Raw genomic sequence first — 56,343 nt, 5'->3', positions numbered from 1 at the left:
CCGGCACGATGAAGGCGTTCGGCCACGATCTCTCCACCGATTGGCGCGCGGCGCGTCGCCGGATCGGGCTGGTTCCGCAGGAAATGGCCACCGACATGTTCGAGGAGGTCATTCGCGCAGTGAATTATTCACGCGGCCTGTTCGGTCTCGCTCCGGACAAGGACCGGGTGGAGGAAATCCTGCGCTCGCTCAGCCTCTGGAACAAGAAGGATGAGCAGATCCGCAATCTTTCGGGCGGCATGAAGCGCCGCGTTCTGATCGCGAAGGCACTCGCGCATGAACCGGATCTTCTCTTCCTAGACGAGCCCACTGCCGGCGTCGACGTGGAACTGCGCAAGGACATGTGGCGCCAGATCGATGCCATGCGGGCGCGCGGTGTGACCGTGATTCTCACTACTCACTACATCGAGGAAGCCGAGGAAATGGCAGACCGCGTCGGCGTGATCGACAAGGGCAAGATCCTGATGGTGGACGAGAAGGCGGACATGATGGCCAAGCTTGGGCGAACCGAGGCGCTGTTCACGCTCGCAAGCCCCATCGACAGCCTCCCGCCATCTGTTGCCGCTTACTCGGTCGAGCTGGAACAGGGGGGAACGGTACTGTGCTATCGGGGCGGCGACGGCAGCGGGAAGGGCAAGCAGGAGGTGGCCGAGCTGACAAAGGCGCTCGTGGCCGCAGATGTGAATTTTACTGGCATCGATGTGCGCGAAAGTAGCCTCGAAGACATCTTTGTGGGGCTGATCGGCCATCGGGAGAACGCGGCATGACTTTCAATGGCCGCGGCGCGTGGTCGATCTTCACGCGCGAACTCTGGCGGTTCCTCAAGACTGCCTTCCAGTCGGTGCTTGCGCCGGTGCTTACGACGTCGCTCTATTTCGTTGTCTTCGGCGCGGCTATCGGTGGCCAGATGCCCGACCTGGGCGGCGTCGATTACGGGGCCTTTATCATTCCCGGTCTGCTGATGCTCACCTTGCTGGGGGAGACGACCAGCAACGCCAGCTTCGGCATCTACATGCCGCGGTTCACCGGCACAATCTACGAACTCCTGTCCGCACCAGTGGGCGTGGCTGAAACGCTTGCCGGCTTTGTCGGGGCGGCGGCCGTAAAGAGCCTGATCCTGACCGCGATCATCCTGCTCACGGCCCGCCTTTTCGTCGATTATTCCATCCAGCATCCGTTTGTGGCGCTTCTTTTCGTCCTGCTGGTCGCGGCGGCGTTCAGCCTGTTTGGGTTCATTCTGGGGATTTGGGCTGACGGGTTCGAGAAGCTGGGCATCATCCCCCTTCTGTTCCTCACGCCTCTGACATTTCTCGGCGGCACTTTCTATTCGATCGACATGCTTCCCAAGCCGTGGGACACGGTCGCACTGGCAAATCCGATCGTCTATCTGGTCAGCGGTCTGCGGTGGGCGTTCTATGGGCAGGCGGACGTCGATATCAGGCTGTCCTTCGGCATCACAATCGCCTTCCTGATCGCCTGTATTGCGGTGATCACCTATATCTTTCGCACGGGTTGGCGATTGCGCGACTAGTCGGGGTTTATTTCGCCGGGCGCGGGCATTAGCTAGCCGCCGTCATGCGCGCATTTCAAGTCATTCTCGCCGCTCTCGCGATCGCCGCCCCCGCCCGGGCCGCCGTGCCCGAACCAGTGCGCGCGATGATAGACGCGGCCATCGCCACGGGCGATCCGGCAAAGGTCGCTGCCGTCGTGGAGGTCGCCAAGCAGACCAATCCCGACGACAAGGGCGAGATCGATGCGCTGCACCAGACGTTCCTCGCCGCGAAGGCTGAAGAGAAGCGCGTGGCCGAAGAAAAGCGGATCGAGGGCATTAGGCAAGCGGGACTGTTCGAGAATTGGAGCGGGAAAGGTGAACTCGGAGGCTTCCGGTCAACCGGCAACAGCGACAACTTGGGCTTCAGTGCCGCCCTGACCGCGAAGCGTGAAGGAATCGATTGGACGCATCAGGTCCGCGCCCGCGCAGATTACCAGAGCACCAACGGTGTGAAGACGCGCGAGAAATATTTCGCTGCCTACGAGCCGCGCTATCAGCTGGAAGACGATCTGTTCATCTACGGCCTCGCCCAGGCGGAGCGGGATACATTTCAGGGCTTCGACGCCCGCTACGCCCTGTCTGGCGGCCTCGGCTATCAGGTGGTCAAGAAGCCGGAGCTCAACCTCAATGTGAAGGCCGGCCCCGCCTTGCGCCTTGTCGATTATACCACTGGCGAAACGGACACGCGCCTCGCCGGACTGATCGGGGTCGATTTCGACTGGACCGTCGCGGATGGGTTGAAGCTGACGCAGGATACCAACGCCGTTGCGGAAACCGGGGGCTCGGCAGTCGCCATTTTCGATTCGCGCAACACGACGCTTTCCGTGATTACCGGCCTCGAGGCGCGGATCTCGAAAAAGCTCAGCTCTCGGTTTTCCTACCAGGTGGACTACCAGAGCAATCCCCCGGCCGGAAAGGTCGAGACCGACACGCTTTCGCGCATCACCATAGTTTACGGCTTCTGACCGGTGGCCCCTCGTTTCCAGTTTCGAGTCGCCGCGACCGACGGTCTGGCGCGTACGGGCGAGATCGCCATGCGGCGCGGTACGATCCGCACTCCGGCCTTCATGCCGGTCGGTACGGCCGCCACGGTGAAGGCGATGAAGCCCGAAACGGTGCGCGCGACCGGCGCCGATATCATCCTGGGCAACACATACCATCTGATGCTGCGCCCCGGCGCCGAACGGGTTGCGCGCCTCGGTGGGCTTCACCGCTTCATGAACTGGGATCGCCCGATCCTGACCGATAGCGGTGGCTATCAGGTGATGAGCCTTTCCGATCTTAGGAAGCTGACCGAGGAGGGGGTAGAGTTCGCCAGCCATATCGATGGTTCGCGCCATATGCTGACGCCGGAACGCTCCATGGAAATCCAGCGCCTGCTGGGCAGCGATATCGTGATGGCCTTCGATGAATGCCCCCGCGCGGATCGCCCGATGGCGGAGATTGAGGCGAGCATGGAGTTGAGCATGCGCTGGGCCGGGCGCAGCAGGGCGGGCTTTGATCGGGGCGAGGAGCATGCGGAGCGTTCGGCTCTGTTCGGCATCCAACAGGGTGCGCTAGACGAAGGATTGCGCCGCCGTTCCGCCGATGCGCTGCGGGACATCGGCTTCGACGGTTATGCTATCGGTGGCCTTGCGGTGGGCGAGGGGCAGGACGCCATGTTCGCCACCCTGGATTTCGCGCCGCAGATGCTGCCCGACGATGCGCCGCGCTATTTGATGGGCGTGGGCAAGCCCGACGACCTGGTGGGTGCGGTGGCGCGCGGTGTGGACATGTTCGACTGCGTCCTTCCCACGCGGTCGGGCCGGAATGGTCAGGCTTTCACCTGGTCGGGCGCTCTGAACCTGCGCAATGCGCGATTTGCCGAGGACCTCGAGCCCCTCGACGAGGCCTGCGAATGTAGCGTGTGCTCGACGTATTCGCGCGCCTATTTGCACCATCTGATCAAGGCCGGCGAAATCCTCGGGGCGATGCTGACGAGCGAGCACAATATTGCGTTTTACCAGCAGCTGATGGAAGGCATGCGCAAGGCGATATCAATAGGTAAATTTGCGACATTTAGGGCGGAATTCCTCTCTTCATATCGCCGCTAGGCTGTGTATGTTTTGCCGATCCGGGTCGTGGGGATCGCGATCTGGCACAGTGGATCAGGGGGTCGTGTGATGAAGGGTGTTCGCAAGCTTCTGCTTGTAAGTGTTGGATGTGTGTCGATTGGTGCTGCTGTCCATGCAGAGGAAATTGACCAGACCGCGGCACGCTTTGCCGCGCTCGCATCGGTTCAGGACATTTCGCTGTCGCCTTCGGGTCGCCACATCGCTGTGGTTCAACCCTCGCCGGGCGGTCAGACGATCATGGTGGCGGATATGCAGGCGGCTCAGGTCGCCCTCAAGCCGATCCAGCGCAATACCGATAGCAATGTCTCAATCAGTTGGTGCGATTGGCCCAGCGATACGCGCTTGATCTGCAACATCATCGTGCAGACCAAGATCGATAATCTGACGCCTGTCTACGCCAGTCGCCTAGTCATCATGAATTCCGATGGCTCCGACAGTCAGGTCCTGACAGCCTCGCGCGACGCATATGCGCGAGGCGTCAACCAGCACGGTGGGTCAATCATATCATGGCCGACGGCGGAACGGCCCGACTCGATCCTCATCTCGCGCGAATTCCTGCCCAGCGATCACGTTGGCAGTCGTCTCGGCAGTACGGATGAGGGGCTTGGCGCCGAACTCGTCGATCTCGAGAACCTGCGGCGGACCACGGTCGAACGCGGCTCGGCGAAGACAGAGATGTTGCTGGCCGATGAGCATGGTCAGATACGGCTGAAGCAAACCCGCGATTCTTCGTCCAGCGGCTATCTGAAGGATAGCACTCACCTGTTCTACCGAGCTGACGAGCGCCGTTCCTGGGAAGCGCTGGAGCCGAGGGGAATCGAAGGCGAGTTCAACCCGGTGGCTGTGGATAGCGGCAAAAATGTCGTCTACGGCTTCGCGGAAAAAGACGGCATGTCCGCTCTTTACACCGTGTCTCTCGATGGCAGTGGCAAAACCGATCTGGTTTATTCGAGGCCCGATGCAGAGGTGAATCGGGTGGTTCGCCTGGGTCCGGGTGGCCGGGTCGTCGGGGCCAGCTACGCCACCGATCGCCGCGTAAGCGAATTCTTCGATCCGAAACTGAAGGCACTGCGCAAGGCACTTGGCGACGCCCTGCCGGGACATCCATCGATCACCTTTGCAGATGCCAGCGCGGATGAATCGAAGATGTTGCTTATTGCCTCGAGCGATGTCGATCCGGGCTCGGTCTTCCTGTTCGACAAAGGCGCAGGGCGCCTCGAAACCGTCCTTCCGCTTCGCGAACTTCTGATCGACGTGCCGATGAGCGAGATGCAAGCCATCAGCTACCCTGCGGCGGACGGCACCACCGTGCCTGCCTATCTTACCCTGCCGAAGGGCGGCGCAAAGAAAGGCCTGCCGGCGATAGTGATGCCGCATGGCGGCCCTAGCGCTCGCGACGAGTGGGGCTTCGACTGGCTCGTGCAATATTTTGCCAGCAAGGGATACGCGGTTCTCCAGCCCAACTATCGGGGGTCGTCGGGCTACGGGTCGGGATGGATGGGGCAGAACGCCTTCCGCGCCTGGGATACGGCGATTTCCGATGTGAACGACGCGGGTAAATGGCTTGTCGATCAAGGGATCGCTGCGCCGGACAAGCTTGCGATCGTGGGCTGGTCCTATGGTGGCTATGCGGCCTTGCAGTCGCAGGTCGTCTCGCCGGACCTTTACAAGGCCGTGATCGCTGTCGCGCCGGTTACCGATCTGGAGATGATCCGGGAAGAAGCGCGCAATTACACCAACTACCGATTGGTTGACGCATTCGTCGGGCGCGGCCCACATATCGAGGCGGGTTCGCCCGCGCGCCATGCCGACCGTTTCTCTGCGCCGGTTCTCATGTTCCATGGCGATCAGGACAAGAACGTCGGGATCAATCAGGCCCGCAAGATGGATCGCGAACTGCGCAAGTCGGGCAAGGAAACACAGCTCGTCGAATTCGAAGGGCTGGACCACTACCTCGAAACGAACAAGGCACGGTACGATCTTCTGACCAAGAGCGACGCGTTTCTCCGCAAGAACCTGGGTCTGAAGCCATAACGAGCCTATCGAACACCGGGGGGCGGCCGCGCCGCTGCCGTCCCCCGTCCGCTGTACTGCACTAATTTGCGCTCACAGTGGTGCTAGTCGAACCCGACGAAACGCGCGGCGTCCTTTACGGCTCTTCTTTCGGAAACAACCGCGTTTGCGGGAAAGCTATTGTCGGGCCATCCCATGGCGACCGCTTTTAAAATCACCTGATCGTCGGGAATGCCGACGTGTTCGCGGACCACCGGGCTCTGCATGATGCCCTGGCTGTTGATGACGCAGCCAAGTCCGCGAGACCACGCCGCGTTGACAAGGGCGGTGGTGACAGCACCACAATCGAAGGCTGTATCGTCGCTGCCGGATAGTTCGCGGTCGTAGGCGATGATTACGCAGACGGGCGCATCAAACTGGCGAAAGCCGCGCAGCACCCAGTCCTGGCGTTTGTCCTTGTCGTCGCGGGCGATATCCATCGCCGTGAAAAGCTGCTTGGCAACACCGATCTGCCGTTCGCGATGCACGCCCGCAAAAGGGTCTCCGCGTCGAAACTCGCGGGAGTCCGGCTCTCCGGCAAGGATACGCTCGGTATTGCCGCGTCGGATCCGGTCGAGCGGTTCTCCCGTCACGACATGGAAATGCCATGGCTGCGTGTTCATCGAGGAGGGCGATCGCATGGCGAGCGCGAGGACCTCTTCGATCAGCGACCGGGAAACGGGCTTGCGCAGATAGCCGCGGATCGAACGGCGGCCGAGAACGACGTCATCATAGTCCATGCAAATCGTCATGGCCAAAGCAGCCATGCGCATCAACCGGCGTTTCGTGGCTCAGTCGCGCAATTCCAGAACCGTGCCGCGATAGGCGACAAACTGGCCGTGCGGGTCGAGAAATCCCGCTCCGATGGCGTGCGCCATGCGCTGTGCCTGATCGAGCGAGGGGTACCATTTGCCGCTGCGGCGCGCGGTGCGGAAGCGATATTGGGTCATTGCATCACGGCAATGTCCAAACCGGTCCCGCGTTCCCGCAAAACCGACCATAAAACATTGATCGCAAACAAAAAGGGCGGCCCGTAATGGACCGCCCCGATTGCCTGTCGAAACCGTCGGATCAGCGCGAATAGAACTCGACGACCAGGTTCGGTTCCATGGTGACGGGATAAGGCACCTCGTCAAGCTGAGGGACGCGCGTGTACGTCACCTTGTCGGTGCCGTCGGGCGAGACGTAATCGGGAATGTCACGCTCGGCCAGGCTCTGCGCCTCGATCACCAGCGCCATTTCCTTGGCCTTGCTGCCCAGGCTGATCACGTCGCCCACATTGATGCGGCGGCTCGCGATGTTGCACTTGACGCCGTTGACGCGGATGTGGCCGTGGCTGACGATCTGGCGCGCGGCGAAGATGGTCGGGGCGAACTTGGCGCGATAGACGACCATGTCCAGACGGCGCTCCAGCAGACCGATCAGGTTCTGCGAGGTATCGCCCTTCATGGCCGACGCTTCCTGATAGGTGCGCTTGAACTGCTTTTCGGTCACGTCGCCGTAATAGCCTTTGAGCTTCTGCTTAGCGCGCAGCTGAAGGCCGAAGTCGCTCATCTTGCCCTTGCGGCGCTGGCCGTGCTGGCCGGGGCCGTAGGAACGCTTGTTCACGGGGCTGTTGGGGCGACCCCAGATGTTTTCGCCCATCCGGCGGTCGAGTTTGTACTTGGCGCTTTGACGCTTCGACATTAGTCGTATTCCTTCGATTTCGCTGTCGCCATCCCATCGATGGCGCTTCAACCCGGCATCGCCCGACGGAACCAGTCCGTCGCGGCCACCGCTTCACCGGGATGCGGGGCCAAATGCGAAGGCGCGCGCTTAGCAGGGGGGCGGTAAATTGCAAGTCGGAAAGCGGCTCGACACCTTCATGAGGAGAAGGCAAGGAGGGCAAATGAGCGATTTCCTCTTACCAACGAAGTGCAAAACAATGGTGGATGTGCGCCTTGGCGTGGATGCCACGGACCGCGAGCTATTGGCTCTTCTGGAGCGGCGCTTTGACTATATGCGCGCTGCTGCACGAATTAAACAGAACCGCTCGGAGGTCCGCGACGAAATACGCAAATCTGAAGTCATTGGAAACGCAGTGCGCGAAGCGAGCCGACGTGGTCTTCCAGCAGATGCACTCGGGGCAATCTGGAACGCTCTCGTAGAGGCATCAATCGCCTTCGAACTAGAGGAGTGGGACAGGGTTCAAGAGTGATCCGTTACACTTTGTGAAGGCGGTATCTGATTTCCTGATCAGAGAAGGGTATGGCGCGATCCGGGAAGGCATTGAACTCCGCCACCCATCTCTCGTCTCAATCCGGATTAACGCCAGGGCCGGACATCCGCTGTCGCCTCTGTTCCTCGACTACTTCTGCGTTCTCTTTCTCAATCTGCATCCATTCCCCCACGGTCCGGCACACGCGCTCAGGTATGCGAGAGCCAAGTTGTTTGACGCTCTTGCATTTTACCGATTCGAGTTTGGGCTGGCCTTCCAAGTGCGCTTCAGCATAAGCCGGAGTGGACGTTTCTGGTGATGAAGCTGCAAGTATCAATAAAGAAGCCAATAAGATTTCAGTCATTCTAATATCCTAAGATGAGCGAAGCTAGAGATGGTCTGATAGTGCAACCCAACATAGAGGCCTAGTACAAAATAACGCGCCTTCGGTGAGAATGCCCAGCACGGAAGCGCTTTCACATGCCGCGAATAGTATCGGACTTTGCCGAGATTCGTCCGGTCGCGCGGCGGCGGCTTTCAAGATCCTGCTGATTGGCAATCTCGATCTCTTTCCACTCCTTTCTTGTACGGCAAAGCCTGTTCGGAAAAGAGAGCGGGCCTCTCGAATATTACGACATGTGATTACAGTCGAATCATCGATATCCTTCTCAGCGCGCTATACAGCGTACATCATCACATTGCTCTCCAACGGCGCCGCCCCGTTGGTGATGTAGTGTTCTGCTGCCAGGTTGCTACCCGTTCCCAGTATAAGGATCGAAAATATCGTCAAAAAGATTCTCCGTCCTTTCAAAGACCCTACATACCACGATTAAAGGCAAAACAACGCATCGATCCTAAAGTTTTAGTTTCGAACGCTATAACCGTATGGAAGATAGCCCAAAAGTGTGCACTCTAACAATGCGGTGCGGTGCTCGCCGGCTGAGTTAATGCAGCATAGACTGCCGCGCGCCACTTTTCGTAACCCCTATGATTCATATGCAGATTATCGGAGACGAAAATATCGGGACGAGGTTTTCCGTCATCGTCAAGCATACCTGAAACGATATCAATATATACAAGGTCGTCGCGGGCCTCAGCCAGCGCCTTCATACGGGCATTGAGCGCTTTCTGCTTTTCGTACTGGGCCCACCGCGACGGTGAGGGTTTGGTTGCGATATAATACACGGGTGTGGAGCCCAGCGCATTGGTCTTCAGATCGAGAAATTCACGCAAGTCCGCTTCGACCACGTCGACCGATTTACCGGCGTTGATATCGTTTTCGCCTTCGTAGAGAACGATCTTGGCGGGTTTGTACCGGGCCACCAGCTGATCGAAATAGCGGTTGGCATCTTCTGTCTGCGATCCGCCGAAACCGCGCTGGATCGGCTCGAAAACGGCGAAATCCCTTTCGAGACCGACCCACAGCCGAATGCTCGAACTGCCGACGAACAGCAGCTTGCACGGCTCGGGCATCAGTACCTTATCGCGGAAGGCGAATTCTCCGATTTCCCCCGCGAACCGGCCGGCGTTTTCCTGGGCAACCGCCACCGTCGGCAGCGCAAGTGCGAGCGACAGAGCTCCAGCCACGGCCAAGCCCCGCATTGTTCGAGCCAGTTTCATCGATCTTCTCCCATATTGTCGCGTTCGAGACAGGACAGCACACCGCGCAATGTCCGCACCTCGAGATGATTCCAGCCCGGCTTCGTCAGGACTGTGCGCAAAGTCGTGCGGGTTGCTTCCATCCGGCTTGGCGGGCGAAAATACCCGCGTGGCTCCAGCAATTTTTCAAGATGGCCGATGAGACCTTCCAACTCGTGCTGTGGTGCCGGAGGGAGCAGGTGTTCCTGAGGCGGCTGCGCCAACTGCGCGTTGCGCGACCATTCGTAAGCCATAAGGATCACGGCCTGTGCGAGATTGAGCGAGGCAAATTCCGGATTGATCGGCACGGTCACGATCGCGCGGGCCAGCGCGACATCGCTCGTTTCCAGCCCGGATCGCTCCGGGCCGAACAGGATCGCGCTGCGACCGGGCTGCGAATGAATTTCGCGAGATGCGACTTCCGGGGTCAGGACCGGCTTCGTCACCCCGCGCTTGCGCACCGTGGTGGCGTAAACATGCCCGCAATCCGCCACGGCCTCCGCCGTAGTCGCGTACACCTTGGCATTTTCGAGAACCGCATCCGCTCCCGATGCGGCGGGGCCTGCAGAGGGGTTGGGCCAGCCGTCGCGCGGTTCGACAAGGCGCATCTCGGTCAGCCCGAAATTGAGCATGGCCCGCGCCGCCTTGCCGATATTCTCGCCAAGTTGGGGCCGGACCAATACGATGACAGGCTGTTCAGCCATCCCGGGCCGCATCCGTAACAGTGCTGGCGAATTCCTCGAAATCGCGGGCTTCCGAGAAATCGCGATAGACGCTCGCGAATCGAATGTAGGCCACCGGATCGATCTGACGCAGGCCCTCCATGACGAGTTCGCCGATGCGATCCGATAGCACTTCGCTGTCCCCAGCGGTTTCGACCTGCCGCTGTATACCGCTGACAAGCTGATCGACCCGCTCCGGCGCCACTTCGCGCTTGCGGCATGCCAGGGTCAGCGAGCGTTCGAGCTTGCCGCGTTCGAACGGCTCTCGGCGGCCATCGGATTTGACGACCGTGACCTCACGCAACTGCACCCGTTCGAAGGTGGTGAAACGGGCTCCGCAGCCCGCACACTGACGCCTTCGGCGGATGGCGGCATTGTCCTCCGTCGGGCGGCTGTCCTTTACCTGGCTATCGTCATGGGCGCAAAAAGGGCAGCGCATTCAAAGTGCTATCGCTTGATCCTGTTGTAGAATGCGTAGCCCGCGCCGGCGATCAGCCCGACCGGCAACGTCACGACGGGGAGCAGCGCGCCCGCAAGTGCCCCAATGGCTGCGCCGGCCAGAACCGGCTTCGTCGAGGGGTGGGACATGCCCTGCTTCGCCATCCCGGACATTTCCGTCTTGGCATCTTCGACCCAATCCTGGCCGCGTGGATTTCTATCGTCCATCTTTCTCACATCCCTGGATAGACCGGAAAACGATCACACAGTTCGGACACCCGGCCGCGCACGCTCTCCTCGATCTGGCCATCGCCCTCGGCGCCGTTCTTGGCAAGGCCTTCCACAACCTCGGCGATCAGCTTGCCAATGGTGCGAAATTCGCTCGCGCCGAAGCCGCGCGTAGTGCCCGCCGGGGTGCCAAGGCGCACGCCGCTGGTCACGAAGGGGCTCTTCGTGTCGAAGGGGATGCCGTTCTTGTTACAGGTGAGCCAGGCGCGATCGAGCCCTTTCTCAGCGTCCTTTCCAGTCACGCCCTTGGCGCTGAGGTCGACGAGCATGGAATGGTTGTCGGTGCCGCCTGACACAACCCGCAGGCCATTCTCTTCCAGACTTGCCGCCAGCGCACGGGCATTCTCGACCACACGGTGGGCATAGCTCGTGAATTCGGGACGCAGGGCCTCGCGGAAGGCAACCGCCTTGGCAGCGACGACATGCATCAGCGGTCCGCCCTGCAGGCCAGGGAAAACCGCCATGTTGAGCGGCTTGCTCAGCGCCTCGTCATTCCAGAGGATCACGCCCGAGCGAGGGCCGCGCAGGCTCTTGTGCGTTGTGGTGGTGACCACGTCCGCATGCGGAAAGGGGGAAGGGTGCGCGCCGCCGGCGACGAGGCCGGAAATGTGGCTCATGTCCACCAGCAGATAAGCGCCGACCTCATCCGCCACCTTCCTAAAGGCTTCCCAGTCCCACAACCTTGAGTAGGCGGTGCCGCCGGCGATGATCAGCTTGGGCTTGTGCTCCTTCGCCGTTGCCATCACCGCATCCATGTCGATCAGCTCATCGTCCCGGCGCACGCCGTAGCTCACGGGGTTGAACCATTTGCCGCTCATGTTGACGGGGCTGCCATGCGTCAGGTGCCCACCGGAATTAAGGTCGAGACCCATGAAGGTGTCGCCCGGCTCGAGCAGCGCAAGGAACACAGCCTGGTTCATCTGGCTGCCCGAATTGGGCTGCACATTGGCGAAATTGCATCCGAACAGCTGCTTTGCCCGGTCGATCGCCAATGTCTCGACCACGTCGGCATAGTCGCAGCCGCCGTAATAGCGCTTGCCCGGATAGCCCTCGGCATATTTGTTGGTGAAGACGCTGCCTGTCGCTTCAAGTACGGCTCGGCTCGCTATGTTTTCGCTTGCGATCAGTTCGATCTTGTCCTGCTGGCGCTTCAGCTCGTTGCGGACCGCAGCGTAAATATCAGGGTCCGCCTGTTCCAGCGTGTCGGTCCAGAAACCGTCCATTGGACGTGATGCGTTTGCGGTGTCGTTGGCTGCGGTCGCGGTCATTGGTGGGGTTCGATCCTGTCGATGGAGAGGGGCGGGTTGCCGAGCTTGTCCACCCGGCGCTGGTGGCGGCCGCCGGCGAATTCCGTGGAGAGAAACGCATCGACGCACGCCTTGGCCATGTCGGGACCGGTCAGCCGCGCGCCCATGGCGATCACATTGGCGTCGTTGTGTTCGCGCGCAAGTGAAGCGGACAGCGGCTCTCCGACCAAAGCACAGCGAACTTCGGGATTGCGATTGACGGCCATGGAGATGCCGATCCCGCTACCGCATAGCGCGACGCCGAATTGGGCTGTTCCTTCCGCCACCACGGCGGCGAGGTCGTAACCATAATCGGGGTAATCGACGCTTTCAGTTCTGTTGGGCCCAAGGTCGGCAACCTCGTGCCCCTGCTGCATCAGCCATTCGGCAAGAATGGCCTTCAGTTCGACGGCGGCATGGTCTGAAGCGATGGCGATACGCATGGCCGCCCCCATAGGCGCGCGGCGCCTTTCGCGCCACCCCGTATCCGGGCTCTCTACCGAACTCCGCAGGATCGACCGTTAACCATTTGGTTACCCGGATCGGATTATTCGGTCAGCCGGATACGGTGAGAAAATGATCCACGAGCAAAGCACATTTGGAAGGCTCGCGGTCACCGCGACGCGCCTCGCCCCCGTCAGCGACCAATCGGTCGATCGCATCCTTTCGGCAGTCAGAGACCACCTGGGCGCGGAAATCGCCTTCGTTTCGCGCTATGTCGATGGCGGCATGAAGCAGCTCACCCACGTCAATTCGGACCTAGATCTGCCGATGGGCCCGGGCTTCGCGGATCCTCGAGAAGACAGCTATTGCTGGCACATCGCGGAAGGGCGGTTGCCCGAGCTAATCCAGGATGTCGCCGATTATCCGTTCACGCAGACCATGGCGATCACCAACTTCCTGCCGGTAGGATGCCATCTTAACACGCCGCTGCGCCTGTCTGATGGCACACTATACGGCAGCTTCTGCTGTCTCAGCCGCAAGCCGGATCGCAGCATGACGGAGCGTGATTTGGGCGTGCTGCGTGCGTTCGCCGCCCTCGCGGTCGAACAAATCGAAAAGTCGCTGGAGGGGGACGGACGGCGCGATCTGCTTGAAATCGCGGTCGACGGCATTCTGGCACAGGAAGGTATCGCGATCTATCATCAGCCCATCGTCAGCTTGACCGATGGGCGGCAGGTGGGCGCGGAGTGCCTGGCGCGCTTTCCCGATGCATCGCAGCGCGGCCCCGACATGTGGTTCAACGAGGCGGCGGAGATCGGACGAGGCGTCGAGCTGGAACTGCTTGCGGTGCGGAAGGCGATGGCTTCTGCCGCCCACGCTGCGCCGGGCACCTATGTGTCGGTCAACGTCTCTCCCGATTCGGTGATGTCGGGGCTGCTCGAGCCTATGCTGGCCGGCTATACCCGGCACAATCTCGTGATTGAGCTGACCGAGCATCAGATGGTCGCCGATTTTGCCGCCTTGCGCGATGCGCTGGCCAGGCTCGCGCCGCACGCCCGGATCGCGATCGACGATGTAGGGGCCGGCTATGCCGGGTTGCGCCACCTTGTCGATCTGCGCCCGGATCTGCTCAAGCTCGACATGGGGCTGACCCGCCATGTCCATGCCGACCCGGCACGCCGTGCGCTCGCGGGCGCCATGGTCCAATTCGCAGAAGACATCGGGTGTAGCCTGGTTGCCGAAGGCATCGAAAACGAAGACGAGCGGCGCGCGCTTGCCGACCTCGGGGTCACCTATGGGCAGGGATATCTTTTTGGACGGCCTTTTCCGGCGGCAAAGGGGTCATAGAGCTCCCGATTTGGGCCATGTGCTGCTCGTTTGACCGCCACGACGGCGACTTCCGAAGCGCGGTACGCGCTGTCGCGTAACCGAAGCACTGTCACGGGCGAGTAAAACCTTGGTCCGTTAACCATAAGGGCCCGATGGATTCGCCATCCGGCATCTCGAAATTTCATCTGGAGTTTGTACGATGAAGGCCCTTTCAATCGCAGTAGCAATGTCGGTAGCAGCGCTCCCGCAACCGGGTAGCGCCGAGGTCATTACCCCCGTCTCGGTCGAAGCCAGCAGCACGTTTCGCACCTACGACAAGAACAATCTCATCGACGGTAGCGGTCTCGATACCTCGGGTCTCCATGATTCGAGCTTTGGTAATATGTGGATGACCGACCTGGGCGAACCGACGGGCGTGCTCACCTTCGATCTCGGTGGACTGTATTCGCTCGATTCGGCCTCGCTGTGGCAATATAATTTCGGCACAAATACCCCCGTGATCTCGACGCTAGATCGCGGCGTAGATCGATTTCGCATTCTAACTTCGGTCGATGGCGTCACATACGACGAGGTATTCTCTGGCAACATGACCCGTTCGCCCGATGGGTCACCCGTAGGCGCGCAAGTATTTTCGCTAGCCCCAGTCGATGCCCGTTTTGTCCAGCTCGACTTGCTGAGCAACTTTTCGATCGGGACAATTTACGAAGACAGTTACCCGATTGGGCTCTCCGAAGTGCGTTTCGGCGGCTCGGTTGCCGGTGCAGTGCCCGAACCCACTACCTGGCTTCTGCTGGTGATGGGAATAGGTGCTGTCGGCGCCGCAATGCGTCGCAAGAAAGTGTCAATCGCCTACGCCTGAGAAATGAGAATGGGGCCCGCCATAATGACGAGCCCCATTTCTTACCGAGTTCGGAGGTTGTGAAAACGACCGCGAGCGAAGCTACTGATCCAGGAAACTGCGCATCTTGCGGCTGCGGCTCGGGTGCTTGAGCTTGCGCAGCGCCTTGGCCTCGATCTGGCGGATACGCTCGCGGGTGACCGAGAATTGCTGCCCGACCTCCTCCAGCGTGTGATCGGTATTCATGCCGATGCCAAAGCGCATGCGCAGCACGCGCTCCTCACGCGGGGTGAGCGATGCCAGTACGCGGGTGACGGTTTCCTTGAGGTTCGCCTGAATCGCGGCATCCACCGGGATGATCGCGTTCTTGTCCTCGATAAAATCGCCCAGATGCGAATCTTCCTCGTCGCCGATCGGCGTTTCGAGACTGATCGGTTCCTTGGCGATTTTCATCACCTTGCGGACTTTCTCCAGTGGCATGGACAGGCGTGCTGCCATCTCCTCCGGCGTCGGCTCGCGACCCTCCTCGTGCAGGAACTGTCGGCTCGTGCGGACCAGCTTGTTGATCGTTTCGATCATATGGACCGGTATGCGAATCGTACGCGCCTGATCAGCGATGGAGCGGGTGATCGCCTGCCGGATCCACCAGGTGGCATAAGTGCTGAACTTGTAGCCGCGGCGGTATTCGAACTTGTCGACCGCCTTCATCAGGCCGATGTTGCCTTCCTGAATGAGGTCGAGGAATTGCAGGCCGCGGTTGGTATATTTCTTGGCAATGGAAATCACCAGGCGCAGGTTCGCCTCGACCATTTCCTTCTTGGCGATACGCGCCTCGCGTTCGCCCTTCTGCACCATATTGACGATGCGGCGGAATTCGGGAAGCGCCATACCGGTCTGCGCGGCGATGTCGGTAATTTCCTGACGGATGCGCTCGATCGCGTCGCCTTCCTTCTCGGCGAAGGCGGCCCATTTCTTGTCCTTCGTGCGATCGGACAGCCAGTTCTCGTCCATCTCGTTGCCGATATAGGCTTGCAGGAAGTCAGCCCGCTTGACCTTGTGGCGCTCGGCAAGGCGCAGCATCTGGCCGCCAAGCGCAGTGAGACGACGGTTGAAAGCATAGAGATTGTCGACCAGAAATTCGATCTTGGTTGCATGGAACTGCACGCTTTCGACCTCGGCCGTCAGCAGTTCGCGCAATTCCTCGTATTTTTTTTCCTTCGCAGCGGGATACGCATCTCCGCGCCCCAGCACTTCGACGCGCTCGGCCTGCTGCTTTTCGAACTTGCCGAAATAGTCGGTGATGCGGGCGAAACGTTCCAGCGCATCGGGCTTCAGCGCAGCTTCCATCTGCGCCAGGGACATGGTGTTGTCTTCTTCTTCTTCGTCCTCGCGCCGCTTCTTGCCAGAGGATTCGCCATCCTCGTCGTCCTCATCGTCGTCCGAGGAGTCTTCCGCGACGTCATCGTCCTCGCGGATGGAGGGGCCAGCAGTCGCCTCTGAAATCTCGCCATCATCGTCCTCGTCGGCATCCTCGGTCAGCTTGTCGGCCGGGGGTTCCTTTGAGAGCATGGCATCGAGGTCGAGGATCTCGCGCAGCTGCATTTCGCCCGCATTGAGCGCTTCTGACCACTGGATGATGGCGTGGAAGGTGATCGGGCTTTCGCACAAGCCCATGATCATCATGTCGCGCCCAGCCTCGATACGCTTGGCGATCGCGATCTCGCCCTCGCGGCTCAGCAGTTCGACCTGCCCCATTTCGCGCAGGTACATGCGCACCGGATCGTCGGTTCGCTCCCCGGCGGCGAGTTTCTTGGTGACGTTGGTGGTAGGCTCCTTCTTGGTGGGAGCGGGGGAACCGTCACCAGAATCGCCATCCGAATCAGCGGCGATTTCCTCGACTTCGGCTTCCTGTTCGGCCTCGGCTTCGCCTTCCTCGTCGTTCTCGACGATCTGGACGCCCATGTCGGACAGCGCCGACTGAATGTCTTCGATCTGGTCCGAACTCATTTCGCCTTGGGGCAGGGCGGCGTTGAGCTCATCATAGGTTACATAGCCCTTCTTTTTCGCCTTGCTGATCAGCTTCTTGATCGACGCTTCCTTGAGGTCGATCAACGGAGCGTCTTCGGCTTCGGAGGACTTGTTCTTGGTTGCCATGGAGTCTTTTCTATTCCGTCACGTGCGATTCCGCCGAAACCGGCGAAGCCTGAATGGATGTACGAGCCGAGGCAGCGCGCCTGCGCCCCAAACGCTTCAACCGCTGGTCTAGTGCCAACAGGCGGTCTCGCAACCGGCCCTGTTCAACCATCGAACCATCCGGATCGCGGTCGAAACGCGCTGTGGCCGCCGACAAGGCAGCTTCCAACGCGGGTCTTTCGACCAGCAGCGACACGGCTTCGGCCAAATCCTCGCGCGCTTCGTCCGGGTCGGTGCCTTCATCGAGAAAGGCGAAAAGACTATTGTCCGGAAGGGCAGGCAGGCCGTTGATGACTGATATGGGCGAAACCGCGCGCGAATCAAGCGATTCGCCCGCTTCGATCAGCGCGTCTATTGCCGGTGCGAGATTTTTGTCGCGCCGCGCCAGCTTCAATAGCGCCTCTTCATGGCGGGCTATCTGGTCGGGAAACCGCGCCAGGCCGGCCAGTACGGCAGCGGTGAAGCCACCGCGAGAACCACCCTGTACCAGCCGCTGAAGCGTCCGCATGACGTCCGGCGCGGGCCTCTGGATCGCTCCCTTTCGGAACTCGCCCTTGACCCACGGCCGCTGCTCGCGCGGGGGAAAGGCGAAGGCAGAGAAACGCTGCAACAGATCGCGCCGGTACAGCGAGCGAATATCCGGATGCGCGATCGTATCGACATGGCTGAGCAGCCGTTCCTTGAGGCCGGCCTTGTCTTCGGGCGTCTGGTGCGGGCCTGCGGCGTGTTCGAAATCCCATAGCGCTTCGAGCATGCTCTGTGGCTCGGCCAGCAGCGCCTCAAGGGCACCGGCGCCTTTTTGCCGGAGAAGGTCATCGGGATCGAGGCCCGAAGGAAGGCGGACGATGCCCAACGTGTGGCCCGGCCTCAGCAGGGGGAGGGCACGCCCGATCGCCTTCATGGCCGCGCGCTGGCCCGCCGCATCGCCATCGAAACACAGGATGGGCCGTTCGACATGGCGCCACAGCAGGTCCAGCTGGTTCTCGGTCAGCGCGGTGCCCATCGGTGCCACCGCTTCCGCGATCCCGGCCTGCGCCAGCGCGATCACGTCCATGTAGCCCTCGACGACCACCATGCGGCCCGCCTTGCGCGAGGCGGGCGCGGCGCGGTGCAGGTTGTAGAGCGTGCGGCCCTTGTCGAAGAGCGGGGTTTCGGGGCTGTTCAAGTATTTCGCGACGCCATCCCGGCTGTCGAGAATGCGGCCGCCGAAGGCGATCACCCGTCCGCGTGCATCCTGGATGGGCAGCATCAGCCGTTCGCGGAAGCGGTCGTAGTTTTCGCGGCCACCATCCTCGGGCGCGATGCGCATGCCGGCTTCCACCAGCATGTCTTCCGAAAAGGAAGACAGTGCCGATTTTAGAGCCTGCCGGCCTTCGGGGGCATAGCCGAAACCGAATTCGCGAGCCGTGCCCTCCGAAATACCGCGTTCCGCCAGATAGCTGCGCGCCCTGGCCCCCTCGCTCGTCGCAAGCTGCGCAACGAACCAGTCCTGCGCGGCTCCGGTCACATCATGCAGGCTGGCGCGCTTTTCGGCCTGGCGCGCGGCGCGAGGATCGGGGGCGGGGACCTCCATCCCGGCCTCGCTCGCCAGTTCCTTGATCGCATCCATGAAAGCGAGGCCCTGGTGATCGGTAAGCCAGCGGATGGCGTCTCCGTGGGCCTGGCAGCCGAAGCAGTGATAGAAGCCCTTGGCATCGTTGACGTAGAAGCTGGGCGTCTTCTCGTCATGGAAAGGACAACACGCGCGAAATTCGCGCCCCGCCTTTTGCAGGCGCACATTGCGCCCGATCACCGCCGACAGCGTGATGCGCGCACGCAGCGCGTCGAGCCATTGGGGTGAGAGCGCCATGCGAAAAACCTAACTGCTGGGCGGCCCCCGCGCTAGCGGGGGGCGCCCTGCTCCACAGTCTTTTCTTCGGCAGGGAAGGGCGCAGTGACCGCAGAGCGCCGATCGTTCCATTCGAGCTGGAAAGCTTCGCGCGGACCGGCGGGAGCGGCCGTGGTCTGGAACCAGAAGGTTATCGGCATATCCGCCTTCCACCCGCTGCCGCCGGTCACGCGCCAGATCAGCTGGCTTTCGTCGACCGAAACGGTGATGGCGTCCTCGTCCCCCAGCGCCGCGGCGGCCTGGTCCCTTGAATAGCCCAGTGTGGCGGCGAAACCGGATACCGGCTTCGTCGTGCGGAAGAATGCGGGCGGAATTTCCTTCGGGGCGCCGTCCGCATCGGTGGCGGAGGGTTCGGGCGCGGGAGGGGAGGTGGGGCCGTTCGGCACGATGGTATAGACGTAGGTCAGCTTCGTTCCCTCGGGCAGGGCCTCGGGATCGCATTCGGCCATCTGAGCCGGACACGCGACATAGCTGGTGATCGTGGCAAAAATTTCACCGTCCGCCCGCACGTCGAACTCCGGATCGGTGCCTTGCGGTCCCACGATCTTCGCGCCCAGCGCCCAGGGATCGAAATCCGCCGCCACCAGCGTGCGCGGCGCGGCGACGGTCGCGGTCGGCGTGGGCTCGGGTGCGGGCGAATCGCCCGAACACGCCGCGAGCAGTACGGCACCAGAGAGAGAGAGGGAAAAGGCCGGGCAGGCTCTCATGAAAGCGACTCTTTCACCCAACCGCTAGTGCGACTCATGTCGAGGCTGGCGCCGTGGCGTGCCTTCAGCTCGGCCATCACGCGGCCCATGTCCTTCATGCTATCCGCGCCGAGATCGGTCTTGATCGTGGCGATGGCGGCCCTGGTGTCCTCCTCGCTCATCTGCTGCGGCAGGAATTCCTCGATCACGGCCAACTCGCGGCGTTCCTGATCGGCAAGTTCGGTGCGGCCTCCCTCGTCGTACATCTGGATCGATTCGCGGCGCTGCTTGGCCATCTTCATCAGCACGTCGGTGACGAGTTCGTCGTCATCGGGCTTCTTCTCCGATGTGCGCAATTCGATATCGCGATCCTTGATCTTCGCGCCGATGAGGCGAAGCGCGGCGGTGCGGTCCTTGTCGCCCGCCTTCATGGCGGTGACGGTTTCGGTCTTGATCGTGTCCCTGATCATGGCGTCCAATTTTACAAAAGATGTGGATGGTTCGGCGTCTCAATAGAATGACGCGTCGTTTTGCCAAGCGTTCCGGCCAAACCTGTGTTGACGCGGGGGCGAGGCGTCTCTAGCGGCAGGGACTTAGCACACATCGCCGAAAAACCTTGTCACGGAGCGCCCATGGCCCGATCCGCCCTTTCGCACGCGCAACCATCTGGAGCCACGGGGGTTCTGGTCTTTGCCGATGGCACCGTGGTCTGGGGCAAGGGCTTCGGCCACACCGGCCATGCGGTGGGCGAGCTCTGCTTCAATACCGCGATGACCGGCTATCAGGAGGTGATGACCGATCCCTCCTACGATGCGCAGGTCGTCTGCTTCACCTTTCCACATATCGGCAATGTCGGAGCGAATCCGGAGGATGTGGAGAGCCGCGGGTTGGGCGCGGTGGGCTGCATCGTGCGGCAGGAGGTGACGCCGCATTCGAATTTCCGCGCGCAGGAAGAATTCGTCGAATGGATGGCCGCCAATGGCAAGATCGGCCTGTCGGGCATTGATACCCGCGCGCTGACCCGCAAGATCCGCAAGGAGGGCGCACCCAATGTGGTGATCGCGCACTATCGCAAGGGCGAGTTCGATCTCGATGCGCTGGTCAGTCAGGCGCAGAAATGGTCGGGGCTGGAGGGGCTGGACCTTGTCCCCGGAGTGACGCGGGCAGGCCATGAGGAATGGCGGGGCGGGCATTGGCAACTGGGCTTCGGTTATGGCGAAGCGAATGCCGACAAACCGCATGTCGTCGCCATCGATTACGGCGCGAAGGACAACATCTTCCGCTATCTCGCCAAGGCGGGCGCGAAGGTGACGGTGGTGCCCGCGCGCACCTCTCTGGAGGATATCGAGGCGCTCAACCCCGACGGCGTGTTCCTTTCCAACGGCCCAGGCGATCCGGCGGCGACGGGGGAATATGCGGTACCAATTATCAGGGGGCTGCTGGAAGCGGACGTGCCGCTTTTCGGCATCTGCCTCGGCCACCAGATGCTCGGGCTGGCGGCAGGCGCGAAGACCGCCAAAATGCACCAGGGCCACCGCGGCGCCAACCACCCCGTCCAGCGCGTGGGCAAGGAATGGGGCGAGAGCGAGGGACTGGTCGAGATCACCAGCATGAATCACGGCTTCGCCATTGATGGGGACACGCTGCCCGACGGCGTGGAGGAGACCCACGTCTCGCTTTTCGATGGCACGAATTGCGGGATTTCCATCGCCGGCAGGAAGGCTTTCGGCGTTCAGTACCACCCTGAGGCTAGCCCCGGCCCGCAGGACAGCTTCTACCTGTTCGAGAAGTTCGTGGGGATGTTGTGATGAAGGGACGTTTCACCATTATCTGTGCGGGATTTCTCCTCACATTATGCGGTGCTTGCAATGCCGAAGGAGCAAACGCTGTGGTCAGTGATTTTAGTCGTCAAAGTGAGCAGGCAAGCCAAGTGCTAAATGCATTGCAGGAGCACGGTGCCGACTTGAGTAAGCCCCGGAACGTAGTCCACTACTTTTATGATGGCGACTTCCAAGGTCTCGGGGATGCGTTGAAAAAATTGGGCTACCGAACCAGGCCGACTGTTGATGACGACGGAGTAATTGCAGAGCGGGCCGACATCCTGAACGAAGAATGGCGCCTTGGCACTCTTACGCAACTTTCAGAAATGGCGAACCAGTACGGCTGCGAATACGACGGTTGGGAGGCGGCAGTGACGCCGGAAACAGAACAGTAATGCCTAAACGTACCGACATCTCCTCCATCCTCGTCATCGGCGCCGGCCCCATCATCATCGGGCAGGCGTGCGAGTTCGATTACTCGGGTACGCAGGCGATCAAGGCTCTGAAGGAGGAGGGCTACCGGGTCATCCTGGTCAACTCCAACCCCGCCACGATCATGACCGATCCGGAAATGGCCGACGCCACCTATGTCGAACCGATCACCCCCGCGATCGTGGCCAAGATCATTGCCAAGGAGCGGCCCGACGCGCTGCTGCCGACCATGGGCGGGCAGACCGCGCTGAACTGCGCGCTGGCGCTGGATGCGGACGGGACGCTGGAAAAATACGGCGTCGAGATGATCGGTGCGCGCGCCGATGCCATCGACAAGGCCGAAAACCGCCAGCGTTTTCGCGAGACGATGGATGCCATCGGCCTCGAAAGCGCGCGCAGCGGCGTCGCCACCACGGTCGATCAGGCCTATACGGTGCTGGAGCGCACCGGCCTTCCCGCCATCATCCGCCCCAGCTTCACGCTGGGCGGCACCGGCGGCGGCATCGCCTACAACAAGGCGGAATTCGAGCGGATCGTGCGCGAAGGCCTCGACGCCAGCCCCACCACCGAAGTCCTCATCGAGGAATCGCTGCTGGGCTGGAAGGAATACGAGATGGAGGTTGTCCGCGATCGCAAGGACAACTGCATTATCATCTGCGCCATCGAGAATGTCGATCCGATGGGCGTCCACACGGGCGATTCCATCACCGTCGCGCCAGCGCTGACGCTGACCGACAAGGAATATCAGATCATGCGCACCGCGTCGTTGAACGTGCTGCGCGAGATCGGGGTGGAGACCGGCGGGTCAAACGTGCAGTTCGCGGTCAATCCGGCCGACGGGCGCCTGATCGTGATCGAGATGAACCCGCGCGTCTCGCGTTCCTCGGCGCTGGCTTCCAAGGCGACCGGATTCCCCATCGCGCGCGTCGCGGCGAAGCTGGCCGTGGGCTATACGCTGGACGAGTTACGTAACGAGATTACCGGCGCCACCCCCGCCAGTTTCGAACCCACCATCGACTACGTCGTCACCAAGATCCCGCGCTTCGCTTTCGAAAAGTTCAAGGGGGCCAAACAGGAACTTTCCACCGCGATGAAATCGGTGGGTGAGGTGATGGCCATCGGCCGCTGCTTCCAGGAATCGATGCAGAAGGCGCTGCGTGGGCTCGAAACCGGGCTCGACGGGTTCAACCGAGTGACCGAACTGGAAGGCGTCAACCGCGAGGTGATCACCGCATCGCTGTCGCAGCGCACGCCCGACCGCATCCTCAAGGTGGCGCAAGCCTTCCGCGAGGATTTCACGGTCGAGGATATCCACGCCCTTACGGGATACGACCGCTGGTTCCTCCGCGAGATCGAGGCGATCGTCTACGAAGAGAAGATGATCGGCCACAACGGCCTGCCCAACACGGCAGACGAGCTGCGCCGTCTCAAGGCCATGGGCTTTTCCGACAAGCGCCTTGCCACGCTGGCCGTGCGCAGCGTGGGTGTCGCGGGCGGTTTGGGCGAAACCCAGGCGCGCCGCAGCGGCCTGCTCCACGATGCGCTGCGCGCCATGGCCGGCGCCACCAGCGAAGAAGAGGTGCGCAAGCTGCGCCACAAGCTGGGCGTTCTGCCGGTGTTCAAGCGGATCGACAGCTGCGCCGCCGAGTTCGAAGCGATCACGCCCTACATGTATTCGACCTACGAAGCGCCCAGCTTCGGTGAGGCCGAGGACGAGGCCGCGCCCACCGACGCCAAGAAGATTGTGATCTTGGGCGGCGGGCCGAACCGGATCGGACAGGGGATCGAATTCGATTACTGCTGCGTCCACGCCTGCTTCGCGTTGTCGGAGGCCGGGTTCGAGACCATCATGGTCAACTGCAACCCCGAAACCGTCTCTACCGATTACGACACCAGCGACCGTCTCTATTTCGAGCCATTGACCGAGGAGGACGTAGTCGAGATCCTGCGCGTCGAGATGTCGAAGGGCGAGGTTGTGGGTGTGATCGTTCAGCTGGGCGGTCAGACCCCGCTCAAGCTGGCAGCGGCGCTGGAACGGGAAGGCGTGCCCATTCTGGGCACCAGCCCCGATGCGATCGACCTCGCCGAAGACCGGGAACGCTTCGCCAGGCTGGTGAACAAGCTCAAGCTCAAGCAGCCCATGAACGGCATCGCCAAAAGCCGTGACGAGGCCGCCGCCGTCGCAGCGCGCATCGGTTATCCCGTGCTGCTACGCCCTAGTTATGTGCTGGGTGGGCGCGCCATGGAGATCGTGGATAGCGAAGCCCAGCTTGACGATTATATCGCCACCGCGGTCAACGTCTCGGGCGACAGCCCCGTTTTGGTCGACCAGTATCTTCGCGATGCGGTGGAATGCGATGTGGACGTGATCTCAGACGGTTTCGAGGTTCGCATCGCCGGCGTGATGCAGCATATCGAGGAGGCCGGCGTCCATTCGGGCGACAGCGCCTGTACCCTGCCGCCTTACAGCCTGCCCGACGATATCATCGCCGAGATGGAGCGTCAGGCCGAGGCGCTCGCCAAGGCGCTGGAAGTGCGCGGTCTGATGAACGTGCAGTTCGCGGTGAAGGACGGGGAGGTATACCTCATTGAGGTCAATCCCCGCGCTAGCCGCACGGTGCCCTTCGTCGCCAAGGCGATCGGGGCACCCGTCGCCAAGATCGCCGCGCTGGTGATGGCGGGTGAGCCGCTGCACCGGTTCGATCCCTTCGATCTGCGCCCCGCGCACATGGCGGTGAAGGAAGCAGTGTTCCCCTGGTCGCGCTTCCCCGGTGCTGATCCGGTCCTCACACCAGAGATGAAGAGTACCGGCGAAGTTATGGGAATCGATGCGGAATTTCCCGCCAGCTTTCTCAAGGCGCAGATCGGTGCGGGAATGCCGCTGCCCAGTTCCGGCAAGCTGTTCGTATCGGTGAAGGACGGCGACAAAGATATCATCGCACCTGCGGTGAAGGCCCTGCTCGACCACGGTTTCACCGCCGTCGCCACCGGCGGAACCCAGCGCTACCTGGCCGCACAAGGGCTGGACGTGGCGCCGGTGAACAAGGTGGCGGAGGGGCGCCCGCACATCGTCGATGCCATCATCGACGGGGAGATCGCACTGATCTTCAACACCACCGAAGGCTGGCAATCCCTGCTCGATTCGCAGTCGATACGGGCGAGCGCGCTGGAGAAGAAGCTGCCCTATTACACCACCGCCGCCGCCAGCCTCGCTGCGGTGCGCGCCATCACCGAGGTGGACGAAGGGCAGCTTGAAGTACGCAGCTTGCAGGACTATTATAGCTAACGAGACGAATTTCAGCTCTTTCCCGACATTCGCCCGACAACGATCTGCTGACCACAGCGGATAGGTGTCGAATCGTCCGGGGGAGGGCGGGGGCGTGAAAGGACGACATGGCTACCATGGAAAAAGTGCCGATGCTGGCCGAAGGCTACGAAAAGCTGACGGCGGATCTGAAGCTGCTGCGGGCAGAGCGCCCCAAGGTGGTCGAGGCGATCGAGGAGGCGCGGGCCCACGGCGATTTGTCGGAAAACGCGGAATACCATGCCGCCAAGGAGCGACAGGGCCAGATCGAGGCACAGATCGCCGAACTCGAGGACAAGGTCACCCGGGCGCAGATTATCGATCCGACCACGCTTTCAGGGGACAAGGTGGTGTTCGGCGCCACAGTCACCCTGCTGGACGAGAACGACAAGAAGATCCGTTACCAGATCGTGGGCCAGACCGAGGCTGATGCGGCCAAGGGGCGGATCAGCTACAATTCCCCTATCGGACGGGCGCTGATCGGCAAGCAGGTGGAAGAAGAGGTAGAAGTTACCGTTCCTTCGGGCGACAAGTTCTACCTGGTCGATAAAATCGAATTCATCTGACCATCCCGTCCGGCGCAGTTTTCGCCGAACGGCGGGTTGTCATGAGCCTGTTGCGTAAGGCCGCAACGTCACCGGCCACGGCATATTGAACTCGCTCTCCGGCAGTTTGTCCCGTCGGCGTGCCCTGCCACGCCTTGTCGCCGCGGATGTCGTTAAGGCGTCCGGAGACCTGTTTTACCTTGACCCAACGAATTGGGCCGAGCGGCGCTTCAGTCGAAAGAAGCGCGCGCTCGGCCTTATTATTGTCGGCGCCACCACAGCTGGGATCGCCGCGTGTATCTCACGAAGCTCACCCTCAGTCCTTGGGTTCCAGCAGTTTGTGTAGGTGGACGATTACGTATTTCATCTCGGCATCATCAACGGTGCGTTGCGCCGCGCCACGCCAAGCCTCAACGGCGCTGTTGTAGCTGGGAAAGACACCGACCACGTCGATTTCACCGGGGTTCGCGAATTCGACGCTACGTGGGTCTTTCACCCGGCCGCCCATCACGAGGTGGAGTAGCTGTCGGGAAGTCTGCTCGGTGGTTTGTTCGGTCATGGCAAGATCCGTGTGTTCAGGGCTGGGGAGCGAGCGATTCCGCGCGCCCATATGACAAGCGGCGCGACAGGGGAAGCCTGCCGCGCCGCCAGCGTTGCGAATAAGCCCTAGGTTCAGCTGGGCAGGCGACCGCGCAGGCGCTTGAATGCGCGATCGGCGCGATTGCTGCCGTGGCGGGCGGATGCGGTCAGGTAATCGGCGAGCTCATGTGATTCCTCGCTCGCAAGGTTACGCCACCTGCGCGCCCTGTTCGCTGCGGTATGGCCGGCCTCCGAAAGACGGTCACCACTTGCCTCGGCCACCTCGCCGGCGGCATCGAACAGGCCCAAAGCGTAAGCGACGGCGGCGTCGGTGGCGACGCTCGCCATGCCACCGGCCTTGCGACCCAGTTCGCGGCCTGGGCGCGTAAGGGCCCCGATGATCAGCGCGCCAACGGCCACGGCGGCTATGGTTTTAAGCGGATTTTCCTTCACGAACTCCAGCGCCTCGTCAGCCATAGCCTGCGCCTGTTCGGCGAAGCTGCGCTCCTCGTGCCGCGCTTCGCTCGCCGCGATTTTTTCACGCAGCGCTTCGCGCTTTTCCTCGTCGGTCAGGATTTTGGTCCCTGTCTCTTCGCTCATGCTAAGCTCCTGAAAATGAAAATGTGTGTGTCGTCAGAAGATCGAACGGATGCCGTGGCCCTCTTGTTCCGCTTCATCCGCATCTTCTTCCTGAAGTCCGACCGCCTGAAGGATCGGATTGCGCGCGAACCATAGCACAACAGCCGCGAGGATCGCGGCGAGGGCCCCCTTGTTGTCGGCGGCGACATCCATCGCTTCGTCGTAGACGTCGCTCGCGCCCTCGGCGAGACGATCCATGGCCCGCGCTCCCACGCCGCGTGCCCGGAGGTCCGCCTTGATATTGCGGATATCAGCCCGCACCAACTCACGCGCGGCATCGCGAAGATGCAGGTCGGCGATCATTTCTGCGCGTCGCGTTGTGCTCATGCCGCTGGATCCTGTGACGAATGGTCGCTGAACGCCTGGCGGATGTCATTCACCTTGCCGCGCAGCTTAATGATCATGATGACGCCACCAATCAGCAGGGCCAGGACAACGATCGCCGTAGCCAGCCACGGCCCGACCACCGGTGTGAGAGCAATAACTATGCCCACTGTAAGTGCGATCAGCGCCAGATGCAGAAAACCGAACGCCATCGCGCCATAGACAGCCGCGAACTTAAGCCGGTTGCCGGCAAAGCCTGCACGGCTCTTCTGAAAGGCAACTTCGGCTTCGAGGTAGGTCTTACCGTCCTCGAACAAAGCCTCGACATCATCTATCAACGAGTGCCTCGTGGCCGCCGACGAGCTATCCTCGTCGGCGACCGGTGGCAATTCATCCACGAATTCCGTGCGCCCCTGCTGCACCCCCGATTCCTGGCTCAGCGCCGTGAAAACAGGCGCGAGAGCATGAAGCCGAACACGGCGGCCATGCCGACAACCGTGGCCGGGCTCTTGCGCACGAATTGGCGGGCGTCCTCGCCCAGTTCGTCGACGGTCTTCTCGTCGAGACGCGAACCGTAGTCGCGTAGGCTGCGCGACGCAGTGCGGGCATAGTCGCCGTATTTGGCACCCAGCTTCTCGTCCACGTAGTAAGCATTCTCGTCGATGGTCTGGCCCAGCATGTTGAGTCCTTCGACGACCTTGCCCTTGCCCTGAGTGGCAAGATCCTTGCCCTTCACGCGGGCGTCTTCGCCATAGGCCTTGGCATCGCTCGCCCAGCCCTTGCCGCGCTTCTCAGCCTGCCCGCGATAGGCGCCGGCACGCTCGCTCGCCTCGGCCTTGAGTGCCATGGCGCCCGCCTTGGCTTCCTTCACCGCCGCGTTGAAGCGGGATTTGGCCTCGGTTTTGTGATTTGTGGTGCCGGGTGTCGTGGTGGGGGTGGCAGGCGTAAGCGTCTCGGTGGTCATGGTAGTATTCTCCGCTGGAGTTTTGGACCGCGTCGCCCGCTTCGGCGTGGTGCCGGCGGCGGGCGTCTTACGGGTCGATGCCGCGCGCTTCCTGGGGGTTGGGGTGGTCGGTGTTTCTTCGGCCATCTTGAAGCTCCCTCTTTGATGCGCGCGGCGGATCCGCACGATTGTCCGGTATTAGTCGTTCGAACGCGGCTTGCGCCGCAATGTTCCGCCGCATAAGCGCTGCCGCGACACAATGTGGCATGGGATCCGAATTAATCGGTGTCCTGGGCAGATACAACACAACTAGCGGAGGCCATATGACCGCCATCATCGACATCCACGCTCGCGAAATCCTCGACAGCCGCGGCAACCCCACCGTCGAGGTGGATGTGCTGCTCGACGACGGCAGCTTCGGCCGCGCTGCAGTCCCCTCCGGCGCCTCCACCGGCGCGCACGAGGCGGTTGAGCTGCGCGATGGCGACAAGGCCCGCTATCTGGGTAAGGGCGTGACCAAGGCGGTCGACGCGGTCAACACTGCCATCGCCGACGCGGTTCTGGGCCTGGATGCCGAGGATCAGCGCGACATCGACCAGGCGATGATCGATCTCGACGGGACGGAGAATAAAGGATCGCTTGGCGCCAACGCCATCTTGGGCACCAGCTTGGCGGTGGCCAAGGCGGCGGCCAACGCGCGCGGGCTTCCACTTTATGCGTATGTCGGCGGGGTGGGTGCGCATGTGTTGCCGGTGCCGATGATGAACATCATCAACGGCGGCGAACATGCCGACAATCCCATCGACATCCAGGAATTCATGATCATGCCCGTGGGCGCGGACAGTATCGCGGAAGCGGTGCGCTGGGGTGCGGAGGTGTTCCACACGCTCAAGAAGGGCCTGTCACAGAAGGGGCTGTCCACCGCAGTGGGGGACGAAGGAGGCTTCGCTCCCGATCTCGCCAGCACGCGCGATGCGCTCGATTTTATCATGGCCTCGATCGAACAGGCCGGATTCAAGCCGGGTGAAGAGATCGCGCTGGCGCTCGATTGCGCCGCGACAGAGTTCTACCGCGACGGGAAATACGAGATTTCCGGCGAAAACCTGTCCCTATCGGGTGATGACATGGCGATTTTTCTCGACGAGCTGTGCCGCGATTATCCAATTCGTTCGATCGAGGACGGCATGTCGGAGGACGATTTCGAAGGCTGGGGTGCGCTCACGCAACGCATCGGTAACACGATCCAGCTTGTGGGCGACGATCTGTTCGTCACCAATCCTCAGCGCCTGAAGCAGGGCATCGCAGACGAACTCGCCAATTCTCTGCTGGTAAAGGTCAACCAGATCGGCACGCTGTCGGAGACATTGGACGCGGTGCGGATCGCGCAAGTGGCGGGCTATACCGCAGTGATGAGCCACCGCTCGGGCGAGACGGAGGATTCTACCATCGCCGATTTGGCGGTCGCCACCAACTGCGGCCAGATAAAGACAGGGTCGCTGGCCCGGTCCGACCGGCTCGCGAAGTACAACCAGCTCATTCGTATCGAGGAAGAGCTGGGTAGCAGCGCGGTTTATGCAGGCAAGGAGTGCTTCGGTCGTCTGACGCGGTCGTAAAGCTAGACCCCCCTTTCGTTATGTATCGAAACACGGTCGTTTCGTCGGCGTTACGTAACAGATGGTCCGTGCTTGATCTTCGTTACGTAACGGATTGACGGCTGCCGCGGTATCGTTACATAACGGGGTCATGGCGCTCTCAAATGCACAACGACAGGCCCGCTTCCGAGAACGCCAGCGCGAAGAGCAACTCCGGCGTATCGGCCCCGGCGATATCGAAGCCGCCGCCCGCCTATGGTACGAAGCGGTTCATGCCGCTTGGCCGCAACCCGGTGCTCCCGATTTCGACACGTGGAAAGCGGCGCAGGCCAGCCTGCCTGGCGGAGGGCGATGGGCCGATTTCGTGCCCGACGATCCAGATCCGTCTAGCTATGCCGGGATCGCGCCCGAGCACGCGGAATTCCTGGCCAACGTCGGCGCGGTGGTCGCGGCGGCCCGGCATCCGGCATGGAATAACACCTAGGCGCTTGCTCTCATAGCCGCTTTCCCTCCAAGCTTGCGCCCGAGGGCGAATCTTGAGAGGGGTCGAATGTCCAAATCTGTCTATGTGATCGCGGCAGCCGCCGTGTGTCTTGCGGGCCAGGCGCAAGCTGGTGACACCGTTCTCTATGGTGCGGCGCCAGATTGGGTCGAAGAGGTGCCCCGACCGAGCGCCGAAGGAGCGAAGTCTCCGCTGGTCCTCTTCGACATTCAGCAACGCATCGAAGGCGGCATGCTGACCGCCCATGTCGACCAGGCGTTTGTCCTCAACAGCCCTCAGGCGCTGACCCAGGGCGGCACCACCGGCGCGCAATGGATGCCCGACAAGGGCGATCTCACCATCAACAGGGTGGCCATCCTGCGCGGAGAGGAGGAGATCGACGTGCTGGAAAGCGGGGCACGCTACACCGTGCTGCGCCGAGAGAGCAATCTGGAGCGACGCATGTTGGACGGCATCCTGACCGCGACCATGCCCGTCCCCGGTCTGCGCATGGGCGATATCCTGCGCGTATCTTACACGGTCACGAGCCGCGACCCGGCGCTGGACGGCAATGTGCAGGCGACCGTGCCCCTGTTAGCCGAACCCGTGGCGGCCAGTTTCGCACGCGTCCAGATGTCCTGGCCCAAGGGACAGGACGTGCGCTGGCTGGCCGGGCCGCGCGTCGAAGGCATCGAGGAAGCGGACGAGGGCGGGTATCATATCGTCATGGTTCCGCTGCCGCTGGCAAAGCCCGATCCTATGCCGGAGGACGCGCCCTCGCGCTTTGTCCGCCCGCCGATCCTGCAGGCGGGCACCTTTGCCGGTTGGCAAGAGGTGTCGCGGCTGTTCGCGCCGCTTTACGATCCGGCGGGCACCATAGCCCCTGGCAGCGCGCTCGAGCGTGAGGTGGATGCCATCGCCTCCGCCAGCAACGATCCCCTGGTGCGCGCGGCTCGCGCCACGCAACTCGTCCAGGACAAGATCGGTTATCTGCTGAATGGCATGAACGGCGGCAATTACGTACCCCAGTCGCCTGCGGAAACGTGGGATACACGCTATGGCGATTGCAAGGCCAAGGCGCTGCTGTTGCTGGCGATGCTCGATCGGCTCGGCATCCAGGCGGAAGCCGTGCTGGTCAACACCGCGCTCAGCGATGCGACATCGGATTTGCTGCCGATCCCCGGTGCCTTCGACCATGTCTTCGTCCGCGCCGAAATCGATGGAATGAGCTACTGGCTTGACGGCACTTCGGCCGGCACGCGGGTGCAGAACATCGCCGACACGCCGCCTTTCAGGACGGTGCTCCCCGTGCGTGCGGAAGGCGCTGGCCTGCTGGCGCTCGCGCCCCGGGTGCCCGCCGCCCCCGATACCATCGTGGATATGACCGTCGACCAGCGCGCCGGCGTGGAGGTGCCTGCCATCGTCAGCGCGAGGATTCAGATCACGGGCCCGATCGCCGATCAGATGAGCGCGCAATACAAGAATTTGACGCCGGAGCAGGCAGACGACACGTTGTCGAGCTTCGCCCAGTCCGTCACCGATGAAATCTATCTTGCCGAAGGCGACATGATCTTCGATGCGGAAAACGCGACGGCCACCGTGACATACAAGGGGGTGGTGACGTCTGGCTGGCAGAACGATGGCGGCCGTGTGCGGCGCACTCTCGACGAGTTCGAAAGCGCCGGGCTCGAATTCGGCCCCAATCGTGCGCGCGCTGCGTGGAAGGACATTCCGGTCGAGATGGGAGCGCCCACCAATATGCGCACCACCGTACGCTATCTGCTTCCAGATACCATCGACGCCTTCGAACTCACCGGCCTCGATGATCTCGATACGACATATGCCGGGCGCCATCTCGTCCGCACAGTGTCGCGATCCGGATCGGAACTAACCGTGATCGAGCATGTTACGAGCGAAGGCGGCGAACTGCCCGCCAGCGAAATCGCCGCCGAAAAACGCAAAATCGCCGCCATATCGGGATCGCCCCCGGCGATCGTGACCGAAGCGCACCCCATGCGGCGCTGGCAATATGCCGACAAGGATAAGCGCAAGTTGCTCGACCCCATCGAAGCAGCCTATTCCGCCGCGATCGCGCGCGACGAGGAAGACGCGACCGCTTGGCTCAACCGCGCCCGCTTTCTCCACGGCACTTTCGATTACCGCGGTGCCATCGCCGATTTTACCAAGGCGATCGAACTGGAGCCGGAAACGGAGTATTACCAAGCGCGCGCTTCCGCCTATGCCTCCCTCAACAACACCGAAGCCCAGATAGCCGATTACCGCCACGTGTTCGAACTGTCGCCATCGCTGGAGACGGCGGCGGCACTCGCTCTGGCGCTTGGGGAAGCCGGACAGACGGACGAAGCCATGGAGCTTATCGATCAGTTCGACACCGGCGGATCCGACCGCGATACGGTAGCACAGACCCGCGCGGAAATCCTCGCCTGGGCCGGGCGGCAGGATGAAGGCCTCTCGGAACTGCAAGCCATGATCGCGCGGCAGCCGGGGCGCGGCGATCTGGTCAATTCGGAATGTTGGTATCGCGCGCGCTTCCGCGTCGGGCTGGACGATCTGATGGACGTCTGCAACGCCGCAGTGGAACGTGCGAACTTTGCCGCGGGCGCGCTCGACAGCCGGGCGCTCGCCTGGTTGCAGGTCGGCCAGCCGGAAAAGGCGAAGGCCGATGCGCAGGCCGCGCTGGCACTTCAGCCGGGGCTTTTCGTCACCCGCTACGTGCTGGCCCACGCCGAACGCGCGCTGGGGGACAAGGGCGCCGACGCCTTCATCGACTTTTTCGGCAAAGCCTGGCCGCATCTGGCCAAGCAATACGCTAGCTACGGGCTGAAGCACTGAAGGACGCGGTGCGCAGTTTACCAGGATAGGTTCGCACGGCGCTGAGCGGCCAAAGCTGGGGTATGCGCATCGGGGCGGGCGGGGATCGCTTGACTTACAATCGTGCACTGGCGCGATTGCATATCGGCTGCGTATAGCAGGCGATTGCATATCGGCTGCGTATAGCACCGTGATGGGTTCACCTCTCTCTCCCGAAGCCTTAAAAACCAGCCAGGAACACAAGGCCAAGATCGCTCCCGACGTTTCCTTCGGCTTTTCTGATCCGGTGGATGTGCTGTTGGAGGCGCCGGTAAGCGTCCGTCGCGGCATTTATGATGTCGGATTTGTAGGGGCGTATAGCTTTGTCGGCGGTCGAGAAACATTTATCCGTCATGTTTCTAACATTGGCCGCTTCTGTTCCATCGCGAGCAATGTAGTAGCCGGACAGGTCGAGCATCCAACGGATTTTCTGTCAGCATCTCCTGTTCTCACTGGCTTCGATGAGTTCGGAGACCTGAGCGGATTCTACAGCGAGAACCGCGCGATGGTCGACAAGGCTGCGAGCACTCTCAATGCATCCATGTCTAACCGGGTCGAAAAGATCAATATCGGCAACGATGTCTGGATTGGCGAAGGTGTCTTTAATCGGCGCGGCGTACATATAGGCGACGGTGCAATTGTCGCTGCGAGATCGGTGGTCACCAAAGATGTCCCGCCCTATGCGATCGTTGGTGGCACACCCGCGAAGATCATTCGATATCGGTTTGACGCCGAAATCGTCGAAGCGCTTCTGCAACTACGGTGGTGGAATTATGGCCTTTCCGCTCTCGCTGGCGTTGATTTCACTGACGTTCGTAAAGCGATCCCGATAATTGAGCGCAACATTTTATCGGGCCTGGCCCAGCCTTACAACGGAGTGATAGTCAAAATCGGCGTTGATGGCGAGGCGACCGTCTGGCGCTACTGCGGCCAAAAGAATGTATTGATCCCATACGACAGGGGTTACCGCGCTTTGCCATTGGCGCGAATGGAGTTCGCGAGCGCCCATGGATACAGGTCTCGGTCGAACCATCGGCTATTCCGACTTGCGCTACCAAGACGTCTTTTCGCTGTCTTGGTGCAGACGATCCCTAGGGCACTCATGTCGGGAACTGCGTCCATAGCCTATCGCTGGTCTTTAGCTGCCCCAAAACCCCTCGAGGCGGGGCCTAAGCGCCTTTCTCCTCGCGCTCCACCTCATGCTCAATCTCTTCCTTGACCGGCTCCACTCGCTCCATGACCTTCTTGTTCTTGGGGCTTATCAGATATTGCCAAACGCCCCAGGCGTTTATGAGCAGCAGCACCGCGTTCATGGCCGCGATTGGCATGGCGTCCGTCGTCAGGCCGGATACGATCCATGTCAGGGACACCACGCAGAACAGCACGAAGCCCCAGCCCGTGGCCTTGCGGCCCATGTCGGCGGCGATCAGGCCGGCGGCCAGCATGGTGCCGATGGCCGCGATCCACTCGAGCGGGCCGTTCATGGGGCGGGGGCTTGGAAAAGCATGGGCGCGAGATGCGGGCGAGGGAACTTCGGCTCAAGCTGAACCCGATTGATCATTGATGTATCGCGACGTCACCCTGCACATTGTGATGTGATGTCGGACTTTGAGCGGTACTGTCGAAGGTGCCTGCGATCCATTCACTTAACAGCGGCGATAACCGCATAAGCGACCGGAAGACCGTGCGAGCGAGGTTTCGGAGCGGCTAGTTCGTGTAGCTCTCCCGGAGCTTCAGCAGAGCCATTGCCGCCTTGGCCGCCTCGCCACCCTTATCCTTTTGCGCGGGATCGGCGCGAACCAGCGCTTGCTCCTCGTCCTCGACCGTCAAAATTCCGTTACCGATGGGGATCGCATCCATCGTCAAGGCCATAATTCCCCGTGCACTTTCGCCCGCAACGATTTCGAAATGATAGGTTTCCCCCCGGATGACCACACCGATGGCAACGAAGCCATCGTAGCGCGCGCTTTCGGCTGCCGTCGCGATCGCGGCGGGAATTTCCAGCGCACCTGGCACGGTAAGTACCTCTACCTGGTGACCCTCCGCTTCCAGCGCCGCGCGGGAACCCGCGATAAGCATATCGTTGAGATGACTGTAGAACCGCGCTTCCACGATCAAAAATCTGGCCATTAGTCTTGCTCCCCTTCGAAGGGCTCGCGGCCCACCACTTTCAGGCCATAACCCTCCAGTCCCACCACCGTCCGATCGCTGTCGGACAGCAGCACCATCTCGCTGATGCCGCGATCCACGAGGATTTGAGCCCCGATGCCATAATCGCGCAATTCGCCGACTTGGTGCACGTGTCGGCCGATCTCGGCCCTGAGATGATCCGGGCTGGAAGGCATTATGACCACAATCACCCCGGCGCCGCGCTCCCCGATCACCTCCATGGAACGCTGCAATTGATGCTTGCGCGGTCCCGTCTGGCCCAGCAAGTCGTCGAAGATTGAAATCGCATGCATCCGCACCATCGTGGGGCTGGCGGGATCGACATGGCCCTTCTGCAGGACCGCATGCGTCGCGCCAGATACCTTGGAGCGATAGGTCATCGCCCGCCAGTCGCCGCCATATTGCGACTTGAGGGAGCTTTCACTTACCATTTCAACTAGATGGTCGTGCTTCATGCGATAGGCTATGAGGTCGCGAATGGTGCCGATCTTCAGGCCATGCTTGCGCGCGAAACGGGTCATGTCCTCGAGTCGGGCCATCGTACCGTCATCGTTCATGATCTCGCAGATCACGCCAGAAGGGTTAAGCCCGGCAAGACGCGATATATCCACCGCCGCCTCGGTATGGCCGGCGCGGACCAGGACCCCGCCGTCGCGTGCGGCGAGTGGGAAAAGGTGGCCCGGGGTGACGATATCCTGCGGCCCCTTGGTCGAATCGATGGCCACTGCGACGGTGCGTGCTCTGTCCGCGGCGGAAATGCCCGTGGTGACACCCTCCCTGGCCTCGATCGAGACGGTGAAGGCGGTCTGCATGGCTTCCGTGTGATTGCGGCTCATCGGTTCCAGGCCAAGAGCATTTATCCGGCTGCGCTGCAGGGCCAGACAAATCAGTCCGCGCCCGTGCGTCGCCATGAAATTGATCGCTGCCGGAGTGGCCATCTGGCCCGGTATGATCAGATCGCCCTCGTTCTCGCGATCCTCGTCGTCAACAAGGATGAACATGCGTCCGTTGCGGGCCTCGTCGATGATTTCCTCGATGGATACGAGCACCGGATCGTCACTGTGTTCGTCGAGAAAGCGCTCCAGCTTGGCGAGCGTGTCGGCAGTGGGGTTCCAATTATCCAACAAGCAGGATTGCAAGGTATTGGCATGCAGGCCCGCAGCCCGCGCTAACCCGCTCCGAGTCATCTCTCCGGTTTCGATGATTTCGCGCGTGCGTTCGATCGTAGTGCTCATTACGCGCGTTTATCACATCGCAATGGTAGGGGAAAGCGTCGAGTTCACACCAGAGTGTAGGGTGGTATGGGAAAAGCTGGCGATGCAGTGCGATCTTCCCGGAAAACACCGCCGCTCTCACAATTTTGGCTGAAGAATGGTGGACGCACTAGGGCTCGAACCTAGGACCCGCTGATTAAGAGCTGGCCTTAAACCCTTGGCAAAGCGTCGCAAATTGTTGCATTCGGTTGCTTGGGGAACACCATTGCGTGACCTAAGCGTTTGCGAGCTGTTGTAGATTGTTGTACCCTGAAGCAGTCAATTGTCCGCTTCTGATGCCCCATTGGGACCCCGTTCAGAAACACGAAATTCATTAAAGCCGAAAATCCTAGAAAGTGCCACGCGGCAGTTGATCTGTCGCGGACATGGAGGCCTCGGTTCTTGGAACCGGGCGGTGCGCGACAGCCTCAAATCAGGCGGTCCTGCCCTTCGGAGGCTTGACTTCGCCGCTTCTGACGTCGTTTGAATTTCCATGGTGGTTCTGGATTATCCATCGCCCACAGGCCGCGGCGATTGCGCTGGGCGTCATTCTGCGCCTCGAAATATTCGTCCTCCCGATCAAACGCCCATTGCTCGACAACCCAAGCCCAGCCGTTCACGATCATCTCAAGCTCGATATTGCGGGTAACAGGGCGAGCCTTCTTCACCGAACCCGCGCCGCATTCGCCATTCAGGTAATATTCGATCTCCCCGACCTCCATCTGATCGGTCAGGAACGCCATGCAGAGTATCCGTTTGTAGGGGTCAATGGGCATATAGCCGGTCGATTCCTTGCCGATGGGGTCTAGACGAAGTGATTTCCGGGCTATGAGGCTGGTCAGGAAGTCTTTTGACGCTTGCCCAAATGGCTGTTCCATCTCCGGCGCATCGATGAATGCAAAGCGAAACGGGATGCGCTCGACCCATGCCTCCCGGATGGGATTCCACACATTCGCAAGAAAGCCGTCGCCGTCAAAGACCTTCACGACAACCGCATTCAGCGCCGCGTCAGAGGTCGTCGGGCCAGGATCATCTGGGACGATAATCACTAAAGGACTCTGCATGAATGTTGCGCGGCAGTCATCATTGGTTGTTTCCGAGCGAAGGTTAGGGCTGAGCACTCTCCAGACTGCCCCCAGACTGCTGGATCGCATTCGCCACGAGGCTGCGAACTGCATTGAGGAAGGCGACTGTATTCGGCTTCATTTCCGGACCCGGCACAGGCGCAGCGTCGTCAAAAATGCCCTTGATCTCTTCGGCCCGTTCAAATGTAGAGCCCGGACCGCGTCGGTCAAACGCGGCGTTCCATTGCGGTTGTTCCTCATCAATGATTCGGCTGCGGGCAACATCGTGCAGGGTCGAGAAAACGGCTTGCCGGACGCTGGCAAGGGCTTCCTGCGCTTCGGTTTCATCTGCAGGGTCACGGGTCCATTTAGACGGATTGTCCAAAAAGCGTGAGACTTGTGTTTGAAGCTCGCGGATAACATCGGCGACTGGCTGGAGTGAACCATAGCTGTCGAGGCCAAACACGATGCGGCGGTTGAGCGCCTTAACCGTTGCCCAATGAGCTTTCGGAACATTTGACCGGACTGCAAGGCCCAGCCGGGTCGCCCATTGATCATGGAACTTCTGCGTTGCGGCTTGGATCGCGAAGTCAAGACCAAGCAAATTGTAAATGGGGGCAGCATCAGGGGTCTTAGGAGGTGCGACCGCCTTGAGGCAGCGTTCAACCAACCGACGTAGTTCGCCCTTGATAGCAGGGGGCAGCTTACCGGTATTCAACTGGAGTCCGCCAAGCATGAAGGCGTCGTGCTCTACGGCTCGCAAGAGGGAGTTGGCGACGCCACCACCGATGACCTCTTTCAATGACCCAACGCCGTTGCGGACGGATGCCATAACATGCTGACGCTTTTCGGCTGGGCCGGGGAGGTTGTCACCTTTGATCTGGTCGAAGTGCGTGAACACCACGGCCAGCTTGCCGTAGTGGCCGCTGGTCCCGACTGCCGACAGGACAGCAAGAGGTGACGCCTGCATAGGTTGTTCCGCGTTGTCGACCAGCACAATCACGTCGACTTCGGCAAACCGGCGAGTAATTTTGGTGGTGACGCTGGCGGTGCTATCGGCGGTATGCCCTAGTCCTTGGCCATCGATCAGAACGAGTTGAGGCAGGTCGTCTGTAAATGTTGGTTCGAACGGCCCACTTACGCGAACGCCATCAACCAGAGGGGTCAGCAAGCGTCCGAAAGATGGCGCATAATTGCTGGAGAACCAACGAACCTGCTGAATGAACTCATCTCGTTTGTCGGTTTCAAATGTCCACTCGATCGGCCAGCCAGACCGCTTCCGATCAAATGTGCCCGCGCTGACCAGATCGACCCTCGTCAGAATGTCGTCGATAATGTCATTTACCAAATCGCTGAACAGGGGTGATTGCCCAAGCTCCGGTTCAATCAGCTCTAAAGCAGCGTCCTGTTCGTCAGGCTTGGCGGTATCAAACGAAATCTCAAGCTCAGCCAGAATGGGTTTTGCAATCGTTTCCGCAAGCTCGATCACACGCGCCAAATATGACCGCAGACGCTCTTGATGCGTTACCGCATCCGCTTCCGATACAGCGTCCACGTCATCGACTTGCTCCGGAATTACGGTTGGTTCACCGCCAAAATTCCAATCGTCATCGCTGCTGATTTCTTCAGTCGTCTTCCGCTTCTTCCAACTCCCCAATATGTAGCTCAGACGTAGGCGCTGATCGGGATGATTGAGCAGCCTTTCAACAATGCGCTCGTCATTTTCTCCCTCCAGCGCTGCCGCACAGGCATTGAAAACACATTCTTCAATCCCACCGCGAGTGTCTGCTTCGGGGAAAAAGGTGACCGCAGCACGGTACCTGTCCGGGGCGATGATGACTTCGGTGTCGGCGATTGTCGTCTTTGCCGTGGAGGTCGAAGGAAAACGATCTTCATCTGGATCGGTGCCAATCAGATGCCGGACTAACGAGGTCTTGCCTGCGCCAGTGGTTCCAACCAGCAAGACCCGCGAATAGCCATCATCACGACCGGGTAATGGCAGCAGCGATTGGCGAATGGCCCGAGTGTCTGTCTGGGCTGGTTCTACTTCGTCATAGAAGGCGTCCACAACCCGGCTATCGAATTCTGCAAGCGCCTCTGCGCGCCGCGTAATGCTCCACCAGCGGTCATCACCGAGGAGCGCATTCATTTGCCGAACAAGGTGTTCTGCCTCGTCGGCAGAGGTGGTGCCTAGCCCCCGCCGCACTTTCAATCCCGGTTTGTTGCGGGAATCGCGCCTAAGCGGATGCCGAAAGTTAATGCTCCAGCCGGGACGGCCCTGAGCTTGCGATTTTGACGCCGTGTATATCGTCATGCCGTCCTCGTTGTTCCGCGTTGTGGCATTGACCTAACGGAGAGACTGGCAGCCTGTCAAGAGCGCTTGGAACAACGCGGAACAACATCAAACTGCCGCTGAGCATCCTCGGACAAAGATCGGTTCCAATGGCGCTGTGGAGATGTCGACCTTCCATCGAAATTCGCCATGTGGAGACGCACGATTGGGCTAGCCGCCAAGCGGGTCGCATTTGGAGCAGACGAGAGAAAAAGAAGCGTTTGTTCCGCCAAGGGTTCGGGTATAGCTGCGAAGGTCATCGACGGCATTGGCGACCACCTTGCGATAACCGCGCCCTGTGTAGGCTCCATCGTCTCTTGGTTTGGCAATTGTCTGGCAGAGGGCGCGATGCAGCACCGCGTAGCTTGCACCGGGATTGCGTCGGACATTCAGAACGAAGCCGCTCGGATGATCTTTGAGCCAGACCGTGTAACCGTCATCGTTATCAATGAACTCGTGCATACCGATCCTCTAACATTGTGCGTAGGAACCCCGCTCGGCGCAGCGGGTCCAGTTTCTACCCGGCTGCCACGAAACGAACAGCCTTCCCGCATCCGCACTCATTTGGTCCAAGGGGCTCAACCGATAAATGTCATGCATACCGGAGGGCATCGGGCGACGGCGCAGCACGTCCCATTCACCGTCCGGAACTAAACCATCGATCTCGGCGGCGGTAAGCCCGACGAACAAGGTGTTCCCGTCCGGAAGCGCAACGAAGTTTGCCCAAATGGGGCGCGTGAACCAGCTACGGTTGGCAATTTTCTGGTAAGAGACCCATCGCCAGAATATCTCCGGATCACGACGCCAACAGTCATGGGGAGTCCGACCGTCGCTTAGGGTGTGCCGCAACATTTTGACGTGTTTCGGCTCGATACCGGCAGCGATCAAACGGTCGCGGAACTCCATCGCGCTTACCTCGGCCAGATCGCCATTGCGTCTTTGAACATTTCCCGGCTGCGGGCATCAATCGCTTCGTCGTTCCAGACGGGATAGTTTTCTAGCAGGCGACGATTGATTTCGAGACGGGTGTGCTTGCGCAGGGCTTCTTGCTTTCCGCCCTTACCAACGGGATCGACCCATGGTGAGTTTGACATCGTGGGGTTCAGCTTTTGGCTGACCAGCGTCAAATTGCCGATGCCGTGAAGTGCCCAATTGCGCTCAGCAGGGGAAACATTCTCGGCGATAGGCCATCCTGTTTCCCAGCTTTGCGGCAAAATGTGCTCCACCTGCAATTTCGACCAATCGAAGGTCATCAAAGGTTCGGCCAAGTGGGCGTGTTCCTGATAACGCCGTTCCAGCGCGCGAAGGACCATTAGAACGCGCTCACGGCGCAGCGCCCCGTAGAATTTCCTACGGCCCCACTCGGACTTGAACGTGTCGTCGTCCGGCCACGCATCTGTGTTTGCTTCGCCAAGAAGGCGATCCCGCAATGTAGCGGCAAGGCTCGCACCATCTGCTCGGTCCTTGATGTCGCGCATCAAGGACAAAGCGAGGGTGCCGTATCCGCGTGTCTGGCCGCTACAGACCATCCGCCGGATAAGATAACTTTCCAGCACGACGCCAGAATTGTCGAGATCGTGCGAGTCATCCCCGGCAAGCTCAATCAGGCTCAGAACCAGCGGGTGAAAGACGACGACATCCATCGCCTTAAGGCGCTCAAGAAAGATGTCGAAGCGCGTTGCTTCGCTGGGTCTGTCGATGCGGCGATACCGCTCGGCGTCGAGCTTGATACGAGCCATCAGCTCGGCAACATCTACGCTGACGCCTCCGTCAGCGCGGGCTTCGGCGACGTGCTTGAGGAACAGGTCATACAGGCGCTTGGCCGAGACTGCCTCGTTGGTTTCCTTCGTCAGCCAATTTTGCAGAAAGGTATCCACCCGAGGACGTGCCGCATGTCCGGTGCCGATCTTCGCGCGCCAATATTCATGATCGCGGTCGAACTCGCGCCAATAGGTTTCATAGAGGGAAGGGACATCCAGCTTCTGGCGGGCGGCTTCCCACAGCAACCAGTTTTTGATGAGGTCAGCAGGCAGTAGTGGGGTGCCGTGAGCGTTCAAAGTCTCGAATATCGCTTGCGGCTCATCCGACTTTTCGAGGTCGAGAACGATGACCTTGAGGTAGTCCTTCAATGCTTCGGCTAGAAACTGTGCCCGGCGCTCGGTGTCCCGCGCCAAGAGATAGGCCGAGAACTGCTCGTGGAAGTAACGGTAAGCAGACGCCATGCGCGTGCTGACGTGTTCTAATTCGCTGGGGCCGCTAGCGTCCATGACCTGCTTGAAGGGGGCGCGATCTTCGTTGGTCGGCCAGACCTTGTATTGCTCTTCCCCTTCAGCGACGTTCTCGATCAAATTGCCGATTTGCCGACGGGCAATCTTCACTTTCGGCTGAAATTCGGTCGCAACGCCTTGCTCGGCCTGTGCCAAGGAATGCTCTGCTGCCTTGAGCACGATTTGCAGGGTCGTCAGTCGTTGCTGGCCATCGATGACTTCCCGGCGGGGCAAGGTGCCGGTCGGGTTTTGGACTTGCTCAAGCACCACAGTTCCGAGGAAGTGGCTGGCGATAGAAGCATCACCATTGCGCGTTTCGAGTCTGGACAACAGACCTGCGATGTCTTCCCAGAGCGGTTCCCATTGCTCCTCCCGCGACCAGACATAGGGGCGCTGGAACAACGGCACCGTGTGGCGTGTGTCGCCACTGAACAGTTTGGAAATCGTGATGTAAGTCGGCTGCAACTGGCTTCCCCCAAGAATCCGATGATCCCGAACTAGCGAACCAGTGCTAACGAAATTCATTCAGCCCGAAAACCTAGGTTCTAGCGCGCGGCACTTTGTCCGTGGTCTGCGTCCACAGTTTGGTTCTTAGCCCCCCCGGTCATCCAAAGGCTGGCGTAGCATCCTGAAGTATTCCGTTGCATCCCGTTGCACGACTAGGATTTTTTTTTGAGAATGGCGGAAATCCGTGATTATTGAGGTGCCGTTGAAAGGAACGGCACATGCGAAAGGCACTCAGCGCAAAGGCAATCGAAGCATTCAAGCCGAAGGTCAAACGGTATGAGGTGCATGATCTCTTGTGCCCGGGTTTCAGCCTTCGGGTGTTTCCGACCGGCAGGAAGGTCTTTACGGTCAAATATCGCTACGGCTTGACCCAACGCCGATTGCCCATTGGTGTCCATCCGCGTATCACCCTTGCTGAAGCCCGCAACAAGGCGCTCGAAGCCCTGCGATTGGTGGATGATGGGATTGATCCCGCCGCGCGTCGTCGCCAGCTCGGGATGAACGTCGAGGCCATTTGCAGTGATTTCATTCGCCAATATGCACGGCCGCGCAATCGCAGCTGGAAAGAGGCCGAACGCATCTTGCAACGCGAGTTCGTCGCCGTGCATGGGCAGCGCGATATTCGTGAGATCAAGCGCCACGACATCCTCGAATTGATGGACGGGGCCATCGAACGCGGCGCAGCCTATCAGGCGAACCGCATCCACTCAAATCTGCGCAAGCTCTTCAACTGGTGCATGGAGCGCGGCATCGTTGACGTGTCGCCTGTCATGGGGACCAAGCCACCGACGCGAGAACAGGCCCGTGATCGTGTGCTGACGGACGATGAAATCTGCGCGATGCTGACGGCCGGCGCCAAGGACGCTTATCCCTTCCGCCAATTCGTGCCGCTGCTGCTAGCGACGGCGCAACGGCGCGGCGAGGTGGCACAGATGAAATGGAGTGAAGTGGACCTTGATGCCAAGCAATGGGTCATTCCGGCGGATCTGTCGAAGAACGGCAAGCCGCACGTTGTCCCGCTCAACGACTTCGCGCTACGGCTGCTCGCCGAAGTTCCTCGCTTTCCTGAGTGCGATTGGGTGTTCACGACAACGCGGCGATCTCCGATCAGTGGATTCAGCAAGGCGTTACGGCACATCCATGCCGAGTCCCAGACATCCGAATGGCGACTTCATGACCTGCGGCGAACGGCAGCATCGGGAATGGCGAGGGCGGGGATCGCACCGCACGTTGTCGAGAAGGTATTGAACCACATTTCGGGCACGATTTCCGGGGTGGCCGCTGTATATAATCGATACGGCTACGACGCCGAACGGCGCGAAGCGATGGATAAGTGGGGAAGCTTTCTCGATGGCCTTGGATGATGCAGGATCAGCGCGAACCCGCTGGATATCTGTTGCAAAGGCGGCTGATATAGTTGGAAGGCGATTTCATTCCGATTGGTGTGAAACTGATCCGGCGTCGCTTGAATATGAAGAGGCAGAGGCTACCGACACGGAAGCCTGGCATCGAGCCAACCACGTTGAAGAATTGCTCTTTGGCTTTGTCACGGGTGGGCACGTCACCGCATACGCATTGACCGATGACGGAACCGCAACCACGGATTTGCCACTGCATTGGGTCACGTCTCCCGCCTTCAAGATTTGCCTTCGCACAGGCGCTTGCAGGCTCGATTTCGACAGATGGGAGCCGGTATGGATTGACGAACCGGAACTGATAAAGGTCCTTCCGAAGAAGGGGCAGCCACGCAAGAAGCATACATATGAATGGGATAAGATCGTCCACGAAGCGTGGATGTTCGCGTTGCGACGAGAGGGTATTCCCACGAATGCCGAAGTAGTCAGACATCTTGGTGATTGGTGTCCTGCTAACAGGCTAGACGTCCCTGATGGATCGCATCTGTCTAAAGTGGGCAAGACGGTCATAGACTTTCTGAAAGAGAACAAAACGGGACGGCAAGTTTCGGAATCGATAAGTTGTGAAGCCATCAGCGAGCCAGGGGGATAATTGAACGGCTCCCCGGAGGATGTGCCTCCGGCAATTTGGAGCCGTTATGCATGTATCCCCCAAAGAATCCCGTCCTGCTCGATCTCGCCGCTCTGCGCGGATTGGGTATCGATCTCCACAGAGTCACTCTGTGGAGGCTCGAAAAGCGAAACAAATTCTCAAAACGCCTGAAAATTGGCGCGACGAGCTATTGGCGAGCGGACCAGATCGAGGAGTTCATTTCGAAGTCGAGCTAGGATCGACGACCGTTGTGCGGGCAGAGGTTGTCACCACAAGCCTTGGAGAAAGACCGAGAGGCCACATATTCTACCGCTCCACTACAACTCCTGATGATTTCGCAGATTATGGAGCTTGGATAGATCAGCTCTATCCAGCGCGGGGACGGGGCCAATGAAGCGCCTCGTCCAGTGCGACTATCGCGACCTTCGGACAGGCGAAACTTGGACGCGCCTGTTCGTCTTCGACGCTGAGACAGGCGATCGCCATGACGCTTGGAAGGAAGAAATCGAAGGTGCGCCGCTTCCTGATCCGAGCCGCCACGATTGGGGAGGGCCCAAACAATGAAGGCGCAGAGAGGAGAGCGCATTAGCGTCCGCTTCGACCGGCGCGGTAGTGTCCTGAGTATGATGCAATGGTTCGCGGGGCAGGATATTCCTGTCCTGCCAATCCATGGTGTTGTTGACGACTGCTGCACGTGCGGCGACGACGATTGCGAAAGCCCCGGCAAGCATCCGATCAGCTCGTTGGTTCGCAACGGCGTCAAGGGCGCGACAGTCGATGTGCAGATCATTCAGCGCTGGCACCGTAAACACCCCGACATGAACTATGCCGTGGCGACTGAAGGGCTGGCCGTGATCGACTGCGACAGCAAGGAAGCCTTGCGGGCATTCCGTTCAGGGCATCATCCGCCGCCAACGTTCACCGTGAAAACGGCGAGGGGGTTCCATTTCTACTACCGGGGCGAAATGCCCGCTCGAAATGGCGCGCAGAACAAGCTGGACGTCAAGAGCGGTCCCGGCTGCTATGTCGTCGGGCCAAGTTCGATGCACGCCTCGGGCGCTATCTATGCGCTCTGGGAGGACCTCCCGATGGCCAAATTGCCGCTGAACATTGCGGTCATTACCGAACGGAGTGAAGACCCGATCGAAGCAGGCGAGGGCGGACCGATCCCGGTCGGGCTGCGCAATGACACACTCACGAAGTTCGCGGGTTACATGCACGGGAAGGGGGTGCCGCAAGCGGCGCTGTTGGACACGCTGAAGACGCTGAACCGCACCATGTCCGAGAAACCGTTGCCGGATCGCGAGGTCAGACAAATCGCGCGGAGCGTGTCGCGCTATCCGGTCAAGCCGTTGCCGCAGATCATTCCGTTCTCGGAAATCCCGGAAGAGCGCCTTGAATTCCTTTGGTATCCCTATGTTTGTCTCGGCACACTCGGATTGCTGGACGGCGATCCCGGTGATGGCAAAAGCCAGCTTTGCGTTTGGTTATGCGCGCGCCTAAGTCGTGGGGAGCAATTGCCGAATGGCGATCGAATTGAACCGGCCAATTGCTTTCTGTTCAATTTCGAGGACCTGCCCGGTGCCGTCATCAAGAAGCGGCTGGAGGCGAACGGCGCGGACCTTTCGCGCGTATTCATCCAGTCGCGGCAGTTTCAGCTTACGTCGGAAATGGTCGAATGGCTGGACGGTGAAATAGCGGAAAAGAAGCCACGTCTCGTCATTCTCGATCCGATTCAAGCGTTCATGTCCGGCGTGGACGGCAACAGCAACATCGACGTACGCGAGTTCATGTCGCGCTTGGGCGACATTGCGGCGAAGCGAAAATGCGCGATCATCTGCGTTCGTCACTTCGGTAAGAGCGCGCAGGACAAGGCCATGAAGAAGGGGCTGGGTTCCACCGACTTTGTGGGTATCTCGCGCAACCAATTCGGTCTTGCCCGCCGCGCCGATGATGTCCGGGGTTTCATCGTGTTCCATATGAAGACGAACTTCGAGCGTGGGCAGTCCATGCTGTTCACGATGGGCGATGCCGATGGGCGGCAGGGTGAGCAGCCGCGTATCGCCTTCGACAAGTTCACCGAAGTAACCGCCGACGAATATTTTTCGGCCGAGTCGCCCACGCGCGGCCCGGATCAGGATGAGCGGGAGGTCGCCAAAGGGTTCCTGTTGGAGGCGCTGGCGGATGGACCCAAGCCGGCGGCCAAGCTCAAATCGAAGGGTGAGGCGCGAGCGATTAGCGCGTCCACCCTTGATCGGGCGCGGAAAGAGCTAGGCATAATCACGGCCAAGGAGGGCAAAGTCTGGTACTGGTCGCTAGCGCCCGATTGACGCCAACTTTTCAAGTTTCCAAGTTTTCATCGCCGGGGAGGGGCGGGAATGTCCCACGTACCGCCCCGGCACTTTTCACGATGTTCCAGCCAGTGAAAACGTGAAAACCGGAAAAGTTGGATCGAGACAGGCGAGGGAGACATCGGTTGCCCGATGCCCCGGCTCGTCAAACGGTCGGCGTCGCTGAGAGTGCCTTTCGAGCTTCGTCCAACGCTTTCGATCCCGGCGCCCATGACCACGGCTGCCTTGCGACGTGTTCCTTGCCCAGTGTGGGGTAGAGCTTGGTCTGTTTCGCGGCGAGCCGCAGCAGCATCCGGGCATCGCGCGCGGGCATCTTCATTTCGCGGGCGAGCTGGTCGAGCGTGACCATTTCGACGGGAGGCTTCGCTGGTGCCTTGCTTCCCGATGCAAGCTTGGCGACATCGGACTTACTTACGGCGCTCGGCGCGGCGGTGGTCGGCTTTGCGGGTTCGGTCGTCGTCATGTCGGTCATCTCCTTTGTTTGGACCGACATTTCCATTAAGATGGGTTCGGAAGGCGTGTCAGGAGAAATCCTAGAAATCCCAGTCGATTTCCATGAGCGGGATCGAGAATGACGCTTTCCCGTCGGTGAAAAGGTATTCGTCGTCGTCGCTGCCGATTTCAAACGTGTAGCGGTGCCCGTCCACATCGATATGGATAATCTCGTCGGGCATGTGAGTCACTTCGATCACCGCGCCGGGGAATAGCGCCTGCGCATTAGACAACAGGTGTAACCGGTCGAACGGTTCGTGGTCGGACATGATGGCCTCCTTTCGTTGACCATCTTCGCAATAAGATCATGGGTGCGGCGAAGTCAGGAAAAATCCCACGAAACCCGCTGATTTCCGAACGGGTGCCGGTGCGCAAAATTGCGCAATACGGTCAGGACCCGCTGATATAGAATCAGGTGGTCGGTGCGCCTAAACGCTTGGAATTCCTTATCTTGGGCGCGCTACGGTGTTTCGCCGGGCATCCGACGGGAACCAGACCGATCAGTAAAGGCGCGGAGTCGGTCAAGGTATAGCGCCTGTGCATCATGCTCCGCTTGTCGAAGGCGGCTCACCATATCGATGCGATTACGCCCTCGTGCGCGCGGATGACTACCCGACCCGCACAGGCGGCTGCGGAGCTTTGCGGTCTTGCGGCGGGCGCGCGAAACTTCGTCCATGCCTTGCACCGCATAGCTTAGGCGCTGCGCCTCGCGTGAACCGAAGCGGCCTCTGGCATAATACAAGACCTCGCAGCGCCGAGTGGAGAACGGACAGATGAAATAGCAGCGGTGGCCGCCAAATGGCGATGGCACCATTTCGACGGCGACGGGCTGGTTGATGGCACCGTCAGGCATTTGACCGACGATTGTCATGACGCCGCCACGTTCAACGTCGCTGAGGTCGGCACGCAGGCGCGCGCTGGCGGTGCTTAGGCCGCCGATTGACCAATGCAACGTGTCGATGATGCATTCGCCCGGTGCGATTACACCCAGCCGCCGCAATGCGCGAATGTCGAGCGCCAGCATTTCCTCGACGTTGCCGATATGCGTTGATCGCCGCGCGCCCGAACCAAGTCCGCCCATGAAAGCCTCCTGCGTCTCGGACGGCATCATACATCGAGATCGCCCACGTCTCAGGCCCAACCTCCGGCTCTCCGGACGGCGGCTCTGTGCTTCTCAAGCTGGCTTTTCAACGAAATACTGTGGCTTGGGGTAGGTGCGCCCTCAGTCGAGTAGCCGCCCTGGCGTCACGCCTAAGGCGGTCGCAAGCTTGTCCACCACCGTAATCGTCGGATTGCGCGCGCCACGCTCAAGATCGCTGATGTAGGTTCGGTGCAAACCCGCCTCATCCGCAAACGCTTCCTGCGACCACCCCTTGTCCTGCCTCAACTGGCGTAGATTCTGCGCAAGACGTTCCCGGATATCCATCGGAGCGACAGCACCGTGATGTCGTCAATTGGTCTACAGACGATCAGTGACAAATCCTTTGACCATGGATTCCGCACTCCTTATCGATGTCACTTATTGACTACAATAAGGGGTGCAAGATGCTGAAGTACTTGGTTGCAGTAGCTGCGTTGTCGCTTGCGGGCTGCGTTTCGATGGGCACGAACTACGACGTGGCAGCGGTCGATCGCCTTCGCGTTGGTATGACCAAGGCGGAGGTTATCGGCCTTCTCGGGCAGCCCAATCAGGTCGTCACAAATTCGGATGGGAGCGAATGCATCGTCTGGGTGCATTCCACCGGATCGATGTTCGGAGCGAACGCGCGTTCGCTCGGACTGCCCTTCGGGCCAGACGGAAAATTGACCGATGTGCCCAAGTGACATCATGCAACAAAACGAGTTTTTTCAGAGATGCGCACTCGAAATCGACGATTTCCGTAGAGGGGTAGTCGTGCAAGCATGCTGGGAGACAGGCATAATTGGCTCAAATAAGACGACAAAGAAGGAATGATCAAGCGGCAGATGTGGGTTTAGAGCGTCATGCTCTGTTATCCACTCTTGACTTAGGCAGAGTAGCGGAGCAATCGTCCGGGGATATAGACCGGAGCGATGATATGCGGCTCACGCCTGAGATAGCCATCCAAAACGAAAACGTCATCGAATGCATCAATCGCGGCGTGATAGAGATCGCCAACGGTCGAGCTACCTATCACCTGAACCACAAGAAGTCCTACGCGTGGAGCGACCCGGAGGAGTGGGTGCGCTGCATCGCCATCGCCAATCTGGTGATCGATAAGAAATACCCAGCTACACAGATGCGCGTCGAAGTGCAGGTGCCGCGTCGGACTCCCAGCGATTGGGCGGACATCATCGTTTATCGCGACGAGGGTTGCCGCGAACCGTACTTGGTCGTTGAATGCAAGAGCGACCCGCAGGCGAAGGCTTCCCGGGATCAAGGCGTTGAGCAGCTCTTCGGCAATGCCAATTCGTTGCGCATCCCCTTGGGCCTCTATGAGGAATATGGCGAGTCTCGCTTCTATGACGTGGAGAACTTCCCTTCCACTGAGCGGGTTCAGAACATGCTCGGCACTCGCGATGCGGTGCCCGAGCAGTTCGGCGAGGTGCCGACCTATAGCTATATCGCTGGCAGTGCGACCGACATCCATCCGGTTGCCTCGAACATCCTCGAAGGCAAGATCAAACGCGTCCACTCGCTGATATGGGCGGGTGGCAAACGCGATCCACTCACTTCATTTGACGAGTGGAGCAAGTTGTTATTCGCCAAGGTCGTGGACGAACGGAATCGTCGCTCTGGCGAGTTTCGCCACTTTCAGGTGGGAACTAACGAAACTACGGCTGCCGTCGCCGGTCGGGTTCACGCGCTCTTTGCGCAGGCCTGCAGACAGGACCCGACGATCTTCCCGTCCAACTCCCGTATCCGCCTCACAGACAAGAAGATCTACGAGATCGTGCTGACCTTGCAGGAAGTCAGCTTCCTGCGGACGGACGTTGACAGCATTGGCGCTGCCTTCGAGAACTTCTTCGGTTCGGTGTTTCGCGGAGAGCTCGGTCAGTATTTCACGATGCGGCAGCTCGCCCGATTCACGGTCGCTATGCTCGGCATCAGTGAGAATGACTACATTATCGATCCCACGGCGGGCAGCGGTGGCTTCCTTTTGGAAGCTCTCTTGCAGGTCTGGCACAACATTGATCGCGAGTACGACGGCCAGCCTGAGGTCGAGATTAGTCGTGCGAAAATGGACTTCTCCCGGACGAACGTCTTCGGGATTGAAATCCACGAGATTTTGGGGCGCATCTGCAAAATCAACCTGCTCCTACACCACGATGGTCACACCAACATCGAGGCTGACCGGTCCTGCCTCGACACGGTCTTCGCCCATGCTCGACTGAATCCGCCCCGCGACAAGTTCACGAAGTTGTTCGGCAATCCGCCCTTTGGAGACGAAGTGCAGGCGGGGGATGATGACCACTTAGGCTCAAACGTGCTCGACGCCTTTACCGTCGCTGACAATCGCACCAAGGTCGCATCCGAACACGTTATTCTAGAGCGCTCGGTTGAGCTGCTTGAGCCCGGTGGTGAGCTGGGCCTTATCCTGCCCGATGGCTTGTTTAACAATCAAGGCGAGCAAAGCAATTGCCCCGCTGTTCGTCGTTTCCTAGCGAAGCGCGGGTTCATCGAGGCCATCGTCTCCCTACCTGACTATGCGTTCCGTAAGTCCGGTGCGCAAAACAAGACGTCGATCCTCTACTTCCGCAAGTTTCAGGGCTGGCAGCAGACGATGTTCGATCAGGCCTATGCGGAGGCCATTAATGGAGGTGCAGCGGAAGAGGAGGCGGTCGCCACTGCGTTGGACGCGCTCGAATACAGGGTGTTCCTGGCTGAGGCAAACTGGGTCGGCTATACGTCAACGGGCATCCATTCTGACGTAAACGACCTCTATCGTGGGTCGGCCGGTGGCCGCCTCGCGGACGAACAGGACGGCACCATCCTCGGTGAATATCGCGCCTTCCAAGCAGACCCGACCAACTACCAAGGCCGCAAGTCACCGGATTGCATGGCCATTCCCGCAGGCGAGCTGTGGCGGGCCCATGCAAGCCATCGGCTTGATCCTAAGTACCACCTGTTCAAGCGAGAAGAGCAGAACATCGTGCCCGAAGGATGGGTCAAGATGCCCATTCGCGACGTGCTTCGTCGCCGTACTGATCTCGTGAAGCCAGAGGAGCGCCCGACCGAGCAGGTGAAGGTGATGACCATCGGTCAATCCGGAGAAATTCGTCCCCGTGAGGTTGGAAAGGGACGCAACCCTCCCGAGTGGCTTGGCATGTATTTCGAGGAAAGCCCCTCCACTTGGTTCGCGGCGCGAGAGGGCGATGTGGTCTTTAGCTCCATCGACCTTTGGAAGGGCTGTGTTGCGGTTGTCCCCTCAGCGTTCGACCGGGCACTCGTGACGAAGGAGTTCCCGATTTACGAGATTACCGACGAACGCCTCGATCCAGTGTTCCTTTCGTGTCTTCTTCGTAGCCGCTATTACCAGCGAGCATTTCGGGCGATCACGACCGGCCACAGCAATCGCCGCCGAACGCAGGTGGGGGACTTTGAAGCCCTAGAGATCGCGTTTCCACCTGATCGCACAACACAGCTTGAGTTGGTCGAAGGGCTGGTGGCCGCTCGCGATAGTCAACGGGAGGCCTTGGACCTCATGTCTCGTGCCATGATGGTATTTAACGACACCATCGACCGACGAGGAGATGAAGCGTTGCCTGAGGTTGAGCTGGATTCGGCGTCGGAAGACGCTGATGTATGACTGTTGAAAGGTCGACCGCGGCATAATAGCGGGTAGTATTCACCAACAATCGTCACGATCACTCGGTACCGTCAGCGGGTAATAGGGGGAATGGATGAGAGCTTGTCGCGTCAGCATCAGTCATTTCCGTGCCATCAAGGCCGCCACGGTTTTGCTGCCCAAGCATGCTGTTCTCATCGGCGACAATAACACGGGCAAGACGACCATTCTTGAGGCACTGGATCTAGCTCTTGGGCCGGATCGCCTCAACCGATTTCCCCCAATCGACGAGCACGACTTTTATCAGGGACAGTACTTGGCAACCTGCGGGTCGGCAGAGGACCAAGACGGTGATGCTAAAGACGTCGAAGAAGACCACTTCGAACAAGATGCTGCTGAAGCTGCCGACGATGCCGATCCTGCGCCCGAGGAGGCACCGCGCATCGAAATTGAAGTCGCGATTGCCGACCTTTCCGAGGACCAGAAGGCTCGCTTCGGCGACTATGTAGAGTTTTGGGATTCCGTCGCCGATCAGTTCTATGCGGAACCAAATCCAGAAGGGGTTGATCCCGACCATATAACTGAAGCCCTTCGCGTGACCTTTCATGGTTGGTATGACCCTGATGAAGACGATTTTCAGGGGAAGACCTACTTCACACGCAGCATTACCGAAGGGGGCAGTCCCGTTGAGTTTCGTAAGAAGGACAAGCAGGTTTGCGGCTTCCTATACCTCCGCTCCCTGCGCACAGGCAGTCGCGCGCTGAGCCTCGAACGGGGCAGCCTCTTGGATATCATCCTTCGTTTAAAGGAAGTCCGCCCACAGATGTGGGAGGACACGATTGGCAAACTCTCGGACTTCACGGTGGCCGCCGATCCCGCGTTAGGTATCTCCGGCGTGCTGGAGAGCATCAACACAGCGCTGAAGAAATATGTGCCCAAGGAGTGGGGTATCGAACCTCATCTTAAGGTCTCCAATCTCACGCGCGAGCATCTGAGAAAAGTCATTACGGCGTTCATTGCCACGGGTGAAGGTGAGCACGCTGCACCATTTTATCGCCAAGGCACGGGCACGATCAACATGCTGGTGCTTGCAATGCTCTCGCAGATTGCGGCCGATAAGCAGAACGTAATTTTTGCGATGGAGGAACCTGAGACAGCGATTCCCCCCTATGCCCAAAAGCGTATCGTGCATGAGATACAGTCGCTCGCTTCACAGGCCATATTTACGTCACACTCGCCATACGTCCTCGAAGAGTTCGCTCTTGATGAGACGGTCGTGCTTGGCCGGAACGCTTCTGGCGAGTTGAGCCGAAAGTTGATCGCGCTCCCCGATAGCCTCAAATTGAAGGTCTATAGGCAGGATTTTCGAGCCCGGTTTTGTGAGGGACTGCTGTCCCGTCGTGTTCTGATTGCTGAGGGGGAAACGGAAACCACCGCCTTCCCAGTGGTATGCCGCCGATTGGCCGAATTGAACCCCGCCGAATACAAGTCACTCGAAGCCCTTGGTATGTGCACGCTCAACGCTGGCAGCGATTCGAAGATCGCGGGAATGGCCAAACTTTTTCGCAATCTGGGCAAGCGCACTTTCGCACTGTGCGACAAGCAGGATACGGCGGGCCAAGCCCTTATCGAGGCCGAAGTCGAACTTCTTCTCATGCACGACGAAAAGGCCATCGAGAAGCTCGTCCTTGACGGCACCACCGAGGCGGCACTGCAAAGATTTGCAGGCACATTGGAATGGCCGCCGCATATCATTCAAAAATATCCTGTCCCAGTCGCACAAGCTCGAGATGCTCTGGCCGAGTATTTCGGTTGGGCAAAGGGCAATTGGGGGTTGGCTGACTTTTTCGCGCAATGTTCCGAGGCTGAAATTCCTGAATGGTTGCGCCAAGCCTGCAAGCAGTTGATGCAGGCCTGCGACCCTGCTCCAGCCCAGGAAGAAGTGGCTCCCGCCCGTGATGAAGCTCAGCCAGAGGCTGCCAATGATGGAGCTGACTGAAAAGCAGCTTGAGGTCATGGCCAGCGACGGGCATCTGCTAGTCACTGGCGGCCCGGGCTCTGGCAAGACGACAATATCAATCCTGAAGGCCGCCCAGATTGCCGAGCGCAACCTTCGACCGCAGCATAAGGTCCTGTTTCTAAGTTTCGCTCGCGCCAGTGTCGCTCGCGTAGTTGAAGCGATCGAGGAAGAGCAAAGCATCTCTCGTGATGCCAAACGGCGCATCGAGGTTGAAACCTACCACTCCTTTTTCTGGCGCATTCTCAAGGCGCATGGCTACCTCATAGGATTGCCGCGCCGACTGAATATTCTCACGCCACCCGCCGAAGCGATTGCTCTTTCAGCGATACGGAGTGGATTCGGCGCTGACAGCAAACTTTCAGCGAAGGAGAAGGAGGACAAGGCGAACGCGGAAAAGGCGGAGAGGCATCGGCTCGCCAAGCATGATGGGCGAATTTGCTTTGATTTATTCGCTCCGTTCGTTGGCGATCTCCTGCACCGAAGCGAGCGATTGCGGCGACTTCTCGCGACCATGTACCCCGTCGTCATCCTCGACGAGTTCCAGGATACAAACGCCGAGCAATGGGGTGTTGTCCAAGCAATCGGTCAGTACACGCGTCTTATTGCCCTCGCTGATCCCGAGCAGCGCATATTCGACTTTATAGGTGCTGACCCCGAACGTCTGAATCATTTCCGCGAGGCATTCACCCCCACCGAGATTGATTTCAGTGATGCCAACCACCGAAGCGCAGGCACAGACATCGCAAAGTTCGGGAATGCCATCCTTGCCGGCAAATTCGATCAGACGGCATACGAAGGGATAGGCTTCAAATTGTTCGAACCTTTCGCAGATCGGGCGATGACGGCGCTAGTCGCCTGCACCTATGCAGCACGCAAACGCCTCGTGGATGTCGGCAAGCCAGAGTGGTCACTGGCGATACTCGTCCCCACCAAAAAAATGACACGACTTGTGTCAGACACATTTCGCGAACCGCCCGCAGGCATGCAGGCCATAGCACATAGCGCTGTAGTTGAGCTGGAAGCCGCCATTCTTGGTTCAGAAATCATCGCACATCTAATGCAGCCGGATGCGGTTGTGCGCGTTGACGTCTTTCTCGACCTCCTGTGCAACTACTTTCAGGGAAAGGGCGGAGATCGCCCTTCCAAAGGTGCGCTGGAAGAAGCCCACCGCTTACGCAAAGCCTATGATAAATGGTCTGCGGCGCTTGACGCAGGGAAGAATCCGCCCGGAAACAGCATCCTCCGTGCCACCTTCGAAGTCTACAATGCCGCAATTACTGTCGTGTTGACTGGTGATCCTGACAAAGACTGGCGAGCGGTCAGAGCCGTACTGGAAGATGGAGGTTGCAAACGCCTCAACGAGGTCGGCACCGAAGTGCGAAACATCCGCCTGTTGGAGCGAGGCACGCAGCTTCGTCAGGATCTTACTCAAGATTGGCGGGACAACGGGTCTTACGCAAATGCACTCGCGATTGTTCAGCAGGCTTTCGTTCAAGAACACTTTGCTTCCAGTACGAAGCCCGAGAGCGGTGTTGTGGTCATGAACATGCATAAGGCTAAGGGCAAACAATTTGACGAGGTCATCATTTTTGAAGGATGGCCGCGCAAAAAGAACAACGAGATCGTCGCGAATCTAGATCGCATCGTCCGGAACAATGACCGGGCAGAGGTGAATGATGGCTCACGCCAGAATTTCCGAGTGAGCGTGACCCGTGGTCGTCGGCGCACCACAATCCTAACGCCCAAGGGCGATCCTTGTGTATTGTTGGTGCCAGAGGATAATTAGCAATTAGCCTGCACGGTCACTGCGATCAGCGATGAAGCATCTGATGCCCCATTGGTGCCCCGCCGGAACGCGCAACCTCCAAATCGTATCTAAGTCATTGAAAAATGGTGGACGCACTAGGGCTCGAACCTAGGACCCGCTGATTAAGAGTC

55 protein-coding genes (1 of these 55 only partly in view) are annotated in these 56,343 nt (G+C 60.0%); 24 read left to right on the top strand and 31 right to left on the bottom strand.

Annotated features, from left to right (window positions below; all coding sequences use genetic code 11):
- The 5 genes from ACFDTG_RS04500 to ACFDTG_RS04480 form a co-directional block, all read left to right on the top strand.
- Positions 1–767, top strand: partial view of an ABC transporter ATP-binding protein gene (locus ACFDTG_RS04500; protein ID WP_375289817.1) — the 3' portion only. It extends 178 nt beyond the left edge of the window; only the last 767 of its 945 coding nucleotides appear in the window; its start codon lies off the left edge, out of view; the stop codon is at positions 765–767.
- Positions 764–1,531: an ABC transporter permease gene (locus ACFDTG_RS04495; RefSeq protein WP_375289816.1), complete on the top strand. Its 768-nt coding sequence runs from the start codon at positions 764–766 to the stop codon at positions 1,529–1,531. Before ACFDTG_RS04500 ends, ACFDTG_RS04495 begins: the two co-directional genes overlap by 4 nt.
- Before the next feature lie 44 nt (positions 1,532–1,575).
- Complete coding sequence (locus tag ACFDTG_RS04490; RefSeq protein ID WP_375289815.1) at positions 1,576–2,517, top strand: YdiY family protein; 942 nt, start codon at positions 1,576–1,578, stop codon at positions 2,515–2,517.
- A gap of 3 nt (positions 2,518–2,520) precedes the next feature.
- A complete protein-coding gene (gene tgt / locus ACFDTG_RS04485; protein WP_375289814.1) occupies positions 2,521–3,645 on the top strand; it encodes a tRNA guanosine(34) transglycosylase Tgt in 1,125 nt (374 codons plus the stop codon).
- A 69-nt stretch (positions 3,646–3,714) separates the two neighbouring features.
- Positions 3,715–5,700: an alpha/beta hydrolase family protein gene (locus ACFDTG_RS04480; protein WP_375289813.1), complete on the top strand. Its 1,986-nt coding sequence runs from the start codon at positions 3,715–3,717 to the stop codon at positions 5,698–5,700.
- An 83-nt stretch (positions 5,701–5,783) separates the two neighbouring features.
- Here ACFDTG_RS04480 and ACFDTG_RS04475 read toward each other — a convergent pair whose 3' ends face one another.
- From ACFDTG_RS04475 to rpsD, 3 genes are all read right to left on the bottom strand, one after another.
- Positions 5,784–6,458, bottom strand: a complete 675-nt coding sequence (locus tag ACFDTG_RS04475) for a nitroreductase (RefSeq protein WP_375289825.1) — start codon at positions 6,456–6,458, stop codon at positions 5,784–5,786.
- Between the two features lie 51 nt (positions 6,459–6,509).
- Positions 6,510–6,668 (bottom strand): hypothetical protein, encoded by a 159-nt coding sequence (locus ACFDTG_RS04470; protein ID WP_375289812.1) that lies wholly within the window; start codon positions 6,666–6,668, stop codon positions 6,510–6,512.
- A 121-nt stretch (positions 6,669–6,789) separates the two neighbouring features.
- Entirely contained in the window at positions 6,790–7,404 is a 615-nt protein-coding gene (rpsD, locus tag ACFDTG_RS04465) for a 30S ribosomal protein S4 (RefSeq protein ID WP_375289811.1), read from the bottom strand.
- 202 nt (positions 7,405–7,606) lie between these two features.
- Here rpsD and ACFDTG_RS04460 point away from each other — a divergent pair, with 202 nt between their 5' ends.
- Positions 7,607–7,915 (top strand): chorismate mutase, encoded by a 309-nt coding sequence (locus tag ACFDTG_RS04460; RefSeq protein ID WP_375289810.1) that lies wholly within the window; start codon positions 7,607–7,609, stop codon positions 7,913–7,915.
- A gap of 97 nt (positions 7,916–8,012) precedes the next feature.
- Here ACFDTG_RS04460 and ACFDTG_RS04455 read toward each other — a convergent pair whose 3' ends face one another.
- The 7 genes from ACFDTG_RS04455 to rpiB all read right to left on the bottom strand — a co-directional run bounded on the left by ACFDTG_RS04455 (position 8,013) and on the right by rpiB (position 12,730).
- A complete protein-coding gene (locus ACFDTG_RS04455; protein ID WP_375289809.1) occupies positions 8,013–8,279 on the bottom strand; it encodes a hypothetical protein in 267 nt (88 codons plus the stop codon).
- 548 nt (positions 8,280–8,827) lie between these two features.
- Positions 8,828–9,535: a GDSL-type esterase/lipase family protein gene (locus tag ACFDTG_RS04450; protein ID WP_375289808.1), complete on the bottom strand. Its 708-nt coding sequence runs from the start codon at positions 9,533–9,535 to the stop codon at positions 8,828–8,830.
- On the bottom strand, positions 9,532–10,257 hold the full coding sequence (locus ACFDTG_RS04445; RefSeq protein ID WP_375289807.1) for an RNA methyltransferase: 726 nt from the start codon (positions 10,255–10,257) through the stop codon (positions 9,532–9,534). The genes ACFDTG_RS04450 and ACFDTG_RS04445 overlap by 4 nt, the downstream gene beginning before the upstream one ends.
- Positions 10,250–10,714: a transcriptional regulator NrdR gene (nrdR, locus tag ACFDTG_RS04440; RefSeq protein ID WP_375289806.1), complete on the bottom strand. Its 465-nt coding sequence runs from the start codon at positions 10,712–10,714 to the stop codon at positions 10,250–10,252. The genes ACFDTG_RS04445 and nrdR overlap by 8 nt, the downstream gene beginning before the upstream one ends.
- An 8-nt stretch (positions 10,715–10,722) precedes the next feature.
- Positions 10,723–10,941 carry a hypothetical protein gene (locus ACFDTG_RS04435; RefSeq protein ID WP_375289805.1) on the bottom strand — a complete coding sequence of 73 codons (219 nt, stop codon included), beginning with the start codon at positions 10,939–10,941 and terminating at the stop codon, positions 10,723–10,725.
- Between the two features lie 5 nt (positions 10,942–10,946).
- Entirely contained in the window at positions 10,947–12,224 is a 1,278-nt protein-coding gene (gene glyA, locus ACFDTG_RS04430) for a serine hydroxymethyltransferase (RefSeq protein WP_375289824.1), read from the bottom strand.
- Between the two features lie 41 nt (positions 12,225–12,265).
- Positions 12,266–12,730 (bottom strand): ribose 5-phosphate isomerase B, encoded by a 465-nt coding sequence (gene rpiB, locus ACFDTG_RS04425; protein WP_375289804.1) that lies wholly within the window; start codon positions 12,728–12,730, stop codon positions 12,266–12,268.
- Between the two features lie 133 nt (positions 12,731–12,863).
- On the opposite strand from rpiB, the gene ACFDTG_RS04420 reads away from it, so the two are divergent.
- Positions 12,864–14,078, top strand: a complete 1,215-nt coding sequence (locus tag ACFDTG_RS04420) for an EAL domain-containing protein (protein ID WP_375289803.1) — start codon at positions 12,864–12,866, stop codon at positions 14,076–14,078.
- Between the two features lie 181 nt (positions 14,079–14,259).
- Positions 14,260–14,919 (top strand): PEPxxWA-CTERM sorting domain-containing protein, encoded by a 660-nt coding sequence (locus ACFDTG_RS04415; protein ID WP_375289802.1) that lies wholly within the window; start codon positions 14,260–14,262, stop codon positions 14,917–14,919.
- Between the two features lie 81 nt (positions 14,920–15,000).
- Here the strand turns inward: ACFDTG_RS04415 and rpoD are convergent, their stop codons facing one another.
- From rpoD to ACFDTG_RS04395, 4 genes are read right to left on the bottom strand one after another with little or no spacing between them, the layout of a single operon-like run.
- Entirely contained in the window at positions 15,001–17,052 is a 2,052-nt protein-coding gene (gene rpoD, locus ACFDTG_RS04410) for an RNA polymerase sigma factor RpoD (protein ID WP_375289801.1), read from the bottom strand.
- A gap of 10 nt (positions 17,053–17,062) precedes the next feature.
- Positions 17,063–18,940, bottom strand: coding sequence for a DNA primase (gene dnaG, locus ACFDTG_RS04405; RefSeq protein WP_375289800.1), 1,878 nt, complete (start codon positions 18,938–18,940; stop codon positions 17,063–17,065).
- A 32-nt stretch (positions 18,941–18,972) separates the two neighbouring features.
- Positions 18,973–19,686, bottom strand: coding sequence for a hypothetical protein (locus ACFDTG_RS04400; RefSeq protein ID WP_375289799.1), 714 nt, complete (start codon positions 19,684–19,686; stop codon positions 18,973–18,975).
- Positions 19,683–20,135: a GatB/YqeY domain-containing protein gene (locus tag ACFDTG_RS04395; protein WP_375289798.1), complete on the bottom strand. Its 453-nt coding sequence runs from the start codon at positions 20,133–20,135 to the stop codon at positions 19,683–19,685. Before ACFDTG_RS04395 ends, ACFDTG_RS04400 begins: the two co-directional genes overlap by 4 nt.
- A 162-nt stretch (positions 20,136–20,297) precedes the next feature.
- Here ACFDTG_RS04395 and carA point away from each other — a divergent pair, with 162 nt between their 5' ends.
- From carA to greA, 4 genes are all read left to right on the top strand, one after another.
- Positions 20,298–21,473, top strand: coding sequence for a glutamine-hydrolyzing carbamoyl-phosphate synthase small subunit (carA, locus tag ACFDTG_RS04390; protein ID WP_375289797.1), 1,176 nt, complete (start codon positions 20,298–20,300; stop codon positions 21,471–21,473).
- Complete coding sequence (locus ACFDTG_RS04385; protein WP_375289796.1) at positions 21,473–21,880, top strand: ribonuclease E inhibitor RraB; 408 nt, start codon at positions 21,473–21,475, stop codon at positions 21,878–21,880. The genes carA and ACFDTG_RS04385 overlap by 1 nt, the downstream gene beginning before the upstream one ends.
- The gene (carB, locus tag ACFDTG_RS04380) at positions 21,880–25,203 is read left to right on the top strand and encodes a carbamoyl-phosphate synthase large subunit (protein WP_375289795.1); all 3,324 of its coding nucleotides are present in this window, start codon (positions 21,880–21,882) and stop codon (positions 25,201–25,203) included. The genes ACFDTG_RS04385 and carB overlap by 1 nt, the downstream gene beginning before the upstream one ends.
- 107 nt (positions 25,204–25,310) lie before the next feature.
- Entirely contained in the window at positions 25,311–25,787 is a 477-nt protein-coding gene (greA, locus tag ACFDTG_RS04375) for a transcription elongation factor GreA (RefSeq protein WP_375289794.1), read from the top strand.
- Between the two features lie 295 nt (positions 25,788–26,082).
- Here greA and ACFDTG_RS04370 read toward each other — a convergent pair whose 3' ends face one another.
- The 5 genes from ACFDTG_RS04370 to ACFDTG_RS04350 all read right to left on the bottom strand — a co-directional run bounded on the left by ACFDTG_RS04370 (position 26,083) and on the right by ACFDTG_RS04350 (position 28,398).
- Positions 26,083–26,325, bottom strand: coding sequence for a DUF4170 domain-containing protein (locus ACFDTG_RS04370; RefSeq protein ID WP_375289792.1), 243 nt, complete (start codon positions 26,323–26,325; stop codon positions 26,083–26,085).
- Positions 26,326–26,438: 113 nt separating this feature from the next.
- Positions 26,439–26,945 carry a hypothetical protein gene (locus ACFDTG_RS04365; RefSeq protein WP_375289791.1) on the bottom strand — a complete coding sequence of 169 codons (507 nt, stop codon included), beginning with the start codon at positions 26,943–26,945 and terminating at the stop codon, positions 26,439–26,441.
- Positions 26,946–26,978: 33 nt separating this feature from the next.
- A complete protein-coding gene (locus ACFDTG_RS04360; protein WP_375289789.1) occupies positions 26,979–27,311 on the bottom strand; it encodes a hypothetical protein in 333 nt (110 codons plus the stop codon).
- Positions 27,308–27,730, bottom strand: a complete 423-nt coding sequence (locus tag ACFDTG_RS04355) for a phage holin family protein (protein ID WP_375289788.1) — start codon at positions 27,728–27,730, stop codon at positions 27,308–27,310. The genes ACFDTG_RS04360 and ACFDTG_RS04355 overlap by 4 nt, the downstream gene beginning before the upstream one ends.
- Before the next feature lie 14 nt (positions 27,731–27,744).
- Positions 27,745–28,398: a hypothetical protein gene (locus ACFDTG_RS04350; protein ID WP_375289787.1), complete on the bottom strand. Its 654-nt coding sequence runs from the start codon at positions 28,396–28,398 to the stop codon at positions 27,745–27,747.
- A 176-nt stretch (positions 28,399–28,574) separates the two neighbouring features.
- Here ACFDTG_RS04350 and eno point away from each other — a divergent pair, with 176 nt between their 5' ends.
- From eno to ACFDTG_RS04330, 4 genes are all read left to right on the top strand, one after another.
- A complete protein-coding gene (eno, locus tag ACFDTG_RS04345; protein ID WP_375289786.1) occupies positions 28,575–29,864 on the top strand; it encodes a phosphopyruvate hydratase in 1,290 nt (429 codons plus the stop codon).
- Between the two features lie 130 nt (positions 29,865–29,994).
- Positions 29,995–30,327, top strand: coding sequence for a hypothetical protein (locus ACFDTG_RS04340; protein ID WP_375289785.1), 333 nt, complete (start codon positions 29,995–29,997; stop codon positions 30,325–30,327).
- 66 nt (positions 30,328–30,393) lie between these two features.
- Positions 30,394–33,177, top strand: coding sequence for a DUF3857 domain-containing protein (locus tag ACFDTG_RS04335; RefSeq protein WP_375289784.1), 2,784 nt, complete (start codon positions 30,394–30,396; stop codon positions 33,175–33,177).
- Between the two features lie 172 nt (positions 33,178–33,349).
- Complete coding sequence (locus tag ACFDTG_RS04330) at positions 33,350–34,414, top strand: CatB-related O-acetyltransferase (protein ID WP_375289783.1); 1,065 nt, start codon at positions 33,350–33,352, stop codon at positions 34,412–34,414.
- On the opposite strand, the gene ACFDTG_RS04325 is transcribed toward ACFDTG_RS04330, so the two are convergent.
- The 8 genes from ACFDTG_RS04325 to ACFDTG_RS04290 form a co-directional block, all read right to left on the bottom strand.
- Positions 34,365–34,679, bottom strand: coding sequence for a hypothetical protein (locus tag ACFDTG_RS04325; protein ID WP_375289782.1), 315 nt, complete (start codon positions 34,677–34,679; stop codon positions 34,365–34,367). The two genes, ACFDTG_RS04330 and ACFDTG_RS04325, sit on opposite strands and share 50 nt — an antisense overlap.
- A gap of 223 nt (positions 34,680–34,902) precedes the next feature.
- Positions 34,903–35,325: a 6,7-dimethyl-8-ribityllumazine synthase gene (ribH, locus tag ACFDTG_RS04320; RefSeq protein WP_375289781.1), complete on the bottom strand. Its 423-nt coding sequence runs from the start codon at positions 35,323–35,325 to the stop codon at positions 34,903–34,905.
- On the bottom strand, positions 35,325–36,599 hold the full coding sequence (gene ribB, locus ACFDTG_RS04315; protein WP_375289780.1) for a 3,4-dihydroxy-2-butanone-4-phosphate synthase: 1,275 nt from the start codon (positions 36,597–36,599) through the stop codon (positions 35,325–35,327). Before ribB ends, ribH begins: the two co-directional genes overlap by 1 nt.
- 446 nt (positions 36,600–37,045) lie before the next feature.
- Positions 37,046–37,738, bottom strand: a complete 693-nt coding sequence (locus ACFDTG_RS04310) for a thermonuclease family protein (protein ID WP_375289779.1) — start codon at positions 37,736–37,738, stop codon at positions 37,046–37,048.
- The gene (locus ACFDTG_RS04305) at positions 37,725–39,995 is read right to left on the bottom strand and encodes a hypothetical protein (protein WP_375289778.1); all 2,271 of its coding nucleotides are present in this window, start codon (positions 39,993–39,995) and stop codon (positions 37,725–37,727) included. Before ACFDTG_RS04305 ends, ACFDTG_RS04310 begins: the two co-directional genes overlap by 14 nt.
- Positions 39,996–40,184: 189 nt before the next feature.
- Positions 40,185–40,475: a hypothetical protein gene (locus tag ACFDTG_RS04300; RefSeq protein ID WP_375289777.1), complete on the bottom strand. Its 291-nt coding sequence runs from the start codon at positions 40,473–40,475 to the stop codon at positions 40,185–40,187.
- Between the two features lie 9 nt (positions 40,476–40,484).
- Complete coding sequence (locus ACFDTG_RS04295; RefSeq protein WP_375289776.1) at positions 40,485–40,919, bottom strand: hypothetical protein; 435 nt, start codon at positions 40,917–40,919, stop codon at positions 40,485–40,487.
- A 5-nt stretch (positions 40,920–40,924) separates the two neighbouring features.
- On the bottom strand, positions 40,925–42,745 hold the full coding sequence (locus tag ACFDTG_RS04290; RefSeq protein WP_375289775.1) for a DUF262 domain-containing protein: 1,821 nt from the start codon (positions 42,743–42,745) through the stop codon (positions 40,925–40,927).
- A gap of 260 nt (positions 42,746–43,005) precedes the next feature.
- Here ACFDTG_RS04290 and ACFDTG_RS04285 point away from each other — a divergent pair, with 260 nt between their 5' ends.
- From ACFDTG_RS04285 to ACFDTG_RS04270, 4 genes are all read left to right on the top strand, one after another.
- On the top strand, positions 43,006–44,151 hold the full coding sequence (locus ACFDTG_RS04285; RefSeq protein WP_375289774.1) for a tyrosine-type recombinase/integrase: 1,146 nt from the start codon (positions 43,006–43,008) through the stop codon (positions 44,149–44,151).
- A complete protein-coding gene (locus ACFDTG_RS04280; RefSeq protein WP_375289773.1) occupies positions 44,138–44,794 on the top strand; it encodes a hypothetical protein in 657 nt (218 codons plus the stop codon). The genes ACFDTG_RS04285 and ACFDTG_RS04280 overlap by 14 nt, the downstream gene beginning before the upstream one ends.
- A 50-nt stretch (positions 44,795–44,844) precedes the next feature.
- A complete protein-coding gene (locus ACFDTG_RS04275; RefSeq protein ID WP_375289772.1) occupies positions 44,845–45,030 on the top strand; it encodes a helix-turn-helix transcriptional regulator in 186 nt (61 codons plus the stop codon).
- Between the two features lie 324 nt (positions 45,031–45,354).
- On the top strand, positions 45,355–47,124 hold the full coding sequence (locus ACFDTG_RS04270) for an AAA family ATPase (RefSeq protein ID WP_375289771.1): 1,770 nt from the start codon (positions 45,355–45,357) through the stop codon (positions 47,122–47,124).
- A gap of 166 nt (positions 47,125–47,290) precedes the next feature.
- Here the strand turns inward: ACFDTG_RS04270 and ACFDTG_RS04265 are convergent, their stop codons facing one another.
- The 4 genes from ACFDTG_RS04265 to ACFDTG_RS04250 all read right to left on the bottom strand — a co-directional run bounded on the left by ACFDTG_RS04265 (position 47,291) and on the right by ACFDTG_RS04250 (position 49,063).
- Positions 47,291–47,608: a hypothetical protein gene (locus ACFDTG_RS04265; RefSeq protein ID WP_375289770.1), complete on the bottom strand. Its 318-nt coding sequence runs from the start codon at positions 47,606–47,608 to the stop codon at positions 47,291–47,293.
- A 70-nt stretch (positions 47,609–47,678) separates the two neighbouring features.
- A complete protein-coding gene (locus ACFDTG_RS04260; protein ID WP_375289769.1) occupies positions 47,679–47,906 on the bottom strand; it encodes a hypothetical protein in 228 nt (75 codons plus the stop codon).
- 191 nt (positions 47,907–48,097) lie between these two features.
- Positions 48,098–48,661, bottom strand: a complete 564-nt coding sequence (locus ACFDTG_RS04255; RefSeq protein ID WP_375289768.1) for a hypothetical protein — start codon at positions 48,659–48,661, stop codon at positions 48,098–48,100.
- Positions 48,662–48,859: 198 nt separating this feature from the next.
- A complete protein-coding gene (locus tag ACFDTG_RS04250; protein ID WP_375289767.1) occupies positions 48,860–49,063 on the bottom strand; it encodes a helix-turn-helix domain-containing protein in 204 nt (67 codons plus the stop codon).
- Positions 49,064–49,182: 119 nt separating this feature from the next.
- Between ACFDTG_RS04250 and ACFDTG_RS04245 the strand changes: the two genes are divergently transcribed.
- The 4 genes from ACFDTG_RS04245 (at position 49,183) to ACFDTG_RS04230 (ending at position 56,191) form a co-directional block, all read left to right on the top strand.
- On the top strand, positions 49,183–49,461 hold the full coding sequence (locus ACFDTG_RS04245) for a hypothetical protein (protein ID WP_375289766.1): 279 nt from the start codon (positions 49,183–49,185) through the stop codon (positions 49,459–49,461).
- 233 nt (positions 49,462–49,694) lie between these two features.
- Positions 49,695–52,406 (top strand): N-6 DNA methylase, encoded by a 2,712-nt coding sequence (locus ACFDTG_RS04240; RefSeq protein ID WP_375289765.1) that lies wholly within the window; start codon positions 49,695–49,697, stop codon positions 52,404–52,406.
- Between the two features lie 94 nt (positions 52,407–52,500).
- Positions 52,501–54,384, top strand: coding sequence for an ATP-dependent endonuclease (locus ACFDTG_RS04235; RefSeq protein ID WP_375289764.1), 1,884 nt, complete (start codon positions 52,501–52,503; stop codon positions 54,382–54,384).
- Positions 54,344–56,191 carry a UvrD-helicase domain-containing protein gene (locus ACFDTG_RS04230; RefSeq protein ID WP_375289763.1) on the top strand — a complete coding sequence of 616 codons (1,848 nt, stop codon included), beginning with the start codon at positions 54,344–54,346 and terminating at the stop codon, positions 56,189–56,191. The genes ACFDTG_RS04235 and ACFDTG_RS04230 overlap by 41 nt, the downstream gene beginning before the upstream one ends.
- The last annotated feature ends 152 nt before the right edge of the window (positions 56,192–56,343 follow it).

Origin of the sequence: Qipengyuania sp., assembly GCF_042095715.1 — a bacterium.
Classification (GTDB): domain Bacteria; phylum Pseudomonadota; class Alphaproteobacteria; order Sphingomonadales; family Sphingomonadaceae; genus Qipengyuania.
The sequence above is the reverse complement of the archived record's forward strand: the minus strand, read 5'-3'. Positions and strand labels throughout refer to the sequence as shown.

Bases quoted from the DNA above. Each gene is read 5' to 3' on its own strand.
- ACFDTG_RS04495 (WP_375289816.1), top strand. From the start codon at position 764: ATGACTTTCAATGGCCGCGGCGCGTGGTCGATCTTCACGCGCGAACTC.
- ACFDTG_RS04490 (WP_375289815.1), top strand. From the start codon at position 1,576: ATGCGCGCATTTCAAGTCATTCTCGCCGCTCTCGCGATCGCCGCCCCC.
- ACFDTG_RS04480 (WP_375289813.1), top strand. From the start codon at position 3,715: ATGAAGGGTGTTCGCAAGCTTCTGCTTGTAAGTGTTGGATGTGTGTCG.
- ACFDTG_RS04475 (WP_375289825.1), bottom strand. From the start codon at position 6,458: ATGGACTATGATGACGTCGTTCTCGGCCGCCGTTCGATCCGCGGCTAT.
- ACFDTG_RS04470 (WP_375289812.1), bottom strand. From the start codon at position 6,668: ATGACCCAATATCGCTTCCGCACCGCGCGCCGCAGCGGCAAATGGTAC.
- rpsD (WP_375289811.1), bottom strand. From the start codon at position 7,404: ATGTCGAAGCGTCAAAGCGCCAAGTACAAACTCGACCGCCGGATGGGC.
- ACFDTG_RS04460 (WP_375289810.1), top strand. From the start codon at position 7,607: ATGAGCGATTTCCTCTTACCAACGAAGTGCAAAACAATGGTGGATGTG.
- ACFDTG_RS04455 (WP_375289809.1), bottom strand. From the start codon at position 8,279: ATGACTGAAATCTTATTGGCTTCTTTATTGATACTTGCAGCTTCATCA.
- ACFDTG_RS04450 (WP_375289808.1), bottom strand. From the start codon at position 9,535: ATGAAACTGGCTCGAACAATGCGGGGCTTGGCCGTGGCTGGAGCTCTG.
- ACFDTG_RS04445 (WP_375289807.1), bottom strand. From the start codon at position 10,257: ATGGCTGAACAGCCTGTCATCGTATTGGTCCGGCCCCAACTTGGCGAG.
- nrdR (WP_375289806.1), bottom strand. From the start codon at position 10,714: ATGCGCTGCCCTTTTTGCGCCCATGACGATAGCCAGGTAAAGGACAGC.
- ACFDTG_RS04435 (WP_375289805.1), bottom strand. From the start codon at position 10,941: ATGGACGATAGAAATCCACGCGGCCAGGATTGGGTCGAAGATGCCAAG.
- glyA (WP_375289824.1), bottom strand. From the start codon at position 12,224: ATGGACGGTTTCTGGACCGACACGCTGGAACAGGCGGACCCTGATATT.
- rpiB (WP_375289804.1), bottom strand. From the start codon at position 12,730: ATGCGTATCGCCATCGCTTCAGACCATGCCGCCGTCGAACTGAAGGCC.
- ACFDTG_RS04420 (WP_375289803.1), top strand. From the start codon at position 12,864: ATGATCCACGAGCAAAGCACATTTGGAAGGCTCGCGGTCACCGCGACG.
- ACFDTG_RS04415 (WP_375289802.1), top strand. From the start codon at position 14,260: ATGAAGGCCCTTTCAATCGCAGTAGCAATGTCGGTAGCAGCGCTCCCG.
- rpoD (WP_375289801.1), bottom strand. From the start codon at position 17,052: ATGGCAACCAAGAACAAGTCCTCCGAAGCCGAAGACGCTCCGTTGATC.
- dnaG (WP_375289800.1), bottom strand. From the start codon at position 18,940: ATGGCGCTCTCACCCCAATGGCTCGACGCGCTGCGTGCGCGCATCACG.
- ACFDTG_RS04400 (WP_375289799.1), bottom strand. From the start codon at position 19,686: ATGAGAGCCTGCCCGGCCTTTTCCCTCTCTCTCTCTGGTGCCGTACTG.
- ACFDTG_RS04395 (WP_375289798.1), bottom strand. From the start codon at position 20,135: ATGATCAGGGACACGATCAAGACCGAAACCGTCACCGCCATGAAGGCG.
- carA (WP_375289797.1), top strand. From the start codon at position 20,298: ATGGCCCGATCCGCCCTTTCGCACGCGCAACCATCTGGAGCCACGGGG.
- ACFDTG_RS04385 (WP_375289796.1), top strand. From the start codon at position 21,473: ATGAAGGGACGTTTCACCATTATCTGTGCGGGATTTCTCCTCACATTA.
- carB (WP_375289795.1), top strand. From the start codon at position 21,880: ATGCCTAAACGTACCGACATCTCCTCCATCCTCGTCATCGGCGCCGGC.
- greA (WP_375289794.1), top strand. From the start codon at position 25,311: ATGGCTACCATGGAAAAAGTGCCGATGCTGGCCGAAGGCTACGAAAAG.
- ACFDTG_RS04370 (WP_375289792.1), bottom strand. From the start codon at position 26,325: ATGACCGAACAAACCACCGAGCAGACTTCCCGACAGCTACTCCACCTC.
- ACFDTG_RS04365 (WP_375289791.1), bottom strand. From the start codon at position 26,945: ATGAGCGAAGAGACAGGGACCAAAATCCTGACCGACGAGGAAAAGCGC.
- ACFDTG_RS04360 (WP_375289789.1), bottom strand. From the start codon at position 27,311: ATGAGCACAACGCGACGCGCAGAAATGATCGCCGACCTGCATCTTCGC.
- ACFDTG_RS04350 (WP_375289787.1), bottom strand. From the start codon at position 28,398: ATGGCCGAAGAAACACCGACCACCCCAACCCCCAGGAAGCGCGCGGCA.
- eno (WP_375289786.1), top strand. From the start codon at position 28,575: ATGACCGCCATCATCGACATCCACGCTCGCGAAATCCTCGACAGCCGC.
- ACFDTG_RS04340 (WP_375289785.1), top strand. From the start codon at position 29,995: ATGGCGCTCTCAAATGCACAACGACAGGCCCGCTTCCGAGAACGCCAG.
- ACFDTG_RS04335 (WP_375289784.1), top strand. From the start codon at position 30,394: ATGTCCAAATCTGTCTATGTGATCGCGGCAGCCGCCGTGTGTCTTGCG.
- ACFDTG_RS04330 (WP_375289783.1), top strand. From the start codon at position 33,350: ATGGGTTCACCTCTCTCTCCCGAAGCCTTAAAAACCAGCCAGGAACAC.
- ACFDTG_RS04325 (WP_375289782.1), bottom strand. From the start codon at position 34,679: ATGAACGGCCCGCTCGAGTGGATCGCGGCCATCGGCACCATGCTGGCC.
- ribH (WP_375289781.1), bottom strand. From the start codon at position 35,325: ATGGCCAGATTTTTGATCGTGGAAGCGCGGTTCTACAGTCATCTCAAC.
- ribB (WP_375289780.1), bottom strand. From the start codon at position 36,599: ATGAGCACTACGATCGAACGCACGCGCGAAATCATCGAAACCGGAGAG.
- ACFDTG_RS04305 (WP_375289778.1), bottom strand. From the start codon at position 39,995: ATGACGATATACACGGCGTCAAAATCGCAAGCTCAGGGCCGTCCCGGC.
- ACFDTG_RS04300 (WP_375289777.1), bottom strand. From the start codon at position 40,475: ATGCACGAGTTCATTGATAACGATGACGGTTACACGGTCTGGCTCAAA.
- ACFDTG_RS04295 (WP_375289776.1), bottom strand. From the start codon at position 40,919: ATGGAGTTCCGCGACCGTTTGATCGCTGCCGGTATCGAGCCGAAACAC.
- ACFDTG_RS04285 (WP_375289774.1), top strand. From the start codon at position 43,006: ATGCGAAAGGCACTCAGCGCAAAGGCAATCGAAGCATTCAAGCCGAAG.
- ACFDTG_RS04280 (WP_375289773.1), top strand. From the start codon at position 44,138: ATGGCCTTGGATGATGCAGGATCAGCGCGAACCCGCTGGATATCTGTT.
- ACFDTG_RS04275 (WP_375289772.1), top strand. From the start codon at position 44,845: ATGTATCCCCCAAAGAATCCCGTCCTGCTCGATCTCGCCGCTCTGCGC.
- ACFDTG_RS04270 (WP_375289771.1), top strand. From the start codon at position 45,355: ATGAAGGCGCAGAGAGGAGAGCGCATTAGCGTCCGCTTCGACCGGCGC.
- ACFDTG_RS04265 (WP_375289770.1), bottom strand. From the start codon at position 47,608: ATGACGACGACCGAACCCGCAAAGCCGACCACCGCCGCGCCGAGCGCC.
- ACFDTG_RS04260 (WP_375289769.1), bottom strand. From the start codon at position 47,906: ATGTCCGACCACGAACCGTTCGACCGGTTACACCTGTTGTCTAATGCG.
- ACFDTG_RS04255 (WP_375289768.1), bottom strand. From the start codon at position 48,661: ATGCTGGCGCTCGACATTCGCGCATTGCGGCGGCTGGGTGTAATCGCA.
- ACFDTG_RS04250 (WP_375289767.1), bottom strand. From the start codon at position 49,063: ATGGATATCCGGGAACGTCTTGCGCAGAATCTACGCCAGTTGAGGCAG.
- ACFDTG_RS04245 (WP_375289766.1), top strand. From the start codon at position 49,183: ATGCTGAAGTACTTGGTTGCAGTAGCTGCGTTGTCGCTTGCGGGCTGC.
- ACFDTG_RS04240 (WP_375289765.1), top strand. From the start codon at position 49,695: ATGCGGCTCACGCCTGAGATAGCCATCCAAAACGAAAACGTCATCGAA.
- ACFDTG_RS04235 (WP_375289764.1), top strand. From the start codon at position 52,501: ATGAGAGCTTGTCGCGTCAGCATCAGTCATTTCCGTGCCATCAAGGCC.
- ACFDTG_RS04230 (WP_375289763.1), top strand. From the start codon at position 54,344: ATGAAGCTCAGCCAGAGGCTGCCAATGATGGAGCTGACTGAAAAGCAG.